Here is a 56277-nt window from a genome sequence, read left to right on the forward strand (position 1 = left end):
GTATGTACACGTATTCCGAATCGACAGGATTTGGGCCGCTCAATATGCTTTCATTTATAGGAGCATTTGGCATGGCGGTGGGTTTTGGACTGCTTGTGTACACGATCTATTACAGCATTCGTTACGCTCCAAGGGATATCGGTTCAGACCCCTGGGATGCGCGTTCTCTTGAATGGGCTACGCATAGTCCAGTTCCTGCCTATAACTTTGCTATTACGCCAAAAACGAATTCAATCGAAGCATTTTGGGATTTCAAGAAAAAAGGTCATGACTTATTCCCGGGTGAGATTAAAAAAATTCATATGCCCAATAACACCGGCGCTCCATTTATTATGAGTTGTATCTTCTTTGCATGGGGATTTTCATTTGTATTCGGCATTTGGGTTTCTGTCATTCTCACTACAATAGCAATTTTTGCATGTTTGGCTTATCGGTCTTTCGAGAAAGATCACGGCTATTATATTTCTGTAGAAGAAATTGAACAAACAGAAAAAAAACTGCGAGGTGCTAATAAATGAAAATCGATCACTCGCTGCCGCTAGAATACAGCACAGAACAAAATCAACTGAATATACTAGGTTTCTGGATTTTTCTTGGAGCCGAAATCATGCTTTTTGGAACACTTTTCGCTTCCTATTTCACTCTAGTTGATGGTACTGGACTAGGTCCTACTGGTAAAGAAATTTTCGAAATCACACCAGTACTTATCGAGACCATTTTGCTTTTAACAAGCAGCTTTATGATTGGTCTTGGGATCCATGCCATGCGGATTGGCAATAAGAAAGCCATGATGACATTTTTTGCGATCACCCTTCTACTTGGGGCAGGTTTCTTATGTGTAGAAATTTATGAGTTCATTCATTATGTTCACATCGGAGCAGGACTGCAGACAAGTGCATTTACCGCGATCCTGTTAACAACATTGGGGACTCATGGAGCTCACGTTACATTGGGGCTATTCTGGGGATTATTCATCATGATTCAAATAAAAAGGGACGGTTTGACGCCTCAAACGGCTAATAAATCCTTCATCTTCTCACTTTACTGGCATTTCTTGGACGTAGTATGGATCTTCATCTTCAGCTTCGTCTATCTGAAAGGAATGATGTAATATGAAAGAGTTATTCCCAAGAAAACAAGTAATGGGTTTTGTCTTTTCGATTATCCTTACAGCAATCGCCCTGGCAGTATACTTCTTGGACATGTCATTCGCCGTCGGCATAACTGTGCTTCTTGTAACAGCGTTCATACAGGCAGGTCTTCAACTCGTTGTGTTTATGCATGCAGGTGAAACCGGCGATAGAGGGGCCATTTACACGAACATCTACTACGCTTTAGCCATAGCTTTGGTTACCATCTTCGGTACATTACTATGTATGGTCTGGGGCTTTATATGATTGTATGATTAATAAGGAGCGTCATTACTGACGCTCTTTATTAGTTTTTACTACCCTCTCCAGTTTTCGCCAGCATCTCTTCTGTTGCTACAAAGAACACGCCCATTACAAAAATAACAACCGCTCCCGAAATGGTACCTATCCCAATCGAAGTCATATTGCTGTGATTACTCCCAAAAAAACCTAATGAAAAAATGATAATTCCTATTGTGAGCAGCGAAATACCTACAACCTTTACTGCATTCAGTATCTGCATATTATTCATCCATTCAGTCATCTCCTTTACGCTATATTATTCACAAAGTTCACAGAAACGTCAATCTTTTTTATAGAAATGAGCAGTTGATGAGATAAATGCACTAATCGGGAAATACACAATCCGATAGCGGGCGGTTCACAAAAGCTTGAATACTAGGCTGGCGCAGCGATCGGCCTTCCTTCAGACGCCATTCTGTGTACATTACCTTGACGGTGAGCGACGGCTTCACCCATATTGCGTCTTCATACCGTTCCGGTGTATTGGCAAATGGACACTCCTTCACCCCATCAGGGGCAAGCCGCTCCGTCAAGTCACGCCAATCTCCCTTGCTTAGGCGGCCAGTGCCGGTGTGGCCTATATACCAAAAGCGCCCTTCCCGATCATATACCCCGAGCAGTACCGCATTAATGACTTTGTCGTTCAAGGTATAGCCGCCGATCGCCGCAATTACGTCTCCGTAGTTCTTAACTTTAGCCCAGTTCGAGGTTTTGCCGCCGATGATATAGGGGCTGTCCAACCTTTTGCATACAATGCCTTCCATTCCCTGCTGCCTCATTAATTGAAATAAAGCCTGTCCGTCGGGGTGATTATTAACCGGCTGCACGTTCTGAGTGGGAGTAAGAATTCCGTTCAGCAGATCGATCCGTTCTCGCAGAGGGCGGTTATTCACCCAGTTCCCGTTTAGAAAGAGCAGGTCGAATACCATGTAGTAGATGGGGACTTCCTTCTGCACTTGCTGAACCCGTTCCATTCGCCGCAGCCCGTCCCTGCGCATTACTTCATGAAAAGACGGTTTACCATCGGAGGCGAGTGCCACAATCTCTCCATCCAATATAAAAGATTTCGCTTTACAGTAAGACGATGCATCTTGAAGCTCCGGATAATGGTACGTCCTTTCGTTCAAGCGCCTATTATAGAGGGATATCCCACTTTCATCGGCATAAGTTAGAACCCTCACACCGTCCCATTTAATTTGGTATACCCAAGGATCTCCAACGGGTAATGTATCTTGCCTTACAGGTTCAAAGGGCACAATCGGCTTCAATGTTTACGTATCCCCCGTTTTTTACACATAGTGTTACCTGTTTTGGGGGAAAATATGAAATCTACAAAAGGGAGAGCAGGAGATTTAGTGGGATGACCGCCTTCTTGAATTGAAAAGTGCATACCTAGGAAACGCGGTTCAATAGGCTGAGCAAATAACTGTCCAGGCGTTCGATCATCATATCTTTTGTTAGTCCTGACATGCCTAAGGCTGTCCACCCGCCATATACTTCAGGCGGCCAGTAGGCAAAATCTATCAAAGTGACAAGGTCCCAATAGGGATCGTAGGTAAAAGATTCGCCAGCATGGCTTTGGTAATAAGACAAAAAATCGTCAGCAGTCTTTACATCGTGTAATAGCGCCAAGTTGACACGACAATGGCCGACATCAATGCCTGCAGGGCCGATACATCCATTGACCCAGTCGACGACGCCGCTGACCTCACCGCCATTCCATAATATGTTGGTAGGATGATAGTCTCTATGGATAAATCGCATTGTGACCACCGGGCGAGGTCCCATAATAATGTCAGCCGCGTCCCGCCACTTGTCGGGAAACTTAGACCAAACTGACGTATCCAGAGAAGAAGCGTCGCTGTATGGAGCGAACGTCCATGGAAAATCGTTCGGCTCCACGGCATGAATCCGCACAAGAGCTTGAGCCATTCCGGTCAACCATTGGGCGACGTTTGGTGGCTCCAATACGACTTTGCCTTCAAGTCGAGTCATAAGCACAGCCGGAGTGTCGCACTGACTTCCGTCTTCGTCGAAAGCGACGATTGTCGGCGTCTGCAGGTGGGCGGCGAAGGATGCCCGGCGTAAGCTTTCCGCTTCGCGAAGAGCCAGATCGGGTTCATCCCGCACCCACTCCTCATTATCGAACTGACGCAGCACGACGGCTCTCTCCTTGCCGTTTACGCACAGCGAAATGCGATGGACAAGTGAAGAGATACCTCCTTGAAGCTGTTGAACCGAGAGAACGTTTGCTCCTGGATGTACTGCTTCGACAACCCATCTAAGCGTGCGATCTGATATCGTTTTATTGCTCGTATGCATTGGAATCCATCCTTTTTATGTAAACTTTTAACGACTGCAACTCCTCAAAACAACCTTACGTAACCAATCTTCTTCCCATTCGCCATATGGCCAAACCGGTTGCCCACAGAGTCAGAGCGCTGCCAAAACCCACTATAGACATAAATGCATTAACCTGATGCTCCCCTATGGTGAACTCTTCCGGTACGAACATCCAAGTATTAATGGCGAGCAAACATAGAAGCGCTCCTGTCCAGTAATAAAGTCTGACTTGGAAAAGAGGAGCCAACGGGAAAAAATGAATGCCCACAATAAAAGCGACTACGATAGGGATAAGCTCGGAGTGCCGGGTAGCGTTGCATACTACAATGGCGATTGCGATTGCTACTCCTTCGGCCGCGAAAATAAGGTTGAACCAGAGCCTTGTATGTTTCCCTCGCCTTGTAGCTTTTGCGGAAGCCTGATTCGATAATTTTCGAGAAGAGATTACAAGTGAAATACCGCTGAGTAACAATGCAGCACCAATGACTACAGCACTGAGTAATAACAATGGCTCACCCCAACCCTGCAATCCCATAATTCCTGTGTACGCCCACAGAGTCCCGAACATCGCCATGAAAAATACGCCGGACGCCGTTCCGACCACCGCCTCTCTGGGAATCGTTCTTGATGTTGGTATCATAGTTGTAAATCTCCTCTCAAGGATTCATTCCCGTACCTGGGATGCTTTCAGTATAAGAAAATTGGTGAACCTTTGTAAGTACAAAAGTTCACCCTTTTAATATGAGAAAATTAAGTTGTTTCGGGTGAACAGTGTGAACTCTCTCACTCTCCCACCCATCGTGAATGCTTAAACTAGAGAACTATAACATTATTTCTAATTTCACAATTTGTTAACAGCTTTATTGGCATGTCAAAAAGCTGACTCCGCAAATAATGGAAACCAGCTTTTTCTACCATGATTAACACTCTGCACTTACGTTGTGGCTACAGCTTCGGGTAATCGACTACGATGACATTCTCCAAAATGCCTTCCAGCGATTTCACAAATTGCTGATGGACGGGATGTGGGCCGTATGCGCGCAGTGACGCAAGGTCTTCGAACGTAACCCTCAACCCGAGCGTGTAGCCGTGAATGTTGTTCGTTTCCTCAGTTACATTAATGCCTGCGCTTATATCCAATATTCCCGGGATTTGACCTTGAAAGGCGAGTAGTTGATCTAACAGCTCCTGCTGCTTTACGGGCGTGACGTTAGCATTGAATTTGAATACAACAAGATGTTCAAACATCGGTTGATTACTCCTTTATTATCAGGTTAGCATTTAATATTCGCGATTCTTTAGTGACTTCCTCTTTTATATACCTATTAGGTATGTTATCATCTGATTAACTTTATTTACAGGAAGTGAATGCAATGGCGTTTGTTATCTTAGGGCTTCTGATGCTTCGCAATTTATCCCAATATGATATTAAGAACGTGCTCCAACAGAAAGTATCTCCATTTTTTAGCGCGAGTCTTGGAAGTATTCAAGCTGCATTGAAAAAACTGGAGAGCAACGGCCATGTTGAATTTCATGAAGTAATTGAAAACGGACGAAGGAAAAAAATGTATACGCTAAACAGTCTAGGAAGGCAGCATTTTATAGACTGGATGCTTTCTTCACTCGTACCAAGTCGGTTAGAACAGGATGTAACTACACGATTGTTTTTCTTAGGGCTTATGACTCCAACAGAGCGGCTGGCTATTATACGTTCAGTAGTTACTCAACTGGAATCAACCGTTCAAGAATTTGAAGGTGCGTCTCTCCATGCCAATCAAAAAGCAGTACCAGAACATCTGAATCAAATAGTCACCTACCAACTTAAAACATTAGATTTGGGACTCTATTATCACCGAAGTATGTTGGAATGGTTTGAAAAATTGGCGAAAGAACTGGAGGCTGACCTAGGTGAACAGTGGGATGAAGAGAACAAGAAAACTGGTATATAGAAACACTCAAATTTCTTATCATATTATGATCAATGAGGGAAAAAATACGATTCTGATGTTGCATCCGGCATTTGCTGACCATGCAATATTCGAGACGCAATTAGCCTACTTTAAGACTGAATATCAGATCATTCTGCTAGACATGCCAGGTCACGGTAAAGACCCTATCCTAGAATCTAATGTCACTATAAAAGATATGCCCGAAATTTTGAACCTAATTTTGTCCGACAACAAAATAGAATCCTGCCATCTCCTCGGTGTCTCGATGGGATCACTTGTAGCACAAGCGTTTGCTGACCGTTATCCAGATCGGGTAAAATCGGTAATCATCGTAGGAGGCTATTCTATACATAAGGCGAATGAGCGTGTTTTGAAGGGGCAAAAAAAAGAAGCATTAAAGTGGATATTGTATCTCATATTTTCAATGAAAAAATTCAGAAATTATGTAATTTCAGATTCTTGTCACACTAATTCAGGGCGGGATACGTTTGCGCAGGGGATTAAACATTTTAGAAGAAGGTCTTTTTCAGCAATGGCTGGCATGAACACATTTTTTATTAATAAAGATACCCCCATGCCATACCCCCTGTTAATTATCGTAGGAGAACACGATCGTAAGCTTATTCAAGAAGCATCTGTTGAACTGCATGAAATAGAACAACAATCTCAATTGGTGCTTTTACCCGGGGCAGGTCATTGCGCAAATGTTGATGCTCCCAATGAATTCAACAAAGTTGTGGGAAACTTTATTCGCGCCTCAACTTAACGCATCTTCAATATCTCTTCCACTACCAGATCCGGACGATAATGGTGCACATAATGGTCAGCTTCCTCTACGAAGGTCTGTTTCCCGGATATAGACCACGATAACAACTCCTTCTGGCTTTCAAGCCAATTCTCGGCGGCCTTGCCGAAGCTCCCAGCGGTGATGGCCGTCAAGGGAACATCCAGCGGTTTTCTCCCTTGAAGTACTTTTTTCGCGTTTTTTTGACTCTGGCGCATTTCGTCGGTCATATTTCTGTTGTTGCCTTTAAGCAGTGTCGAGATGCGATCGAGTTCCTTCAAATCATCCGGCAGCAGCTTCATTCCATTCCGCTCACTTGCAATCGATTCAGCAAATCCATTGATATGATAAAGTCCCCTAGCCACCCCGAAACGGATAAGAAAACTTTGAAAATGAGAAATGATGGTTAATGGTGGCTGTTTGGAATACAATTCAGGGCTTCCGCCATCCAGCAACACAATCCCCTTTACTTCATCCGGATACATTTGCGCAAAACGAATGCTCTCTAGCGAACTTAGGGAATGGCTGACCATGATGAACGGGGGTTTTTCTCCGGATTGTTTAAGCCCTTCATGCATTTCCTCCACAATTAGATCGATATCACGCTTGCGATCCGTCATTTCGCTGTATCCATAACCAAATTTGTCGATTACGGCGAATCGGAACTGCCCGGCTATTTTGTCGTACAGAGGATAAAAATCAACATAGGGATTGACTGTTCCCCATCCCGCATTAAATATGACGGTCGAATCCCCATCACCACCACTGTAAATATGCATCTTGCGACCGAAAACATCAACCAGTTTACCCAGTGGCTTATATTTTGACTGATCATATCGTGCACCTGCCTGCTGATAAATAAAACCGACACATAATAAAAGAATCATAAGTGTTGTCCCGTAAAGCAACGTTTTCCGAACGAATCTCCTCCGCTTTCTTCTTGTCATAATTCGACTTCCTTTCATATACTTTATCCTTGAGCACAGGCTGCGCATAGCCCGAGCTAACCCATTGTATCAGTCGAATGTCAGCAGAATATAAGCGAGATTCAAAGATTTTATGTTGATATTAACGAGCCGGAATAAAAAAGAACCCAGAAAGGCGGTGAAATGCACCCCAGAGGCTCTTCTTGTGCGATTCGTTAGTTTATATTCGGGGACGGAGGTGTCAGACGAACCTCTCGATTACTTCTTCCAACTGCCGTGCAACCGCATGCGGGCCTGCTGTCAACTGCTCATTCGTCAAGCGGATCCGCACGAATGATTCGTCCATATCCATCGCTTCGGCGAACAAACTTGCAAGCCCTCTTGCCCTCCGGTCGATCTGCAGCAGCAGCTCCAGGCCGTTGTCGTTGCCTCCATGGAAAAAGATGACTTCCAACTCGTCGAGCTTCCCGCGGAATTGACGGGTTGGCACATATTCGAATTCTTGTACGAACGGATGACGTCCCCCAAGTCGCGAAGCGTATTCGCACTCCGCCTTCCTCAATCGGAAGTCAAGCACATCCAAAGCTTCAAAGACCGTATTCATGGCGCGCGTTGGCGAGACGTCAATGCGGTCTTTATCCCCGGGGTCGACTGCGCCACGAATATCCAGCTCCGTCTTCAACCAAACCGGCGTATGACCGATCGTAAGTGGCGTCTCCAAAGGAAGGTCGAACGAGAACGGAATTTCTTGTGTTTGCCCGGCCAGTATGTCGAATGGTTGGCTTACATTATAGCGAGCCACTTCCGCGTTCTGACGATATTTGTTGTCGTTGCTCTCCTTGATATATTCCGTCATCACCACCACTTGGATCGCTTCGATGCGCTGCTCGACGCTGCCGCCGCGTATTCGCACGACGCCGTGCAGTGCTTCGCCCGGCTGGTATCGGTCTTTTTCCAACAGCGTATCAATCGTGGCCGAGCCGATTCCGATGCTTGCCAATATCCGGTTAAACATTCAAATCAACCTCCAGAAGTTGTATGAGTCAGTGCCTTGATTAAGAATACGGAAGTGAACAGCGTTACGTTTCATATCACTTGTAATCCTGCAGTCTGGAGTTATGATAATAACGTTACCGGATAAAGGCTTATAGTTTTACTTATTCAATTTTGGTGCAGCTATAAGAAGTAGCGAGAGCGGTTTACCTGAGGTTGGATGAATCGGTTCTTTACAATGTTGGAGCTCAAGTCCAGCAATTGTCAACTCATTCAACCACGCTCCCATTGTCCGATAATACCAAGGCATTCTGGATTTATACCCTTCACCCATGGTAGAGAAGGACTCTTCTTTCCAACTGCTTTCATACCGGTCATCTTGAGTTAAATTATACGGATGTAATGTATGTATGATGATAACTCCATTGGATGAAAGAATTGATGTGAGTGATTGCAAAATTGGTGTTATTTCTTCAGAGAATAAAGAAAAATTACACACTGCAACGTCAAAATCATGGCCAATCTTGAACGGATTCCTGCCAAAATCCAAATAGTTTAAATGGTGAAAAATACCTCCTCCGGCAGAAGACGCTTTTTCCACAAGTTCTTCACTCCCGTCAAAACCCACTACTTCTATACCTTGTTCGTTTAGAGCACGGGCCAGCCACCCCTCGCCACAACCCGCATCAAGGACTTTTATGGGCCGTAATGAGATGATCTCATTTAAGATTGCAAGATCAGTTGACACCTTTCTACTCTCAATTTGTTTAAGACGAACCGAATTAGTCCATGCTTCTGCGTTCGTTTTCCAACTTTCTTCTAATTGATGTTCTAGTTCTTTCATCTTAACCTCCACCATATTATTGGTTATTCCATAATTATAGCTCAACAATCCTGCACGTTAACGTAACATAGGCTGCCTTACGGCAGCCCAGTACTTTCCAAGCATTGATCACCCATAACGGAAAATATGTGTGTTACACAAAAGCGGATGTTATTTTAGCGAAATTCACTTCGATTTTTTCTTTGCTGCGGATCTTCCCTGTTTGTTCGGATCGTTCGATGGTGGTGCGGCATGTTGTGAACCGTTGGGCTTGATTGTATCGCTCATGGATTAAGCTCCTTTCCTTTGGCTTCAGGTTAGTTATTCGCCAATCTGAAGGAAACTATAACTCCTTGGAACTATTAATTACCGGAAGTCGAATTGAAATTATACACTCTATATTGTCCATTATCTGAAGAGAATCTTATAATATTCCCGTCTTCAGGTATACCTTCAAAAAAAGCCCCAATACAACCCGTTGTACATCTGTGCCCAGATAATAAAATATTTACTTCTCTTAAGCCATATTCAAATTGTAGTTCATTCATAAATTCAAAAATTCTTTTAATAAAAGTATGAATTTCTTCTACGCCTCTATAAACCTTAGAATCAGGAGCTAGTCCAGCCAATTTCACTTCGCCTTTTTTTAATCGGTCCGCTTCACCTAAATCAAAAACATCAAGTCGTTTATCAATTAATACTTTTATACCTGTTGCTATCTCTGCTGTTTGAACAGCTCTTTCTTGTGGCGAGGAATATACATAATCAAATTTTATATTTTGTAGGTTGTCTCTTAAACATTCCGCTTGCTTAATACCAACTTCATTTAATGGCAACCCTTGTCTTCCTTGTAGTCTTCCTTCTTTGTTCAAGTCCGTTTGCCCGTGTCTAATTACATAAATCATTGTTGCCGCCTCCACATTAAATAAACTTTTGCTTGGACTCTTCAACGTAATTAGCCACTTGCTTATACCTACTGGTATATCCTTTGACATTGCTCATTAACTTTTCATCATATTCATATGCTAGTTTGGCAATATAGTCGAAAATTCCCCTCTTGTCTGAGATATCTAATTGAGACAACCTAATTTTAATAGGTAATTGTTCTTCAAACCCAAACCTATGTATATTGGTTCCGTGCCTAATGTCCCTTTCAATCATCACAACCACTAAATAATCTCGAACTAAATCCAGAAGCAAATGCAACCCAATTAAATTATCATTCCGTGCAAATTTCTTAATAGCCATAAAATAATTAAACCAAGTGTTATTACTATCATACGATTCAAACGAAAAGTGCCGAGCAATATTCGGTATTCTCTCACTAAGTTCAAGTTCCCCATAAATAATTGTAGAAGACTGGTTTTTTTGAGATTCTGTCAAAATCCACTCTTTATATGAGCAAAAATGCGCATCAAGTAAGTGAATTGAAGAATCCACTGCAACAGCAGTTCTATACAATAATGATTGTTCACTGTACCTATACATTTCACTTCCGACAACTAATCCGATAGCATTGGTTGCCTCAATAATCACTTGTTCATTGATAGGAAAATCTTCATTCAATATAATTAATAAGTCTGTATCTGACCATAAATCAACTTCTGCATCTGTTTGGTGGCTACCACGAAGGACAATTCCCTTTACTCCCTTTAGGTTTTCTGTAATTCCACTAACCACATGATTTAGGAAAGAGTTCACGATTCATCCCCTTTTCGATATGTTATTGTCCAGCTCTTAGAACCTACTGAATTGTGTCATACAAGTCTACTTCAATCTCTTTTATTTCCTTATTTCCCCATACATCAGAGATCTCTAGATGCCAGGATCTTTGCACTCTTTCAAGTTTATTTTCTTCGATCCAATTATGTAGTTTCTCATAAGTATTTCTAATTTCATAACTGGGTCCCTTATGTCTTATAACGTCAAAGTTCTTTACTTTTTTCTCGGTATCAAAAATGCTTTCTCTGTCTTTTCAAAACCGATGCGTGGATAATATTCCATTGCGGTCGGTGCAGAAAGTAATAATAAAGAAACCTCTTCTCCTAAGTGTTCCTGTAAACGTCTAACAAGTTCTGTTCCAATACCAGTCTTTTGATATTCCTTACTTACCGCTAAATCCGATAAATAACAACAGTATGAGAAATCAGTAATCGCTCTAGCAATTCCTACTAGCTTTACTCCGTCCCAAGCAGAAATAATAACATCAGCATTTTCAATCATTCTTTGAATCCTTTCAAGATCATCAACAGGACGTTTAATTCCAGAACTTTTAAAAACACCTGAAACATCCTGGGAAAGAAGCAGAGCATTAACTTTATACTCTATTGTCATATGTGCACCTCTTATCTATTAATAATATACATAAATTGGAATGGTGAGAAGGTTAGTTTTGTTTGGGTTCAGATACTCCGATTGTGGTCCAGTGCATCGGCCGAGTGAGAGAAGGCGGCAATTTGGTGTTGGCATCCCCCTTCGCCGCGTTGATCTGGGCTTGGGTGAGAAAAATACTTTCGGTGAGGTCTGCGCCTCTTAGATCAGCGTCTCGGAAATCGGCCCCGATGAGATCAGCCACTCTCATGTCGGCGTCTCGGAGGTCCGCAGCAATAAGATAGGCCCCTCTCAAATTGGCGCCTCTTAGGTCGGCACCTCTTAATTTGGCACCCATAAGGTCAGCACCTCTGCCGTAGGTTTTCCGACGACTTGAGGGTCCTTTTTTCGAGCGAAAGGCTTCGGCACGCACGAGTTCGCTAGTCCGCAGGAGCAGAGCATTGACATCTGCCCGGTGCGCTGCTACGTCCAGTTCCATGATTGAGTCGGGATCGAGGTGTGTAAGACGTTCTGTCTTGTCAAACGCCAAACGGAGCTCTCCTTGAATGGGTCGGGCTGGTTGTAACGTTAACGCTTCGGACATATAAAAAAGGAGCTCATGGAGTTGCCTCATGATCGGGAACACCTCAAACATTTGTTTCGCGGATCCTGGGGCTTGCCGCCAGTCGTGTCCACCGAAGGTAAATCGAGAAACCTTTTGTCCTGCACCGAAGCAGTCAAAAACAGTGCAACCTCTAAAGCCAAGCTGCCTGAGGCTGTTGTGAACTCCACAACGGAAGTCCGATTGCAAGTTTTGACAGGGCTGTCCTGCATCTTTGTCAGTCGCGAAGTCTGCCGAAGCAGCAAAGGGCAGCGCAACACAGCACAAGCCGAAGCAGTTCTCGCAGTCCGCTTGCAGACTGAGGCGGCTACTCTCGAGGTAAGTCCCTGAATAATCGTGATTCTCAGACATTGCGTGGTCTCCTTCCACTTCCCTATAGAATATTTTGTACAATTCTTACATGTTATTACTGAATATTCTCTCCGTCAATCCTTGTTCGATTGCCTTTTATAACTTCCAGGTTCCTATATGACTTCAAAGTGCGTACTTTTCAAGAACTGCTCCAGGGAGCACAATGAGAAAGAACCCACTACGGATTAGGAGAGGATAACTTGTGAAAATTGAAAAAGTCTTGCGACGCAAAACCGCTCTTGTCGTAGGAGCCAATGGCGTTATTGGTAGGAATCTAATCGAATATCTGGAACAGCTCCCCGATTGGGACATCATCGGTGTATCAAGGCGGGGTGGTGAATCGAACGGACGAGTCAGGTATGTAGCCGTAGATTTGCTTAATGAAAGTGATACCTATGAGAAACTGAGCAGTCTGACGGATGTCACCCATATCTTCTATGCAGCATATCAAGATCGCCCTACATGGGCTGAGCTGGTTCCCCCCAACCTGACCATGCTTGTCAACGTCGTCCGTGCAATCGAGCTTGTTTCTCCATGCCTCGAACATATCAGTTTAATGCAGGGTTACAAAGTGTATGGCGCACACCTCGGTCCATTCAAGACACCAGCCCGTGAAACTGACGCCTATCATATGCCACCTGAGTTTAATGTCGACCAACAACAGTACCTTGAACAGCGGCAGCGAGGAAGCAACTGGACCTGGTCGGCACTCCGCCCTTCCGTCGTATGCGGGTATGCACTGGGCAATCCAATGAACCTGGCGATGGTTATAGCGATCTATGCATCCATGTCAAAGGAACTCGGGTTGCCACTCCGCTTTCCTGGAAAACCCGGGGCATACCACAGCCTATTAGAGATGACCGACGCGGGACTTCTGGCGAGAGCCACCGTCTGGGCGGCGACCGATGAACGTTGCGCGAATCAGGCCTTCAACATCACGAACGGTGACCTCTTCCGATGGAACGAGCTTTGGCCAAAGATTGCCAAGTATTTCGGTCTTGAGACAGCTCCCCCGCTGCAAATGTCTTTAGAGGTGGTCATGGCTGACAAAGAGGGGCTATGGAACGCCATGGTGGAGAAGCATGCTTTGGTGAATAACAGCTACGAGGACGTCTCTTCCTGGCGTTTTGGGGACTTTGTTTTTTCCTGGGATTACGATTTTTTTGCTGACGGCACAAAGGCGCGCCGTTTCGGCTTCCACGACTTTATTAATACAGAAGAGATGTTTTTTAACGTATTCGATGAATTTCGTCGACGCAAGCTCATCCCCTGACTGACCCAATGCGACATACAAGAAACCGGCCTCTGAAGTCTACAGACCGGTTTCTGCTTTATAACAAATCATGCTCCGTCCACTAGTGGGGGCCCGGCCAAGATTTTGGCCTTATCACCGTAAACACGCTCAACATGCGTATCTCCCCATTTGCACATCAGATGGAGAATTTCTTTCAAGCTCCAACCATACTCCGTCAGCTCATACTCAACTTTTGGCGGCACCTGGTTGTATGAAATACGGTTAACTACACCGTCCTCCTCCAGTTCCCGCAATTGTTGCGTTAGCACTTTTTGTGTGACCGAAGGCATTAGATTCATCAGCTCGCCATTGCGTTTCTTACCGAACGTGAGATGGAACAAAATTACCGGCTTCCACTTGCCTCCGATTACTTCGAGCGTCACTTCCACCGCCGTATTGTACGTTCTCCCCGGTTCCAGCATAGGATTCCTATCCCCTTCCTGACCTTTACGATACCCTCTTATGCCTGTGGGTGCAAGCCCGACTATACACAATGAGCATACTAACTTTGTTCATATGCATCCAACAACTGTTTAATTGACCTCTCCCTAATAATTAAATCATTACATATGAGTTGTTGAGAAGCAACGTAAGCAAGGGTAATTATTACTAACAATATGGCTATTTCATCATGGATACCGTTACATCTAATTAGTACAACAGAAAAGCGAAGGACTGCCACACGGCAGCCCTTCGGTAATGAAATATCGATACCTGATAGTGTAAGGAATCTGATGAAGTGGTTATTGTATCGATTGCAAATGCTCTTCCAGACGATCCCAAGTCTCAGTAATTCCTTGCTCCATCCCCATTTCCATGACGGTTTTGAGAGCTTCGGCGGAAGCGTATTCACCACGGCTGACAAGCTTCGTCTTTCCTTCGTGCTCGACGAATGTCATCGTAACCAGAGTTGAAGGCATCCCTTCCGCTTCATTCCCTTCGGCATCCGAGAAGTAGTCGACGTATACGATCTTCTCAGCCTCTTCAATTTCCTTGTAGACCGCTTTGCCCCAAGATTCGAATCCGTAAAAATCCCCTTGGTTCTCATCGATACACTTCATGCAGTAATGCCAGATGCCGCCTGGACGAAAATCGACGTTGCAAACCGTAAGCGTCCATCCACGAGGCCCCCACCAGTGTTTCAGATGCTCAGCCTCTGAGAATGCTTTGAATACGAGCTCGCGCGGAGCATCAAATACACGCTCCAAAATAATTTCCTGTCCCTCTACCTTGACACTCATTTTGTTCGACATTGAAAGTTCCTCCTGAAATTAGTTATTAGTTTTGTTTGTCTTCGATTGAAGCTTCTGCAAATAATTCTCCAGATTGTCGAATCGTTCATTCAATACACTTCTGTAGGTTTTAAGCCAAGCGTCCAGTGCTTGGAACTGCTCCAATCGGAGCTTGTAGTTCCGGCGATTGGCGACAGCTTGTACCTCGACAAGCCCAGCCTCCAACAGGACACGCAGATGCTTCGAAGCCTGAGGCTGACGGAGTTGAAGACGATCGGCGATATCCCCTACTGTCAATGGACCGTCAAGCAGGAGCTCTACAATACGTAAACGGTTGGGTTCGGCAAGTGCACTAAATGTTGTTATATCCATGATTCGGATGTTCCTTTAATGGATCCGTTATTACAAAGGGTACGGCGCGGGCTATACTTCCAATTTCAGTCATCTCAGGCCACCTCAATTCGCTTGTTATTTACCGTACTCACAAACACAATATACCATTCAAGGAATATTCCTGTCAATGAATATTATAAAAAAAATGTTTTGTACTCGAATGAGCTAAGCTTTGCATAATTAACATCTCACCCGTAAGCAGAGAAGACCACCGATTGATGTCGGCGGTGTATATACTTATCAGCATTTTCAATCAACATAAAAAAGGAGCCGCCACAAGGCAACTCCTAGACTATTGTTACTCATTTGTTAAAAAAGGAAGAATCGGTTTCATCAAGCTTGTGTCCTTTGAGAAATCTTCACTTCACATAGCGTAAATCTATGCTTCGTCAACGCTAAGCTTCTTCAATGCCTGAGTCGCGCGATCACGTGCCTCCTCGACCGTGGAGCCCGAAGATAATGCTACAGCCATGCGCCGTCCTTCCTTCGTGACAGGTTTGCCGAAGATACGCAACTGGGTGTTTGGAACGGACAGCGCCTGGTCCACTCCATTTATGCGATAGTTTTCCAACTCACGTCCCACTTTCAGCGGGCGACTGGCGCCCGGCGTGATCAACACGATCTCCGGGACCGGATACCCCAGTATAGCGCGGACGTGTATCGCGAATTCGGAAAGATTTTGCGTCACCAACGTCACTAACCCCGTATCGTGAGGCCGTGGTGAAACTTCGCTGAAGTACACCTTGTCCTCAGTCAGGAATAGCTCTACACCGAACAGACCATATCCGCCAAGCTCGTCCGTAATCGACTTCGCGATATGCTTCGCTTCTTCGATCTGGCGATCTGTCATCTCATGGGGCTGCCAGGATTCGATGTAATCCCCGCTTTCCTGAATATGCCCGATTGGAGCGCAGAAGCTCGTCCCGCTCACCGAACGAACCGTCAGCAGCGTTATCTCCGACTGGAAGTTAATAAATTCTTCGATTATAACGCGCCCGTTCTGTACTCGCCCGCCTTCCATTGCGATATTCCAGCACTGCTCAGAGTCCCTCTCTTCACGACAAACGCTCTGCCCTTTTCCCGATGAACTCATGAGAGGCTTGACGACGCAAGGGTAGCCCGTCTCCTTCACGGCTTGTAAGAATTGCTCGTACGTATCGGCGAATTTGTAGCCGGCCGTACGCAGCCCCAGCTTTTCTGAGGCAAGCCGACGAATCCCTTCGCGATCCATCGTAAGCTTCGCTGCCCGGGCTGTAGGGATAACGCGATACCCTTCTGCCTCTAATTTCACTAGTTCTGAAGTTGCTAAAGCCTCTATCTCAGGTACAATGAGGTCCGGCTTCTCCTTTTCGATAATTTCCCGCAGTTGCTCCTGATCCAGCATATCGATTACGTAACTGCGGTGGGCGACCTGCATGGCAGGTGCATGCGCATAGCGGTCTACTGCAACTGTCTCCACGCCTAAGCGTTGAGCTTCTATGATGACTTCCTTTCCCAATTCTCCTGAGCCCAACAACATTATTTTTTTTGTACTAAACATCGGTTCGTCCCTCAATTCATCCTATTTTTGTACATCTCGCGAAGAAAAATAAAAGAGGTAAGGAAAAAATCTCCTTACCTTTGCCCAGGCGTACGGCTTATTCGATCTATGTGCTCCCTCATGGTTCCCCATGCTCCGCCAGTCACACACAAATATTTAAGTTGTTAGGTAGATCATACTGAAATCTTTGGAGAATTGCAATATCGCTTCACACTTTCAAAGGCTTGGTAGAAAATCAATTTGCATCCTTAGGAAGTATTCGTACACTCATGAGATACTCCATGACTCTCTATCTATTAACGGCTCCATTCTAAAATTTCACAAGCATCGCCGTCGCATACATAAACAAGATACCGACAGTTACTCCACTGAAATTAAGCCATGAAACTGCAGCATAACCCTTTTCGGCAGATTCTTTCCATATCATTTTAGAGATAACGACAATTACCTGCAGGATAGCCCCTGCGCCAATTCCAAAGAAAAGTGCTGCAAAGGTTGGATTAAACAAAAATCCGCCTGTCCACGTTCCTAGGATTGCCGGTGCACCGGCGATGAGGGCAAGTAATGCGAATGTTCGCCAGGTCGGTCGATCTTTAAGTAATGGAGCCGCAATACCTACTCCTTCGGTTATGTTATGGAGTGTAAACCCTATGATCAGGAATGTTCCAAGAGCTGCTTCTCCGACAGCAAATGCAACGCCTATTGCAAGTCCTTCTCCAAAATTGTGTAGTCCGATCCCTGTTGCAAGCTTATAGGATATTTGTTTCCCCTCTGCCCCGTTTTTCAACTTGCGTTCATTCATTTGATCAACTGCTATCAAGAATAAGAAACTGAGTAATGCACCAAACCAGACTAGACCTGTGCCCTGAAATACTCCAGGAGCAGCCCCTGCCATTTCAAATCCTTCTTCAATCGTATCCACGAACAAGAAAACTAATAACCCGACTGTAAATGCAAGGATCGCCTGCATCCCTTTAGATGAGAATCTCCTCATAAAGGGAAACCATAACAGACCGAGCCCAACAGGAATGACTCCCACATAAAATCCAATTAAAGCATACTGTAAAAATCGTCCAGCCTCGGCCACAGGTGTTTTGGTTGCAGCAGCCACTTCACCCACGAAGATGAGCCCGTTACTAGTAATGAATTTGATTTCATGCGGATCCCCTTCTACCCAGGGGTAAGGGATGGAGACTGTACTTGAATCGAAACGTCCTAATTTGTCACTAGGTTCAAAGGTTGCATTCCAAAAAGAACCGTCTACTACGACTTGTGCAATCGTGACCTCTTCTGGACCAGAATTCAGCACTTTTACAACAAAACCATCATCCGTGAGTTTAATTTTCTCGATGTTTAGTACTTCAATAGGTGCAGCTGGTTCATTCTTGACCCCCGTCCCCAACATGGCAATTGCGGTAATTAGGGCAATCAACAGGATAGCAGGTAATACAGCCCACAGGATTAGTTTTCCATTAGATTTACTCATCCTTGGATTATTCGTTAAATTTGTTTGTAAGTCGCTCATGATAGATAACCTCCTCTCTATTCAGCTTGGAAAAAGCCCATCCAACCTAGTTCGGCAAACTCACTCTGATGCGCATGAAACATGTAACGGCCGGGAATCGGAAATACAATTTCAAGAATACCTCTTTCGCCCTGGCACTGCATAATGGTATCGGTAAAATTAGGACGCGCTTCCGGATCTGCTCCCGTCGGATAATAGTTAAAATAATTGGAGTGCAAATGGAAGGAATTGATCAAATCGAACTCGGTTAAATTGCTTAAGTATATACGGACAAGTTCCCCAGCTTTCACCTTAATCGGCTCTTGTTGATAGGCAAATGCATAGCCATTCACGGTATAAACCTCGTTTTCCCCATCTAGATCAAGGTCAAAACCATTCATCACCATATTGAATTCTTTTGCTGCAGCTCTTGGTTTCTTGGGATCAATAATGAAGTTTCCATATAGTCCCTTGTGAATGTGTCGTGCGAGCGGTGCCACATGGCAATGGTATACTTGCATACCTGCCGGCTTAGCCTCGAATTCATAAGTAAAAGATTTCCCGGGCATAATGGCTTCCAGCCCATCCATCTCAGTAGGGTGGATGCCGTGGAAGTGTATGGAATGGGGGTGACTCGAAGCGTTGTTGAATCGAATTCTCACAATATCCCCTTCCGTGCAGCGAATCGTAGGTCCTGGAATTGTTCCGTTGTACGTCCAACCAGGAAATGTAATGCCCTTGGCAATTTCTACAACTTCCTCGTAGGACGTAATGTCGTATTCACGAACCGTCTTTCCGTCTGGTGTTCGGCTGACCTTCCCATAATCGAACTTGGTCAACGCCTCACGCGCCTTTTTCAACCCTTCGGTCACATCGGTTCCTGGATCATACCCATGTTTCATCCCCGCGTGAAGTTGTTCACCAAGAGCTTGATGTACATCATGTTTAGTCATCGCCATGGCCGGTTGTTGAAACCAAGAACCGGGATTTAACAGCGAGCTTCCGATAAAAGCAAATGCTCCTGCCGCTCCTATTTTGAGAACATTCCTACGTGTGACTTTCTTCTCACCCTTCAGAGACATTAGTCTTACGACCTCCTTATTGATAATTGGCATCTGGTTTGTTCCCGTGCAATAATATTGGTCAAAGTAAACATATTGTCCAAAAAAAATATATTTGCTAATAGGACAAAATGTTTCCCGAAGGAAAAACTGACTAAATTAAATATACGCCTGGACCCACTTTTTGTAAACGGGTCTATAAAAATAATTATTAGGTCATGTCCTCCTACAATTGAAAACCGCCCAGACATTGTTGTCTGGGCGGCACATATCGACTCATCTTTTTCTCCGTTAAAATTCCTCATTACTTTCAACAACATTTTTGACTCGTTCAAGAAATTTAACTACCACCTTTTCAGTTGCAAATAATAAGAATAATTTTACGAACCATTTTAAAGGATGATTAGTTACTGTGTATTTAACCCTCGTTGTATTTTCATTAATTTGATTTAATTCATATAAAGCTGTTATCTCAAACATGTTTGCAAGTGTAAAGCCAATACGCAACCTTTTGTTCGTTGGATCATCCAAATATTCTAAAGTTGTAACATCATATTCCTGAGTGCGGTTTCCTTCTTTATATTTCTGGCGATATACACTTCCGACGACTTCCGGAGTTACTTTGATTGGTTTGTATTCAACAACCTGCGGCATGATTTTCTGCATATTTGCTAATGAACCATCAAACAGCTTCCAGACTCGTTCGATTGGGGCATTTATCGTAATTTCCCTTGTCCATTTTTTCACCACTAAGACCCCTTTTATTGAGCAATATATGTCGATTCTTAACGTTAAACGTGGGCGTCCGGATCCTTATCCGATACGAGATTCAAGGCAATGCCGTGCTCAAGAAACGCCTTTAGCCCGCAGAGAACAATTGTAAATCCTTCTGTTGAATCTATAGCTTGCTTTACGATGTCATCCCCATTTCCCTTAAACCCGGTGTTTGTAATCGTGACGAAGGTTTCGTTCTCTGCCCGAGGAGTAAAAACCCACTCGACAGTGCTACCAAATTCTATAAGGATTCGCTTGTTTTCCTCAATTTCTTTTACATCAACATCAGCAGAAGCACCGTACATCTCCCACTCCCACTGGACACGTCTTCCCGTTTCTAATCTTCCGCTTCCTTTGGTGAACCAGAATTTTGATGTAATAGCTGGATCAATAAAAGCTTCAAACACCACTTCAACGGGTTTACGAATAAGCATTCCTACCTTAACAACTGGAACATGATTCAGAACTGTCATCATGATTTCTCCTTTTCATTGTGCAAAGTTTCTTATATTATAACAAGTCATCTATCTTCAACAAACTTATTGATTTGGGGTAAGAAAACTCAAAACCATACTCCTTATAAAAGGGCTTTGCTTCAAGACCCGGAACTCCCGATAATAGCGAATAAAAAGCTGAAAAACCAGATGACCATTGGAGAAGTTGCCACTCTCACCGATGTTCAAGCTTCGGTAATTCGACATTGGGAAAAGGAAGGACTACTATCACCAGAAAGAGATCCAGAGAATGGATACCGGGTTTTCACACCCATGCATAAGGCAAATTTTGCTCATACGTACATTGCGAAGGACCGTCTATTTCTTGGAAAATATGAAGGAAATTGTACAAAAAGTGGAACACTTCAATGGAGCACATAATTAAAACACACCTGTTAAGGTGTGTTTTTGAGTTTAACCACATTCTCAATTATTTCTGAGACAGCATCAAAACTAATAGGTTTACTTACATATTCATCCATACCTGCTGCTAAATAAGTATCGCGATCGCCTTTTATTGCATGAGCCGTTACAGCCACAATAAAAGGATTTTTCTTGTTTGATAAAATTTCTTTGATTGACCTCGTTGCTTCTATTCCATCCATCAAAGGCATTTGAACATCCATAAAAATAATGTCATATGGATAACGTTTAACCGCTTCAACTGCTTCTGTCCCATTTTGTACTACGGTTGCTTTATATCCAAGCTTTTCGACCATTTTCCTTAATACAATCTGATTTACTTCATTATCTTCCGCTATCAGTATTTTCAAGGGATTATCTATTAGAGTCTCCGATTGGGTTAACATTTCATCCTGCATGGATTCTGGATTGGTTTCGATTTGAAAAATTGCTGTAAATATGAAAGTTGACCCCGGTTCATCTGTACAAGGTTCATACCAGATTTCGCCACCCATCAGCTCAACAAGCTTTTTACAAATAGCTAATCCTAATCCAGTTCCTTCCACCTTTCGTGTCATAAAATTATCCACTTGATAAAAGGGTTCAAACAAGTGAACAACCTTTTCTTCAGGTACACCTACACCTGTGTCTCGGATCGTAAATTGAAGACAGACCGCATTCTGTTCTCTACGGGTATTCTCAACTGAAATCTTAACCGCTCCATTAGGAGTAAACTTTATAGCGTTGCTAAGTAAATTCATAAGCACTTGTCTTAACTTCGTGACATCCCCAATAACAGAGCTGGGAACTTCAGGACAAACGGACGTAGTAATATCTAAATTTTTTTCAAGTCCTTTGGTCAAGATCATATTTATTGATTCTGATACGATAGCTCTCACATTAAATTCTTCTTCAACTAATTCTGACTTGCCAGATTCAATTTTGGAGAAGTCTAGAATGTCGTTGATGATCGTAAGAAGCGTAACGCCGCTTTTTTTAATAATTTCAACATATTCATTTTGTTCTGAGTCTAAATTCGTTTCTAAGAGCAAATCCGTCATTCCGATTACTCCATTCATAGGAGTGCGGATCTCATGACTCATCATGGCTAAAAATTCGCTTTTTGCTTTATTCGTCTTTTCAGCAGCTTCCTTCTCAATAATCAGTCTCTTTTGCTCAGTCATGTCTTTTGCAATTAGATAATAACCCACATTTTTATTATGAATGAAAATAGGAGCAATTGTTGCTAGCACTTCAACAACGTGACCGCTTTTATTTTTGACAAAATCAATAGATTGTTCGACAGAACTATAATCTGTTGTAACGGAAAGAACTTGTACAAGATTTTTTACACCAATGATTTCGGAGATCATCCCACCAATCAGTTCTTTAATTTTATATCCGGTTATTTGTTCCGCCATTTGATTTCCATTAATTATTTTGCCGTCCAAACCAAATGAAATTATAGCATCGTGGTTGTACTTTTTTAACGAGGTATATCGTTCAATACTTTCCTGTAACCTTTGTTCGGCAATTTTACTCTTTGTAATGTCAATAATTTGTGCAATAAAGAACATAGGTTTCCCGTCGTTTTCATCACGCACTAGTGAAACATGTAAAGTAGTCCAAATGATATCGCCCTTTTTATTAAAGTACCGTTTTTCTGATTCGAAAGTAGAAGCAACACCATCAAGTAGTTGTTTTATTAATTGCTCGTTTTCGTTCACATCATCAGGATAAGAGATGTCTTCTGCCGTGAGCATCATCAATTCCTCTGCTGTATATCCAAATATTTTGCACACCGCTGGATTAACACTTAACCACTTTCGTTCCATCGATATTAAGGCTATACCAATCGGAGCATTTTTATATACATGTTCAAATAAAGCTTGGTGGTCAAAATCGTCTATAGTCTGCATACTCCGCACCTCCTAATATCTGATTGTTCAACAGCAGTTATAGCAGTTCGTTCCTCATTCATTATATAAGAGTCTGTGATAGGGAACAACTTCGACCCACTATACATATAATACCGGTATTTCTGGTAGTATTCGGTAGGTAGAGTTGAATTTCCTTTTTGGCCTCCGAAAGGTTGAAAGATGTCACGACAAATAATAATACTTCTCTTCTTTTCCTTTCCAACTCGAAACTGCTATTACAAAGCCGATTAGCATTTCGAGTATGAACCACATGATACACCTTCTACGAAATGATTCCCATTTAAAAAGTGCCATTTCAAATTCTGACATATTGATCTCGACAACTGTTGCGACCAACCAGATTCCAAATAGCAAAAGACCGAAGAAACTGCCTCTGGTAAGTATATATCTAACCCTTCCTTTTGTTCGAGTAGCTGACCATTTGATGAGAAAGGTTCTTTCCTTTTCACTAAGACCTAGATCTTCTGCCATGGCTAACACATCCTCCAGTGGAAAGGCTCCCCCTAATGATTTCAAATATTTTCTTTTTGTTCCATATGAAATCGCAGTTTTTCTAATTTGCATTTACCTGATCTACGCACACCGGACTAATTGTAAGTGCATAACATGCCTATAAAGTTTTTATACCCAATAACAGAGGTGAAGAAAATTTATGGTTTCCGATATGGATTATACATCTCCATCAACTCAATACACTTTTGATCTAAATAATAGCCCCTTGTTCAGAAAAGATAGCAGAAATTACATTAATGTACTAGGAATTAAACAGTTAAATACACTGGAAAATGTATCACTACTAGATATATTCCTAAGTGCAAATAATGTCGTAGAGCCACACTATCATCAAAATGCTGCCGAGTTAGTCTATTGTATTTCTGGTGCTGCTACTGTATCGATGCTGAACCCTTTTACAAAACAAATGCTCCATTTCACAATCACACCTGGACAAGTCGCAAATGTTCCACAAGGTTGGTGGCATTATGAAGTAGCCTCAGTTGATAACACTCATCTTTTGGCAATTTTTGATGCACCAACCCCTGAAGTGATTTTAGGTTCTGACATTCTAAAATTCACTCCAGCAAATATAATGGCACACACTTATTGTCTCGATGAGAATCAATGGAAACAAGCCATTGCACCAGTTAGACCCACAACATATATAGGTCCATACACGAACTGCAACAAAGGAATGGATAATATACCTAATCCGTATTTAAATCAACAATATCAACAGCCACAATATAATCAGCAATACCAACAAACTCATTACCTTCCGCAGTATCAGCAATATTGGGGCTAACACAGATATTATGAAAAAAGAGGAGCTGTTCACAGCTCCCCCACAATCGTTACCCGTTGCCAGTTGAAAATGTATCTGACCCTTCTGTTATAAGCCATTTTGCCGCTTCCAGGAAGTTAGATGCAATAAAGTCAGGCTCTGCCGCATCATACCATTTGTCACGATAGGCACCTAACGATCCTTTACCCCAACCAGTCATAACAAGAATATTCATAGCACCAACCGCTGCTGCGGCTAACATATCAATGGATCCAACATCACCAATTACTGCACAACGAGTTAAGTCTAATCCATGTTCCTGTGCAGCCTTAATAAGTAGCCCTGGTCTTGGTTTGTGGCACTCGCAATCTGCATCTGAAGCATGTGGACAAATGTAGGATGAGTCAAATCCGTATGAAACAAATTGTTGAATAAAATCCAGCTCAGTCGCCTCACCACGAGCGATTCTATGTTGATTTGTCAGAGCAAAGACTTTAATTCCATTCTCTTTAAGTAACTTTATTGCATCTAACGAGAAGGGGAATAGTTCAAAATCACGAGGATGAATAAAATGTCCATTTCCACCGATAGTTCCATCACGGTCAACGAAAACAGCTTCAAGACCTCCCATAGAAGCACACCTCTCCTGTTAGAGTATCATCTTATTTCCAAGAAGTTCTGGTGTTTTATGTAATAATTTTAGAATAATCGTGCAAATTTGCTAATAACCGATAGGACCCCAAGGTTTAACTCTTGAGCAGTTGACCAATGGCTAATCCGCCAAAAAGCCGCCGATCTACTATCGGCAGCCTCAAGATTATTGTGCTCTATTGGGAAACAATCGGAAGTGAATATCGCGCGAAGCCTTCATCATTGTAACGGTACCGTTCGCAGATTGTATATGAACGCCCTTGTGTATCCACGGTTAAGCTATTCTCAGAGATAAAAGAGTCGATCAATCGTCCTGCTCCATCAAAATCCCCGTCTTTGTTGGCAGCTACGACACAGCGTTGCGGTGGAATGGTTATACGTGCAAACCACTCTGGTACTCCAACAAATGTGGAAACCTCTACACATAAAATATATGCATGAGTATCCGGGGTATTTTGCCCGGAGAACTGCGGCCACATGCCATACTGGACTGACACATCCACGATCTGTGGCATGTGAACGGCGAGCCCAAGCAAGCTGTCCTTCGCATGACGATACTTACTCCCCATATCATTTAGACCAATGCACGGTATGCCGATCAACTTTAACTCCCCGTGTTCAACAATTTGAGCTTTCATGTCAGGCAAAATAGAAACGTTGATCTCGTTCACCTAATCCCTCCTATGGTAAATTGTTACATATCAATATTATGGTAACAACTGTTCTTAGTCAATCCGCGAACTTGTCACTTCTATCCATCTGTTAATAACTTCTGTAAGCTTCTCTTGCTTTGCTTTCACGTCATTCCAATCAGTAAATTTTACTATAGCTCTGTCAACAGCGAGCCAATCCAACAGCCCAGTGGAATCGTCAAACAAAGGTCCCTTCCCTTCGTTATCTTTCACCTTGGCTCCACAATGAAAAACAAGTTGGAAATAATCTTTTCCGCGCAGATTAAATGTCACCCTATCTTCATTTTTATAACAAAAGCTTGGTGCATTCCATTTTATTTGTTCACTTAGATGTTCATTAGCATTTAAAATGATAGTTCGAACTTCCTCAATTTCCTTCTTTAAGGGATGTTCGAGAGTGTTCATAAATTCAACCACTTGTTGATGTCCAGAGCGTTTCATTGATAGCTTTCCAGCTGTTTCTGAATGTTTCTTATTTGTTGTCATATCTATTTCTTCCTCCTTCAACTACTGCCTTCCTTGATCATTATAGGATATTACTTGGGCTTCAATGATCGCTTTAAAGCCACCTATATAATAGGGCATTAGTTGATTAGCCTTAGCAATGTCCACCCACTTAATTTCAGCAATCTCTTGTGGCCTTGTTATCATGGCTTCCCCGTTTATAACCCTCGCTTTAAAGGTGACAAATATGGCATGCTCGCCGTTTTCTTCAAAAATACACTCGTTAATAGCACAAATACCTAATAATTCAACATTCAATCCTGTCTCTTCCTTTACCTCTCTGATAGCAGCTGTCGACCAAGACTCTTCAACTTCTACAGCGCCGCCTGGCAATGACCAACTTGAAGAATGAATATTTCGTACCATCAACACCTTGTCCTGTACCTCATTGGTTATCAATACATAAGCCACATCGACCCTATTCATTACAAGCATCCTTTCATGATCCTTCAATTTCTTCGATTGCAACTCAATTATATTCAAATCGCCCTTCCCGATATACGATTTCAAACGCCCAGTCTGGATACTGTTGACTAAACTGTTCCAATGCTCCCACAAGCTCTTTCAAACCTTCTGGATCTGATTCACGTAAGATGGCATGTTCTAGAAACTGTATTCGTTTGTGTCTTGCTCCTGGCGCCCCATCAACCACTTTTGTTAAAAAAGCATCTATATCAACACCTTTAAAGCAACAATTAAAGAAATGAAATCGCTCTTTCCAGTTCGGGCTCCCCTCACCTGCCTGCCTACGTGCCACCATCGTCTGCAGATCCCAGATATCTAACTTGTTGCCATCAGGATCGTAGAGTTGGAACTGTCTACCGCAACCTCCCCTATCCAGTATTTTCTCTTGAACCCTCTGTCCTTGGTCAATCATTCGACGATACATCTCATCGATGCCATACACTGAAATCATAGCGATCGACATATCCTGTATTTCCCCACTCCCAGTATAGAAATTAAGTGTCCGTCCGGGTTCTAACGATCTGAGAAAGTAAAATTGTTGCCCCGTACTTGTCATAGGTTGACCTGATTCACTCACTTCAACACCGATAATCTCCTTATACCACTTCCGTGTAATTTCAGGATCACTTACCGGGAAGAATAGATCAGCCACCCCTATTAATGCGGGCACGTCGGCGCGTAATGGTTGTGTGACTGTATCCGGGTGCTGCCAGACTTGAAATTTGTTCCCTTGCGGATCGGTATAAACAAACGTTAGCCCACTTTCTTCATTCTGCAGCAGCGGCTCCAATTTCACATTAGCGGCTGATAGACGCTCGTACAATTCCTCAATCGCATCCGTTTCAAAGCGAACGGCAAACATTTCATAAGGTTCTCCTTGGATCCACTCATCGGTCATGAAATTGCAGGTCAATCCTTTTTCTTTTGTTGTTTCCCAAAACAAAGATAAGTCTCTTGTACCCGATGAGTTGAAATGTTTCTCATACCACTTACTTATTGTGCCCCCGTCATTCACAGGCAAATAAAGACACCCTAATCGGTTGAATACGGTTTTCACCAAATTTACCGACTCACAACTATCCGAATTACTAGGAATTGTATTACCCATTCCATCTCCTCCTTAATTTAGATAATAATATCAGAGAGCTCAAATTTCGTTGTCCCTCTCATTTGGGTACATACGGCTCATATATTTCTCTTACTAATTTTAACATTTCCTCCCAAGTTCGTATGACTTTTTTTATCAACTTTTAATGTTGCAAGCAACTCCTCTTCCAGTACCGAAATCCCGTATAATTTCACACTCATCCCCCTTGAGTCACACTGTACGGTATTATAAAAAAAACCGCTGAAAAGACAGCGGTCGTGATCAATCAACATGAAATCCTCGTACATCTTGATAGTAGAACTATCGTTTCTCAATTCAGAGTACTGGATGCTTGGACGAGAAGATTAGCCAACATTTCATAGTCAGTCGATTGCCCTTCGCGAATTTTGATCCACTTTCTTTCCGGAGGGCCTTCAAACAGACCATTTTGTAATTCAAGTCCGGCAACGTTAAAGATCATAAAGCTTATCGCATCCTTAGAAGGCGAGATTACAGCTGCGTACTTCCCGTTTTTCAGAAAATGCGGCTTCTTGTATTGAATGCGTTCTTCGACGTCCGGTATGGATTGATGGACCATCTGCCGTAGTCGATTACAAACTTCGACCTGCCAAGGTTGATTAATACTTTCGATAAATGCGGTTACATCTTGATTCATAGAATCCTTCAACTCCCTTAATTGATTGTGCTGTGGGCGATTACGATCCACAACCTATGATTCGGCTATCACACATAAAACTGGCACCGGCTTCTGTTTCCCAAAGATGATTTGCTTAATATCCAAACCAGCACTCCGCAAATTCCGGCTTGTACGATCGGCAATTACGAATCCATCCCTTTATTATAAACATCCGAATATGGGGCGATTTCTTCTCGATTGCTATCTTTCGATTATTTATGGTCCATTTAATAGTTTTGGTTGCTGGGTCGATAAAAAAAAGAGGAGTTACCGCCTAAGCAGTGTTCTCCACTATAAATTCGAGTTAATGGATTAGCCAGGGCTCACCTCACTCGGCTTTTTTGTCACGAATGGGGAAATACAAGTCAATCTCGGAGTTTGGATCATCAGGTTGCGTATACCGTTGGTCATAAAACTCAAATTCATATTTTCCGGTACGAGTACTGCCATCGTATTCGTAAGGGCTGTTCGGCAGCCAATGTCCCCAGAAATGTTTGAATGCTTCGCCGATGCCGTCAAGTAGACCGCGATGAGTCAGCACGATATAACGTGCAGCCGGGACTTCAATGCGCGTCATGCCTTCTGGGATGTCGCCGTCCTGATAGATTTGCACTGCGGCCGTATACTCGAATGGAGTGCCAGGCAGGTTGTCCGGATTTTGCAGCATGAGCCCGAAACTGCGCCATCCGAGCTGACCGGGAACTTCCGGGATCCGCTTGCCGAATCGGCCCCATAGCTTCGCGATAGCGTTCTCGGACGGCGGCAAGCTTGAATCAAAATGAATCGTTTCAGTGATGCCAATCACACTGAATGAAGGTTTCTCGATGATTTTGGATTCGATAATCATGAATGGTTAATCTCTCCTTATGATGTTGTTAGAATAGCTGGAATGGGCACCATTTCAATGAGGTTAATCATATGACCATCCGGATCGAACAAATCGAACATTACATGATGATTCCAAGGTGAATCCCATTTCTCCATATCCGTGACACGGCACCCTTTTGACTTCAACGCGGCATGCAGCCCTGGCACATCACTGCATTTAAAGTTAAAGTTAGGTCGATCGATCACAGGGATAGGTCCCTTCGTCTCCGCCAAGGTTAGCAATGCGGCATGTTCAGGATGCGGCACGAAAAACAGCGTCGCTCCCCTGTTACCGTCCCCCCAGTCTTCAATTCCCCTACAAACTAGCCCTAGCATCTCAGTATAAAACAAAATCGATCGCTCCAAATTGCTCACTGAAACGAACAAACCGCCTATTTGCTGAATCGGCATTCCGTTTATTCCTCCTTAATATCGTGTGGCTGATACAAGCTTAGTTCATCTCCGTAAGAATCTTTGCCTCAAGTCCCTCTCTGTTCCTAGTCTGCACATTTGCGGTAAAAGTGCTTATACCAAGCATATGTCCGTCCGGATCATGCAACAATATACAGCCTGCCGGATCTCCGTGATGCCAATCACCTACAACAATGCCTCTCTCGAGCAATTTCGAGCGATACGCCTCAATATCTCTCGTCTGCAACTCTATCACAGGCTCCCACGCTTCATCCCTGGTAAACCGCATCAAGGGGTAATGATCCCGTCGAGTCAAAATAATACCGAACTCTGGAATATTCTTATAGCCGAATCGGTCTACCCGACGACCGGCTTGGAGGAACGCGACTTCAGCATTCGGAGCACGCTCCAGTGCAAATCCTATGCTCTCGTAGAATTCCGCTGACTTATACACATCAGAAACCGGAATTTCTACATTAACGACCGCTTCCGTAGTTCCTGCATTAACAGCCGATTCGTCGATATTCACATGATACTGGAGCCAAGTCCCGTCAGGATCAGCAACTTCGAAGAACCGACCGCATCCATCATCTGGTAAATCCTCGTGAATTCCAGTTATCTTTGTACCGGCGAGCCTTCCATACATACCCTCCAAGTCTGATGCATGCAGTCGGATAATGGGTTGGAAATGCCCGCCCTTCACAGGAAAATGCAAGAGAGGCACATCGAGCGTTTCTACCAACTCCAGTAGAGGCCCGTGTGGAAGAAGCGGGAGCAACGTTAATGTTCGCAAACCAACATCCAACCGCCCTTGTTTTAACCCAAGTCTATTACAATAGAAGGCTCCCGACCGTCCTAACTCACGTACAGGAATACGCAGAGCTGTGACTCGAATTTCGGTTTCTCTGTCATGCATGATTCTTTGCCCTTTCCTCTCCCACTGAGATCAGCAACCCCGCCAGAATCGTATGACGGAACACATCCAGCTCCACTCCACCTGAATCATCGTCAATCGTCACACCCGCAATCCCCAGCAAATTTCTCATCGCTGATCCTCCTCTCACTTGTACTTCTTTATTCTAACGAACAACCGCCGCCTTTCCATACATACCTCCAATTATTTTTTTTACTGCCCACCGGTTTAAGCTGACACCATCAGTACATTGCCATCAGGATCCATAAACGTAAAATAAAGCTTGCTCGTCGAAACGCGAATCCCATGCAGTTGACCACCTGCCGCCACCAAAGACAAGTACGCCTCCTGGATGGCTTCCGGATGGCGTCGTCGGAATGCTTCGAGCACATCCTCGAAGAAGGCGGCAAGTATAGGCGCCCGTCCTGAAGCGACGGTATCAGCCGGTTTGCCTCCAACATACCCATCTGTGTGTGTCAAGCGACTCAGCGACTGCAATCGGCTGCGCGCACGCGACAACGCAACCTGCACCGCTACCTCTGTGCCGCCAAGCCACGCCGCGGTTTCCTTCGCTGTGAAATCGAACACTTCCATTAGCAAAAGAATGACGAAAGGTTTTGGCTGTAACCGCCACGCCAGCTCTTCCAGATGCTCGCGTACATCCATGGCCTCATGCCCCGAATCCGCAGATGTATGTAAACGATACAAGCCTTCACCCAATTTGCCGCTGTCGGTTGCCTGCTCCGCAGCATCCGCGTTTGCTATTACGGTCACTCGTTTCGCCCGTCGACAATTGTCAATCCACAGGTTGTGTGCCGTCCTGCATGCGTAACGGAACCCGACAGCCTGTTCCGGCCGTTCCATCCTCGCCTTGATCAAGCGCACCATCGTATCCTGCACAAGGTCCTCCGCGTCCCACCGCTTTCCTGTCATCTGCAGACAATACCGCAACAGAGGCTGCCGCATCGCATCCAACCATTCATGTGGTCCCTGCCTATCCGCTTGCTGCTTTTCCTTCATCAGCGCATCCTTCTCATACATGTACTACATCCCTCCATCGCGAGACCCAAACATACTTCGACGTGTCCTTACTTAAATCAATTCTTTGAAGGAAAATACCACTCCGTTACTCCGCGAGGTTGTAGATTGGTGGTAAATATTTCGTATCTTGGTTTCGACAAATCAATATTGTATTTGGACTGATTCTCTTCCGTACAAATAGAGCTCCAAAAATCACCAATATACTTTTCCTCAAACCTAAAAATAACGTATTCGTCTTCAGGTATTGTAAATGCGGTCATTCCTTCTGGCACAGCGCTTGTATCATTAACTTCAACTGCGACTAAAGGAAGGAGCCCTGGCAATATAACCAAATACTTATTATCACTCCCTTTGTTGGATATCTCACTGACCTTTTGATTCAATAGGACGGAAAGTCTATGCTGGTCATCCAAATTATTACCCTGAAAACCAATTAGTTCGACAGCTTTAAGTTTTGAAGTCCGCACTTGCATCACGTCATGAATAACCACATTACTTTGCATTACATTTCACCTCATAAATTAGTATTTTAGGAACTAATAATTATAGTTCTGATGGAATAGTTCACCTATCAAATAAAATTTCTTTAACTTTACTACCCCGAAAATTCACCAAACTTCCAATCTTCATCTTTTCAATTCCTTCAATTGTTGTTACTTTATTGGTATTTTTATCTGCAACATGAATTCCGATGTGAGTTTCTGCGTTGTCAGCGTTATACTCTTCAAATAATTCATACTTAAAGTTGCCATTGTTAAAAGATAAATAGTTCAGATCTAAACCAAAATTAGTAGTACCGCCGCCTCGAAGATAATAAGAATAATTGAAACTATCCCATGAGTCTTCTTTATTATTGGGATACTCCAGTTCAATATGAGTATTCGAGAAACAGAGCATTTTTCCTTTTTTTGCTATTTATCATTTTTATGATCTCTCCCTCACTACTTTAGCAAATATGCCGCAGATTCTGTGAACCTCTCGGCCCAGCAAGAAAAAGAAAGACTTTTATCCCAAGTAACGTTATTTATTGCTTTGGCACATCCCCAGTCTAATACCCGTTGATGAAGCATATGGACCCTGAAACGTTCTATGAAAGCATCTCTCGTATCCGCATTATTAAGATATACCGTGAGGAACTCCCTCGCCAATTCTTCATCCCCATTCTCTAAAAACATAGCAGTCAATCGAGGTAAATCTGCAATACCATCACCAAAATAAGAGTTAGTAAAATCAAACAGTCCACTTATTACCCATTCATTTGATTTTGATTCTAAAAGAATGTTCTCCGGCTTGAAATCCCCCATAACGAAAGATGGAGAGTTCATACTTTCGAATACGTCTGCCGAGTTAGCCAACAAGTTTTCGACCCATTCAGTATCTTTGGTGGTTATTTCAGAGTATTTTTTGGCATCCTCCATCCAGTATCTTATTGTAGTATAAAGCCATGATTTATAAGTCCCATTAAAAGGACGCAAAGTCTGATTTACAGGGTCAAACTCGCCATATTGCTCTACCTTCCAGCTATGTAACTCTAGTAAAGTTTTGGCTAATAATGTGGCAATCTGCCTTTTGTCGTCCTTGCTAAGCAATGCTTGGAACTCTGGATTGTTCATATGGCTGCCAGGTAGACGAGGCATTAATGAATAACTCCAGCCAAAAATTGCATCCGACTCATCAATAAGATATGGGGATGGGACTGGGATTTTCGTATATTGAAGCAAATTTTCCACGAAGAACTTTTCCTCAATGAATTGTCCCTCATAGAGGGGATTTCCTTTAAGAACGTACTCTCCCGAAGAGGACCGAACAAACATGGTTTGTCCCATTACCCCCTTTTGGGTTTTTTCACATGCAATAAGTTTTCCTAAATCAAATCGGTCTAGCATTAATTGTATTTGCTCATTCGTTAGAACGCCCAATTTATTCGAAGCAAAAATGATTTGAGTAGTCAAGGTTGGGTGCCTCCTATAATTTGGTTAAATAACTATTCGATGTCTAGTCTCACGATCCTTCCGTTCATGTTGGATATCAAGACACAAAAAGGCCTCTTTCCCACAATATAGTGGTATTAGAGGCTTTTTCATGCGGAAGCAACTTTCCTAATGATGGATAGGAATACTTTGCTCTTTCTTGTTTTTAATTAATTCCGAAACTGTTACAATTTGATACCCTCGTTTTGTGAGTTCAGGTATGATGATCTCCAAGGCTTGAACGGTCTGTGTTGATCCTGGTGTATAATCGTGGAACAATATGATATCCCCATTCCGAACATTGTTTAACACCTTGTTTACGATCCTGCCCACGCCTGGACTTCTCCAATCATTCGTATCCTGATGCCATGACCACATTACGGTTGTATATCCCAGTTTCTTGGCTACTTGGATCATTTTCTCATTGTAGTACCCTCCAGGAGGACGAAAAAGTAGCGGTTTTGTACCCGTAAGGTGTTCTATAGACTGCTCGGTTCTGACAATCTCGTCTTGTATGGTTTCAGTCTTAATATTGGTTTTAATATATAAATGATTGTATGTGTGATTAGCTAACTCATGTCCTTCCGCAATCTCACGCTTAATCAAATCAGGATACTGGTCTGCTCGTTTACCTATAACAAAAAAAGTAGCTTTTGCGTTGTTCATTTTTAGTAAATCTAATATGGGTTCTGTTGTCACTGGAGAGGGTCCATCATCGAATGTAAAAGCAACTTTTTTCTCATCTACTGGGACCTCCCAAACAATTTCACCTCTCTTCTCATAATACTCCCTGTTCTTTTCTACTGGCTTGGTTTCGAATCCACACAAAATCACTACACATAATATAACTAATACCGACCTTTTTACAAAATACACATTGCATCCTCCACCTGATTAGTTGTGTAAATAATTGCCTGATAATAATAGTCGTATTATTTACCTGTAATCAAATGTTATGCGTAGTCTATGTTTGTTTCATGAAGGTAAAAAAAGGAGCCATCAAGAATGGCTCCAAATTGATTTATTCGACGTCGTAGCCCTGCTCCTCGATCGCTTCTTTAATAGCATTCAAGGATAGCTTGGAGTCTTCATACTCCACAGAAACAGATTTGCTTGCGAGATCCACTTTTGCTAGGGCTCCCAGTTTTGTAACTGCGCCTTCAACTGAACTAACACAATGCCCACAAGACATACCATCAACTTTTAAAACTACATTCTGCATTAAAATCCCCTCCAAATCATCTCATTAATTTATTAACCGTAATTAATAATTCCTCGATTACTGCTTGATCGCCTGATTGAATGCGTTCGACTACACAGCTTTTCATATGACCTTCAAGTAACAGCTTACCGACACCATTCAGGGCGGATTGAATGGCAGCAATTTGATTCAAGACATCATCGCAGTACGTATCTTTCTCAATCAGCCCCTTAACGCCTCGTATCTGACCTTCGATTCGATTGAGCCTTGTGACAAGATTTGACTTCATTTTGTCTGAATGATGACTTTTACGATCACCTTCGTGTGTACTGCAATCTGCAGTAGTTTCATGATGTTCCCCAGTATTCTCCATATCAATGTCTCCTCTCCTCACAAATATACAATACCCCCCTTGGGTATGTCAACCAATACTAGTTATCCTCCCCGTCGCCGAACCTTTTCGCAGCTCTAGCGCGAGCACGTTCGGCTTCGATCTCACGATTGCGAGGCTCGGCCTTAGTTGTCAGCGAATCCAACAGATTCCGGGCAACCGCTGCCACCTCCTCGACGGCGCGATTGAACGCCACCTCATTTGCCTTCGAAGGCTCGTTGAACCCGGATAGCTTTCTAATGAATTGGATCGAGGCTGCCTGTATCTCATCGTCGGTAACAGGCGGGGCGAAGTTGAATAAAGTCTTAATATTACGGCACATAGGGTTCTCCTTTAAATTATCGTTTTTTTAATCTTACTATACTCCATTCCCCTCTTGCCAGCCTTAGCTTCGTCCAATAAGCTTCGAGTAACTGTTTATCGGAGGCAGTTACTAAAGTATTTTCTATACAACAAAAACCGCCTTCCGGCGGCTGGAAACCTTACTTTATTGTGCGTTTCAAATTTACCCCTTTGGTTTTACGAACGTTGCTGCAAGGAAAGAGAAAATAATGGCTGCCGAAATCCCTGCACTGGTTACTTCGAATATCCCCGTAATGAGCCCGATCCATCCATCGCTATGCAGTTCCTCGAGCGCTCCATGGACCAGAGCATTACCAAAACTTGTGATCGGAACAGTAGCACCTGCGCCCGCGAATTTGATAAACGGATCATAGAGACCAACACCGTCCACTATGGCTCCTGTCACTACAAGCAAGGTCATCGTATGAGCAGGAGTCAGCTTGAAAAGATCAAAGCAAATTTGGCCTATTACGCAAATCGCTCCTCCTATAATAAATGCCCATACAAAGATCATGTTCGGCCACCTCCCTTCTCTATAGATACAGCATGAGCGATACTCGGAATACTTTCTCCTTGCTGGAAAGAAATTGGGGATAATAAGGCTCCTGTAGCCACTACGAGTATGCGTTTCAATTCTCCTTCTCGCACACGTTTCAGCAGATGTCCGTAAGTAACAACCGCAGAGCATCCACAGCCGCTGGCCCCAGATTGCACCATTTGTTTTTCATAATTGTAAATCATCATCCCGCAATCTTGATAAGTAGTTTGATTCATTGGTACCTTATGCTTCTCGAATAAATCACATGCGATCGCGTACCCGACTTTGCCAAGGTCTCCCGTAACTATAAGATCGTAATACCCAGGTTCAATTTGCATGTCACGAAAATGAGCCTGAATCGTGTCAACAGCTGCTGGTGCCATGGCGGCCCCCATATTAAACGGGTCTGTGATCCCCATATCCACGATCCGACCAATTGTTGCCGATGTAACAACCGGTCCATCGCCTTTCTGAGTTACAACGGATGCCCCGGCACCCGTCACAGTAAATTGCGCTGTTGGCGGTTTTTGTGAGCCGTACTCGGTTGGATAGCGGAATTGTTTTTCAGCAGAAGCATTGTGACTGCAAGCACTTGCTACTACATATTTTGCCGATTGAGAATTTACTATCATGGAAGCCAGAGCCAAGCTTTCCATCGAGGTTGAGCACGCCCCAAACACCCCGATATAAGGAATGGTTAACGTTCGTGCGGCAAAGCTGGTGCTTATAATCTGATTCAGCAGATCACCGCCGATGAAAAAATTGATTTGTTCTTTCGTTAGACCAGCATTCTCGATAGCAAGTTTGACTGCTTCCTCTAAGAGCGTTCTCTCCGCTTTCTCCCAACTGTCCTGGCCTAAGCTTAAATCCCCATGGATGATGTCAAAATCATTTGCCAATGGGCCTTGTCCCTCAAATGGACCAACAACCGTTGCAGCTGCATGAATCACAGGTCGATTCTCAAACCTCCAGCTTTGGTGTCCTATAAGCATTCTTATTGTCCTCCTACCCCGTTTGGATTAAATATAAGATGAAGGAGTCCTACAATAAATGCAGCTACCGTACCGAACACAATGACTGGCCCTGCAATTTTGAACATTTTGCCTCCAACTCCTAGGACTAGACCTTCGCTACGGTGCTCAATGGCTGCCGATGCCATCGAGTTGGCAAACCCGGTTACCGGAACAGCTGAGCCTGCACCTGCCCATTGTGCGATTTTATCGTATACGCCTAAACTGGTTAGTATGACAGAGATCAGAATCATTACCGCAACCGTAGGATTGCCTGCGTTTTTTTCATCAAAGCCAGCCCAGTGCACGAACATTTCCTGAATGATCTGACCGATTAGACAAATGAATCCTCCAGCAATAAAAGCACGGATACAATTTTTAAGAAGTGGTCTGGCCGGTTCCCTCTTTTTGGCAAGTTCTTTATATTCCTGTTGAACAGGGGTTAATTTCTTTTTCTTTTCATTGGCCATGAGAATTCTCCTTTATCTGTGTAGTACAGGTTTCAAATCTGCTATAATTTGTTCCATTTGCTTCGAACACAGTTCATACATCTCTTTTGCCTTCTTATTTTTCGTGGTCAACCCAAACAACATCAGATCGCCTTCACACTTTTTTAATGTCGCGAACAGAGCTGCCTTTTGCTGAGGCAAAGGAACTTTAATCTGGTCGTCATACAAGTCGACGTATAATTGACCGTAAGAATCGACTTGACCAAGAAATACATTTTCGATTGCCACACCCAATTTCTCTAATTCTGTATTCAACCATTCCCGACTCAAACCGATGGTGGCTAATGGTTCGTCCATAATTTTACCGTCCAAGATTACCGTTTGTGTTTCCTGCTCAGGTCCGACTGTAATGCCTAGATGCTTCGGAGTGATCGGTTGGTTTTCCCGAGTCAACAATACATTAATGTCCCCGCTCGCTTCCATTATTGCAAATTCCACATCAGCCAATTTGAATGCTCTTTTCTTTCGCAATTGCTGCAATAGTTCTTCGTTCGTAATTCGTTCTTTTTTCAAATTATCTTCCAACACTTTTCCATCTTTAATAAGAATGGTCCCTTTACCGTCAATAAAATCTCTCATTGTTTTACTTTTTAGCTGCAAAAATTCAATTCCCAGTGAACAAGCAACCCATACAGCTATTGCAATCAATCCTAAGTACCAGGTTGCCTCCATATCCAACGATATGTAAGCTACAAGGCTGCCGATTGTAATACCGGTAATGTATTCAAACAATGAAAGTTGAGAAATTTGCCTTTTACCCAACAACTTGGTCATAAAGAAAAGCACAACTACAGAAAATAACGTTCGTAAAGCAACTTCCAACCAATCCGGCATGTCGGATCCTCCTTCATTCACAACATAATTCCACTATTTAAATTGTTTGTAGTAACCATGAATGTTATGAAACCTAAAGCAAGTAATCCATTTCCATTTTTACTATAAGGCATGGAGAATCTAATCCAATTATTTCCCAGTTTTATAAAAGAAAGTTTGGGGATATTATGTTTGTTACTTCAAGAAATGGTAGCTGAGAAAAGTAAATTTATATGTTGGTTAAGTATCAAAGGAGGTGAAAACAGTGACAGTAGCATCGGAAGTAAAAACTTGCGTGGCTTCATTAAAAAGTGCTCAAGCTAGTCTGGAACAATTCGCTTTGGCTACACAAAATCAAGAAGCAAAAACTCTTTTTACCAATGCATCCCAACAAACCCAACAGATTTTGGAACAGGTGGAAAGCCGGGTTCAGCAATTAGAAAACGAAGAACCTCAGTATAAAGGTTTCTAAATTACATTTCAGTTCTTCCTAGATAACATGTTGAGACGTTCCATATTGGAACGTCTTTATATTGAAATTGAATCAGCGTCACTCAAACGAATAACAGCAAGACGTTCGGGTCATTCTAAATTCTAAATGAAGTAGTTTAGGATTAAATTAGGAGGAATTTACTTTGGCTAAACCAGATAATCGCGCGGATAACGAGATTCATCTGCAACAACATATTGACCACACGGAAGCTAATTTGGAAGAAGCAGAAGATTACCTTGACGAGCATGCAGATGAGATTTCACCTGATGAAAAGCAAGCGATTGAAGATAAAAATGAGCGACGTAAACAAAGTATCGAGTCTTTCGCTGCGGAAAAACAAGACGAAGCAGGGCAGTAGACATATTTATAGCCCCTTCCTCTGGAAGAAGCTCAAGAGGGACACTATCGTAAAGCCGATTAGTGTCTTTTTTGTATGATGCAATGGATAGAGCATCCTTCTTGCCCTATTTTTTAATAATAACTTTTGTGCCAGTCGGGATATGACGATATAACCATTCCACGTCCTTATTCCTCATTCGAATACAACCCGAGGACACACTATTGCCAATGGAGTAAGGATTGTTTGTGCCATGTATCCCATATTTATAACCCCCAGTGTTCGGAACGCTGATCCCCATCCATCTTGTCCCAAACGGATTTCGTTTATCACCTCCCGGAATGTTCTTCCTTAAGTACCATGGGTTCTTTATTTTATTAGCGATATAAAACTCACCCTCGGGAGTGAGTTCTCCTTTTCCGGTAGCTACCTGGAACGAGAAGACGGGATGTTCGTTTAAATAAACTTGTAAGGTATGTTTAGACTTACTGATTACTAAACAAACTTCCTCCTCAACAGGTTCTGCCGAACTGATCCCGCTAAACAAGATTAAAGAACAACTAATCATAATAACAACAAAAATATGTTTAGGTTTGATTCTGGCTCACCCTTTCTTTGCTAATTATTAATCCGATAGACAATAAAGATGCGATCAGAGTCAGAGCCATGTCCTTCTGCGTATCCAATGGATCACCTTGTAATCCGATGTACTCTTCGCCAAGCGAACCGGCTATTAGAGCAACCACCATCTCAATGATTTCAAACAAGGCACTAAATGTCATGATCACTGTGAATGTAGCCACATAAGACCAAACGGATCGCAATTTCATTGCCCGTATAGCGACTTCCCAGATTGGATACGCGACAAGAAGACCGAATGCAAAATGTACAATTCGATCATAAAAAGCCCGCTTGGTATGAAAATTTTGTTTAAGCCAATTGTCTAGAGGTGTACCCTGGTACGTATAATGGGCCCCTATTGCGTGTAGCAAGAAAAAGAAAGTAAGCAGTAGGTATGAGAAATTGGTCAACGCAAATGTCCGATACAAAAAGGCAAGTACCCCTATAAAGAGAATGAGCAATGCATTCTCTAGAAGCCAATCTCTCCGATCGATTGGATTAATCGCCAACCAAACCCAAATGATTACAAAAACAGCGATCATGATATGTAGAGGCCAATTTTTGGTAAAGGGTATTGTATTTGACTGAAATAACCTGGCGAATGAAGACTTGTCGTTAATGAAATGATCAGAAGAACGAAACATAACAGGTACACTCCCCATGTTAGTATGATACCTAACATTAGAATGTCCTTAGAGATATCATAGTATGTCGAAAATGTTGTAGCCCCTCGCTCAGAATTAATCACCAAGCCAAATAACTCCTCACTTACCAAACACAAATGTTGACTTAATGTAATGTTGGGAACTAAAATATAATAATGTCTATTGTGAATTATGATTATACTGAAAGGTGCGTTAGTTAGATGAACAAACACAGAATCCTTCTTTTTTATAAATACATTGCAGTACCGAATGCCGAAGAATTCGCCGCCGAACATTTGCAATATTGTAAGGAGCTTGGCGTCAAAGGCCGCATTTTGATCGCGGACGAAGGGATTAACGGTACACTCTCAGGTACTGAGGAACAAACAGAACGTTACATGGCAGACTTACTGCGGAATCCCCTTTTCGCGGATATTGTATTCAAGAACGATCCAGCAGACGGTCATGCTTTCAAGAAACTGTTTGTCCGATATAAGCAAGAGCTCGTGACTCTTCGATACCATACTAAATTGAACCCCGTAACTGATGGCGGGGGCCGATTGAATCCAAAATCATTTCACGATCATCTCCATCGTGAAGATGTGATCGTTTTGGACGGACGAAGCGGTTACGAGTACGACCTTGGCCATTTTCGCAACGCGATTCGGCCAGATATTGAAGCGTTCCGTGAATTTCCGGACTGGATACAGAATAACTTAACGGAACACAAAGACAAGACTATCATCACGTACTGTACGGGCGGCATTCGTTGTGAAATGCTGACCGCAGTACTTAAAAACGAAGGCTTCAAGGACGTGTACCAACTGGATGGCGGTATTGTCACCTACGGTCAGGACCCCGAGGTGCAAGGCAGAGGCTTCGACGGAAACTGTTATGTGTTCGACGAGCGCATTTCGGTGCGTATCAATCAGACTGACGAACATGTTACGGTCGGGCAATGCCACCACTGCGGCAGCCCAACCGACCGTTATATCAACTGCGAAGATGATACGTGCCATCACCAGCACCTCGTATGTGAGCCATGCGAAACAACAATGAACGGCTACTGCTCCACTGCTTGTGAAGAGAATGATATGGCTGTGAAGCATGGATGACATTTCACTAAAAAGAGAAGAGGTCGGGACACTTAATCCCGACCTCTTCTTTATTCATTTTCCCAAAAAATCATAACGATGCTTTATCATTGAATTTCGGAGTTTCTCACGCAATGCAATTATCCATTCTGGTTCGTGACCTTCAATTTTATCGCATAACGAACGTAGTAATACAGCATATTTCACTATATCGTTCATGCGCTTAAACATTGGTAGTTGCGTCCATAAGGTCACATCCAATTGATAATGCTCTTGGTATCCTTTCATAAAAAGTTGCAACTTTGGATGTTCGAAGCAGATCTGTTCCTCTGTCAAATCTGAGATGGCTTGCCATATATCCATTACATACCAGCCCTGCTGACATTCATCCATATCGATTAGGCCGAATTGAGTCCCATTCCAACGAATATTGTCCAATTCCAAGTCAGTGTGGATCAACCCGTAATTCCTATTGTTCTGGTCCAAACAGCTCGCCCATGCTGCAATTTGAGTCCAGGCTTCGTGAGCCGCTTCATCATTGGGATCTAGCCAACTTTTCGCCCAATCCAGGTGTTGTCTCCAATGTGGACGTTTTTCCGTTATGGATTTGGGCAGTATAGAGGATGCCTTATGAAATTGACCGACTGCCGCTCCCCATAGTATCAATTGCTGATCTGTTAATTGCTCTGGATCCCACTCATATCCTGGCATTCCTGTGAATACCACCGCAAAGTAAGTGCCCCATTTCGTATGTATCGTTTCGATCAAATTTCCAAAGCGTGAATATATAGGCTGATTTACTTGTACTCCCAACTGTTCGAGCGCTTGCAGCACTTCAATTTCAGACATAATCCATGACCATTCACGTTCAGTGTTCTTATTAAACCGCAAATAATATCTCTTATCGTTCTTCATAAATCGAAATACAGCGTTTGAACTCGTTCGAAAATGCTCAACCGTTCCCGGATCCGCTTCCCATAGATCCGAGATTAGATTCCCTAATGGACTTTGCTTTGTATCACCAACTGTTTCTACAATTTCCAACAATGTGCTAAGTTTCATCAATGGCCCATGCACTCCCTTTGTACAGAGCCCTTCCTGCCCAAGGTAACTGGGATCTTAAACTTCTCAAATCAAGTATCGACCCATATCTGGTTGGTATAGGGGGCTCTGCATTAATTGAACTTCTTTAACGATTGCCATGTACCACCCTCACCCCTCTCATCATTTTCTTTACTATTACATAGGCGCCTATCACACATCAATGTAAAGAATGATTATAAAAGACTATAAAGTTAATGCTTTTAGATGTCGATAAAATCTTAGGGACAGAGTCTCATAGCAGAACTATTAGTGCTTAAAAAAGGTGGCCTGTACATAATGATTAATTGCTCTTCTTGCAAAAAACTTACCGAAATTCAAAAACAGCATTGCTCACATTGCGGTCAGGTTCTTAAATACACGATTGCTCAAAAATTCGATATTATGGCTGAATCCGTTGAGAAGGCTCTTAGGAAGGAACTAGAGGCAAGAAGAAGAAACAGGTAGCGGTCATGAGATTCAACAAATGAAGATTAATCAGCTTGAGATGATCATTACAAATGCAATAAAACAGCTCTGATCGCATCAAGTGCGACAGAGCTGTTTTATGTTTCTTTAATTAAGAATGAAAATCTTGTCCCGAGCGAACTTCTTTAACATAGCCGGCGCGAATGACATAATCACCGAAGTGTTCGCCTTCACGGCGTTCCAGTGCATATTGAGTAATAATCGGTTGCAGCGACTCTAATATCTCCGTCTCGCCGATGTTCTCCTTATACAGCTTGTTCAGTCGGTTTCCGGTAAAACCGCCCCCCAAATACATGTTGTATTTACCGGGCGCCTTGCCAATGAATGCGATCTCCGCCAACATCGGTCGGGCGCAGCCATTAGGGCAGCCTGTCATGCGTATGACGATCTCCTCGTCACGCAAGCCTACTTCCTCCAACATCGGTTCAATCTTATCCATTAAATCGGGTAGATAGCGTTCTGACTCAGCCATTGCCAACCCGCAGGTAGGTAGAGCTACGCAGGCCAAGGAATTTCTACGCAACGCAGAATGGTTGGTCCCATCGGTGAGTTGATACTCCTTCACCAATTCCTCAATCTTTTTCTTTTTCTGGCTGCTTATGTTGCCGATAATCAGGTTCTGATTCGGAGTTAGCCGGAAATCCCCGGTATGCACCTTGGCAATTTCCCGGAGCCCCGTCATCAGACGGTAATTATCCTCATCTTTGACGCGACCATTCTGTATAAAGAGGGTGAAATGCCATTTTCCGTTGCTTCCTTTCACCCAACCATAGCGATCCCCGTTATGATCAAAATGGTAAGGACGCGCTTCCTCGAGCTTCCATCCTAGACGTGTGTTTAGTTCGTTGATGAACCACTCAATACCGCGGTCGTCAATCGTGTACTTGAAACGAGCGTGTTTGCGCACAGAGCGATCACCGTAATCCCGTTGGATCATGACCGTCTTCTCCGCAACGTCGATGATCTGCTCTGGAGAGCAGAACCCAATCACTTGGGCCACCTGAGGATATGTCTTCAAATCACCGTGACTCATTCCCATTCCGCCGCCAACCGTGATGTTGAAGCCCTTCAAGTTGCCATCTTCGATAATAGCGATGAAACCCAGATCCTGGGAGAAAACGTCTACATCGTTGGAAGGGGGAACTGCCATCCCTATTTTGAACTTACGCGGCAAATAGACAGGCCCGTAGATCGGCTCTTGCTCTACTCCACTGTCCAGACTGTCAATCACTTTCTCGCCATCTAACCAGATCTCGTGATAGGCTTTGGTCCGTGGATCGAGATGATTGCTGACCCGGTTGGCCCACTCATACACCTCAGAGTGAATTTCCGACTGGTATGGATTCGGGTTACACATGACGTTGCGGTTCACGTCGCCGCAAGCGGCTAGTGTGCTTAAAAGCGCATCGTTCACTTCCCGGATCGTCTTCTTCATGTTCCACTTAATTACGCCATGCAGCTGGAAGGATTGACGAGTGGTCAGACGAATGGATCCGTTGGCGTATTGCTGTGCGATACGGTCCATCATCAACCACTGCTCCGGAGTTACAACACCGCCTGCCGCACGGACACGCAGCATGAACTGATAAGCCGGCTCTAGCTTCTGTTTATTCCGTTCATTACGCAAGTCCCTATCATCCTGCATGTAACTGCCATGAAATTTCATCAGACGATTATCATCTTCAGGGATGGATCCGGTAATTACATCCTCAAGCGTCTCAGCCAGGCTTCCACGCAAGTAATTGCTTCGAGTCTTGATATGTTCTACATCGCTGTGCGGAGCACTGTTCGGCGATAATAAGTTGTTTTCTGACATTTGGCTCTTCTCCTCTCGCAATCTTTGGGACTCGGACTTAGTAGACATCCCGCTGATAACGTTTATGCTGTTGCATACGGATCAAGTATTCCGCAGCTTCCTCTGGACTAAATCCGCCCTCTTGTTCGAGGATTGTTGCCAAGGCCGAATGGACGTCATGTGCCATCTTCTTCTCGTCGCCACAGACGTATACGCTAGCCCCTTCTTGTAGCCACTGGTATAGCTCCTTACTCTTTTCTAACATTCTATGTTGTACATACACTTTCTTGTCGGAATCACGGGAGAACGCGACATCCATACGTGTCAGTACGCCGTCCTTGAGCCAACGCTGCCATTCAACCTGATAAAGGAAATCCGTGGAGAAATGCTGGTCGCCGAAGAATAGCCATGTCTTCCCTTCAGCTCCGGTCTCTTCCCGTTCTCCTAAGAAGGCTCTGTATGGTGCAACTCCTGTGCCTGGTCCAATCATGATGATCGGGGTATCCGGGTTCTCAGGGAGCTTGAAATTGGAGTTATGTTGAATATAGACCGGCAATGTATCGCCCGCTTGCACTCGCTCGGCTAACTGAACGGAACAAACACCGTATCGGTCCCGGCCTTGAGACTCGTAACGTACCGTGCGGACCGTAACGTGCACCTCATCAGGGTAAGCTTTCGAACTGCTAGCTATTGAGTACAGACGAGCAGGCATCTTCCGAAGAATCGATACAAACTCATTTGCTGGTACACCTTTAAGAGAATAATCCTGCACCAAATCCAAAAGATCCCGTTCGTTCAGATAGGTCCTAAGCTCCTGCTCGCGTCCCTCCTCCAGAAGCTCATTCAGTCCATTTCCAGAGGTGAACTTAGCTGCTTGCGCAAGTAGCGGCTTCGTCAGCACGGTGATCTCATAATGGCGAAGCAATGCTTCTCGCAGAGACTTCTCTTCGCCATTCTTATTAAGAGAAACAAGCTCCTCCGCTCTCCAGCCCATTGCTTCGATCAACTCATCTACTAGACGAGGATGGTTCTCCGGATAAATACCTAAGCTGTCACCCGGTTCATACTGAAGATTGGATCCGTCCAAAGATATCTCGATGTGCCGAGTTTCTCGGTCCGATCCACGGCCGTTCAGATTCAAATTCTCAAGAACCTCTGCCTCGAAAGGATTCGTCCTTGAGTATTCCGATTCTGCTTCACTCCCGATTGCAGAGCCCCCTGCAACAGAAATGGCAGGAGTTGCTGATGTTTCGCTCAGGGAAGCTATCACATTATTCATCCACTCCGCAGCAGGCGCGTCAAAATCTACGTCGCAATCGACACGCGGAGTTAGCCGTTTACCGCCTAGCTCCTCCAGACGTTTGTCGAAATCCTTCCCTGTTTGGCAGAAAAACTCATAAGACGTATCGCCTAGCGCTAGCACAGAGAACCGCAGGTCCTCCAATTGAGGCGCTCTCTTACTATGAAGGAATTCAAATAAAGGAATGGCGTTATCTGGCGGATCACCTTCTCCATGGGTGCTCACTAGAATAAGCAGGTTTTGCAGCTTCTTTAAGCCATTTGTCTTGAAGTCACCCATGGAGGAGAGCGTTACCTCAAAACCTCTCTCTTGCAGTTGTTTGGACACCTTCTTCGCCAACCCATGTGAGTTGCCGGTCTGCGATCCGAAGAGCACAGTCACCTCTTTGGAGGTTACAGTTACATTCACTGCTGGAGCTGCAATTGGCGCAGCGCCAGATGACACCACAGCTGCCGCACTTTGAGTAGCCGCAAGATACCCGCTAAGCCAGATCCGTTGTGCTTCCGATAGTGTAGGCAGGAGACGATTGAGCAGTTCAACTTGCTCTTGATTAAAAGGACTGTTTGTTACTTGAAATTCCAACAATATCCACCTCTCGCAGCATGCAAAAATATTAATTCCTAGTATTCGTATATAATTAATTTTTACTCTCTTGAACCTATCACAACATGCGAAATGAATCAATTAGAATGATCTTATAACATATATAAATTATATTGATAAAGGAACAACGGTAGACAAGAACAAGATAATCCTGTTCCAAGTCTACCGTTGCATATAAGAGCAAATTCGCTGTTTACAATCTCGTTCCTACTGTAATATCAGCTCCACATTCCAATGTAAGGGAGATCAGCCACGCTTGACAATTGCAAATCGGATTCTTCCCACTCGCCGCGCATTAAGAAGATCCCTTCGTTAGTCTTCATGAATAGAGGCCTTGGACCAAATGCAAAATGTGCTGGCAATGTACGTTCCCCGCCGACCCAACTCATGTCTCGCCCGAAGTGTCCTTCATCCTTCCTGCCAATGAGCTGATATGGATCTCGACCGAAATAATCGGTGATCGTCCATTGCAGGTCCCGTTCCATCCAGATACAACCATTCCCTAGCAAAACAGAAGTAGACTTGCCAATGTTTGTATCGCTAAGTTCGCTCCAGAATGTTTCATCTACTCCATGGCGCAACACTAAATAGAGCAGATCGTGTGTATGCCAGGCGGTCGAAGGAGCGACATCTGCTTCACTGCTCCATCCAGTTGCGGAAGCAAAGTACCCGCGCTGATTCTGATAGCTCGCATACGTGCGGTCGCAGCCTCTCAAGTATTCGCTGAGCTCCTGATCCGGCACATGACGTATATATTGCTCCATAGCAAATAAGGTCATCCCCATTCCAGCAATCAGCATCGGTTCGTCCAGCTTCACCCATCGGCTGCCTGAGTGGTACCAGACACGATGCATCCTTAATTTACCCCGGCTGTCATACCAAGCACTTCTTGCTACATGTCTGCAAAGCGCTCCCGCATGGTTCAAGTACCGCTCATCCCCGAACAACTCATAGGCCAGCACAAGCGGTCCGATTAGCAGGCCATAATATTCTCCTGGCTCAGTGCTTGTCTTATCTTTATCGTAGCGGTAAGACGCCTCACAGTCCATGTCTGGTAATCCGCGAAAGTGAAACTGTTGTATCATATAGTCCAACTGATCACGGAGGTCCTTGCGTCTTTGTTCAGTCCCATCAAATGCACGTAGATGAAGAAGCTTTCCCCAGATACGGGCATACTCCTGATTGCTGATTGCTCTTCCCTCGGTATACATAATGCCAAATGGGTAGATTCTATCGATCGCCTCGAAATTACGCTCCATGGCAGAGCGAATTCCTACTTTAACATCATCAGACAAATAGCTATCTCCATATTGCAAAGTAAGGCCAAGCGAGACATTTGTAATGCCATTATGAATGAGGCCTTGTTTGAGACTCTCGCCAATCTGGAATCCGATATGTTGATATTGACCATCTTCCTGGAATGAAGTCGTCTGAAAGCGCAAAAGCTGCAGCAGCTGAGCTTCTAATTCAACGTCACGTCTTTCCCTAACCAGAAGCGCTAGCGTTGGCAGCAGTGGACTGCCCCAAGTGCTATGGCCGCTAGTAAAATCCGACCAACGATAAGGGTTCCCTCCCCATACGGAATGATTATGAAACCCGTGAATCGCTCCATTCGGCTGCACCCATGAAAGAAGCCAGTTGGCGAGTTTGCCTGCATTCGGTTTTTCATTGTTCGGTAGTAGTTCCATTTCTTACCTCCCTAGTGTCACAAAATCCTATCCATACGGCTCCATATACGTTGTCCTTCGAGAGCACCTTCCCAAGGTTCAAAATGAGGCAGCATCACTTCGTGCCAGTTGACCGGTGACTGATTCGTATTCAACAATCCCCGTCGTTTCGGTTCGCTGTTCCCCGCTGGCAGCTCATGATAAGAAAATAACAACTGCCCCAGGGAACCAATAATATAGGTTTGGTTGAAACTGTCTGGTGCTTCTTCTTGCTTTTGAAAATGGTAATAAATATAGCTCGATACACATTCTGGTTTCAGTCGGGCAATTGAACCTATTCGTTCTTCAACTCGACGTGTACTGCGCCAGGACTGCATTTCCTTCGGAACTCCATCGTGAAAGATGTCGATCATAGGGATAGCTAGTCGATAAACGAGTTGTCGTAGCGTCGGCTCAGCGGGCCACTGTTCCAAGTACTGTGCATAAGTCTCAGGCCAGTCCCAGCCATCAGCCTTCGAGCTTTCTGACGCCTCAGCATACAAGCATACATACGCATCGAGGGCGAATACGGAAACGTCGGAAAGCCCCTGCTTATGCCAATCCTTTTGAAAAGAATCTGCATTTTCTTTCACTGCAAGGCGGAAATCGAGAGCCCTCTCCTGTCGAACCTGGGAGTAATACAGCAGTCGTTGCATCATGCCTTCTCTTCCTCCGTCCCGAAATAAAAGGCTAGGGCATTAGATGTACGAACCTTTCTCCGCTCTGTGACGCCCCAATGGTCAGGTAATAGCTGCTCAAACAGATCAACAACGTCCTTATAGGAGCCCGCCTGCAATGCTACTGGCCAGTCACTGCCGAACATAATGCGATTGGCGCCGAAACGTTCCGCTGTGTGATGAATATAAGAGGCAAGTTGTTGGTTATTCAAGCCGGCAGCCTGTGTGATCATGCCTGACCATTTGCAATACACGTTAGGGAACCGAGAAAGATCGTCGATGTATTCAGCCCAAGGCTCCATCACTCCTTCCCGGTAAGGAGGAATGCCTAAATGGTTTACCACTGCTTTTAGTTGCGGCACTTGCCTCAGGCATTGAATCACTCCCTGCATATTGTCCGGTCGAATGAGCAGATCGACAGAGAAGCCATCTTCCTCCAACAGTCGAAGATGCTCAAGCAGAAGATCCGGCACGCGTTCCGTGCATTCCTCGAATATAGACCGATCTAGTCTTATACCGACGAATCGTGGGTTATTACGAAGAAGACCATATTCATCCCGGAACGATTCCGAGAACAGATCAAGCCATCCAACGACGCCAATCACTCGATCATACTGCTCTGCAAGCTCCAACAGGAACTCCGTCTCCGCCACGGTTGAGGCGGCCTGTACAGCAATAAATCCTTGTACGTCAGCTGTTGCCGCTAGTGCAAATATCTCAGAGGGTGTAAAATCCCGATAGAGAAGCTTACTGTCCGGTTTAAGCCAATGATAATCCCCTCGTTTCAGCTTCCAGAAATGAACGTGACTGTCTATATAACATATTTCTTCGTTTTCTACAGTTTGCTTACGATCAGCTGTCATCGTTACACAGGCTCTCCTTCTCTTCAAGATTAATTGCCGCCAGGCATCCTCACCCTAAGATCTACACTGTAATCTTACTGCTTACTGCTCTCTCGAAGTTTAGCTGTATTTCACCGAAATGTTGATATCGTGCACAAACTGTACAATATGTTAAAATATCGATAATCTAACTTTCATCCGAATCGGAGTTGTCCTTCTTATGAAACGACTTGAGCTCGTAAGTCTAGCTTTGACTCCTTATCGATTAAGCTATCGTCGGTATACAGATCACAACTTCAGCGGCTACTACCACTACCATCAGGGCATGGAGTTCCTATACATTTATAACGGTCGCGGCCATATCACGGTCGGTGAACAAATGATAGATGTTGAGCCAGGTTCTTTATTCTATTTTCAACCTTTTCAACTTCATAGAATTCAAATGGAAGTTACGCCTCAGCATCCATTTGAGCGTACGATTATTTCTTTTGAACCTACTATTTTTGAGCCCTATTTTGAAGTGTTCCCGCATCTGTGTGACTATTTCATTCGATTATGGAGAGATCAATTGCCCGTACAGATGCTTGCATCACAACCGGACAACGATGAACTATCACGTATGTTCGATTCGTTTCACAAGCGATTATCGCAAATTAAGAGCAATGAGTATCAGCATGAATTTGCTTTTTTGGCTGTGAGGCTTATACATGAGCTGTATAAAAGGGGATTCGGTCAAATGAAAGCGAAGAGCGCTGCCGAGATAATGGATGCTGCACGTCCTAATCGGCATTCTGAATCCATTATGGCGTGGGTTGAGGCACATTACCATGAGTCGTTCACACTTACTCAGCTGGCTGATGCGCTGCATTTGACCAAAACTTATATCTCGCGAGTCTTTCGTGAGGAAACCGGAAGCAACCTTATGGAGTATGTAACGGCAAGAAGAATACGGCAGGCATGTTGGCTGCTGCATAACACAGATTTACCTGTGGAGCACATCGGGGAGAAAGTAGGGTTCCCGAATTTCTCCTACTTTTGCCAAGTTTTCAAAAAGAATGTCGGTACATCCCCCAATCGATCCCGCAGAGTCATAACTTGACATTGACCGACTGTTTGCATCTATCAATCTGTTAAATATACTTTCTCACCCACGGTAATTTGTCCTGTCTTCGCAACAGAAGCATATACTCCGAAATTTAGATTCATCTCCTCGTTTACTATCTTTAGAAGAGAATGATCTACTTCAAGAATATCTGGGTCGATGGTAATCATGGAACAGCGCTCGCATTCCATATTAACTTTCAATTCCGCACTCCCCATTACTAGTCGCTTGCCTATCCAATCGTGTTCATTGCATGCATTTTTATCTACAGATAAGATTAAGTTCGCTCGAAAACGACGCAGATCTAATTTCTTGCCCCACTTCCTTTCCAATAATCGCAGGGAACCATCTGTGATTATTAGTATATTTTCTGAATCGACGGCTAAGTGATTTTGGTTATGAGGTTTAAAATCAATCATAGATATTTTTCTTTTCGAAAAGCATTGTATTTCCGCTAATAACTCTTCATCCCAATAACATGCACGTCCGTCCGGTGACGTTACACTCACAGTTGGAAACCTGTCCTCATAACCCTCACCGAGTAGTTTTGCCTTGTAACCTAGCATAATAGGGATGTCTCTAGCCGTAATGTATCTTGACCATCCTTCTTTTGTATCGTCAATAAAGGCATGACTGCGGTCCCCGTATATTCCATATGCGTCAATTTTACTTGTATCCAAACATTCGCCTGCAAAAGATTTAATTGGATACCTGTTTATTTGGTTAATTTCTCCAATAGGTTTGATTGCCAAATTGTCCATCTTCCTTTCAATGCAGCATAGAACAGCATCTACGATACTCGAAGCGATTATATTAAAGAATCGATCATTACTCCACTTCAGAGCAAATCATGATAATATTGCCGTCAGGATCCTTGACTGTGAAGAAAGCCAACTCACCGTGTCGTTCGATGTCGGTGAAGATAGGTACTCCATTCGAAACTAGATAGGCTTTAGAGGCATCCACATCCGGGGTAACTAACATAAACAGAATCTCGTAGTCATCTCCCTGTCTGAACCGATTGTCGTCGAGCAGTACGCCTGACCCGCTCTTCATCTGCAAGTCATAGATGGAGTTCTCCGGCCCCGATCCTACTGCTTGACTTGGCAGTCCAAGCACCGCGCTATGAAACTGAATCGCTCGGTTCATATGTGTCACATTGAGGAACACCCCTCCTATCCGGTTCAAAATTGGACTTTCCGTATTCTCTAGCCTGTTAACGACCTCGGAGATATAATCGGATTGTGTAACCATCAGAGAGTTGCCGTCAGGATCGGTAAACATGAGAAATGCCAAGCCCGGATGAGGTCTTTCTATCGGATATAACGGTCGTACTTCTTGATTTTCCAAAAAACGATATGATTTCTCTACGTCAGATGTTTTGTACATAAATCGGACACGCGGCGTTTCCGGCGTGTTGCTTCCGTTGTCATCCAGAATAATGCCTGTTCCTCCCTGAAGCTTCATCCAATACACATTGCCGCCGTTTAATCTCTCTTCCAACAAGGGAAGTCCCATCACCATGGAGTACCACTCGGCAGAGCGGCGGAGCTCGGATACATGTACGAATACGCTTTCTACAACATTATCAATCGGACTTTTGGCAAGTTCCACATCAGTCTCTCCTTTATATTTGTTAGTTGTTCCGGCTGCATAAACCTTGAATGCCGTTGGCACTCGTTCCGGTTATCCTCGATAAAGTCAATCGCCCTTTGTACGAATTCCGTGTAGCTCATACTTTCACCTGTTAATTGTGTCGTCTTGGTTATTATTATAACAGAGGAAATTGTCCAAAATATGTTCAAAATTCTCAGAAATTAAGGCTGCCGAATGGCTGCCCAGATGAAGAGACGGATCGTTTCCCGGCAAGATAAAAGGCTACCGCGTAAAAACCGTCGGTAGCCTGATTTGTTGTTAATAAGCTCTTGTTCCACTTTAGTCTCTCAAATGACGCTTAGCTTAAAACACGATTTCTCCATTATCATAATTAAATTGCCATTCGATCCCGAACTTGTCTGTTAAACTACCGTAGCATTTGCTCCAGAATGTTTCCTGAAGCTCCATGCCTACTTTACCTCCTTCCTTGAGTTTATGAAACAATGATTTAATTTCATCTATATTCTTGTTGACTACAGCAAGGCTAATGTTGTTACCTGCAACGAAAGGCATACCGGGAAATGTATCAGAGAACATAACCGTGCTACCATTAATGTTAAGGCGTGTGTGCATGACTAAATTTTTAGCTTCTTCTGGAAGTGGATATTGCGGGTCAGGTGGCGTATCTCCAAAGGCCATAATCTTTGGTTTTTCTTCGCCAAAAACCTCTGCATAATACTCTACTGCTTCACGACAGTTTCCATTAAAGTTAATATAGATTTCAACAGCCATTTGATTCACTCCTAAGTATTAGTTTGAAATTCATTGAAACATGGTTATTGTACTTCAGAACTATCGCAATTAAAAGTTTTCACCTCCTTAGCAATGGATACTACTTTCCCTGCCTCGATTATCAGACCAGCTCTTTGACCGGCTGTGGGGCTTTTTTACCGAAAGTAAAGAAATACAAGAGCGCGCTCGCTATGACAACCAAGCTTAAGATCAGAATAAGGTTTCCGTACAAATAAGCATGCGAGTCCGAAATCAATGGATGAAGCGGGAATGCGAACAGTTCTTGCTCCATCGATTTGGCGACTAGGGCAGTCACAACAGCTCCTGAAATAGTCGAAGTCATATTAAATAGACCCATGCCGACGCCGATTTGTTGAACGGGCAATATTTGCGTTACAGTCTCCGTTAATGCAGTCTGCACGAAGGAAAATCCGATGTACATCATAATCAGGGCAGCTCCGATATACCACACCCAAAGCCCGATGGAAGAAGATTGCAGCAGCAAACTTAGGGAGACTAACGCAAGCCCCAAGTACACAACAAAATGGCTTCCTCGCTTGACTGTCAAATTGCCGGCAACTCTTCCGAATATTACTGCGCTAATGGCTCCCGGAAACATAATGAGTCCGATTTTATCCGGGCTCAGAAGGTACATTTTGTTTAGCATGAGCGGGATTACAAACATTACGGACATAACCGTACCAAATATAAGAAACCCAATTATGAGTCCGGTTCTATACTGCGGGTTTGCGAATAGGGCGGGATCGACAAAAGGCTCCTTTGCTCGACGAATATGAACGATGAATAGAATTAGACCAATGACAGATAGAAGCATAAAAAGCCAGCGTCCTTCTGTTGTAAACAAAATCAACATCGTCACTACTATACCAAGCAGCAAAGCGCCAACTATATCCAATTTGCCTGCTCGACGTTGTTCCATCGGAAGAAGCTTTTGGAAAAAAGGAACTGCGACGAGTACGGGGAGCGACACTAGAAACAAATACGCCCAGTTGAACGATCCAGCAATATACCCGCCGAGTACCGGTCCGATTCCAATCGCAAAGGAAGCTGTGGATGTTATGATTCCAAACATTCTCCCCCGTTCTTCCGCAGTAAAGAACCGTGCTACCATGACAAAGATCAATGCCGGAATGGCGGATCCGCCTGCTCCTTGAATTGCCCTGGATATAATGACTGCAGGGTACCAAGATTGCAAAACAAAGCCCAATATGGACCCCAAGCTGTAAAGGATAATTCCAATCGTAATCAGTTTTTTGATGCTGTACATATCGGAAAGCTTTCCGAAAATAACCATTCCCATACCGAATACGATAAAAAAGATTGTAACGACCCAACTTACACCTGAAGCATCCAAACCAAATTGCTTGGCAATGCTTGGCGTGGAGACATTGAATACCGATTCGTTCAGTACAGCAAAAAAGATGACATAATAAATCCACGGTACACTTTTCTTAATGTCTGTAGTGTCAAAAGCATCCGTCGTATGACTCTCCGTTGTTTTCATTCTAGTAAGCTTCCTTCCTCGGGTAAAATGATTTCCCTCATTCATTAGATTGTCGTTTCTACCCTATTCTATCATGCAGCAGATGAAGGTATTTCTTATCGATTGCTATATTGGATAACCCGATTAAGGAAGTTATTCATTAACAATGGGATAGAGACCAGGATTGGTGGATCGTCCGGGTGAGGGAGATGAAGATTAACATGCTGATACGGGACGAATGTATACTGTTCCACTATGATAGGTTCCTTCGATCGGAAGCGTAAAGTTGTCTGTGGGAGCAAAAAATCCATAGCCTGCATTCCCCAGGACACTGACGTAGCCATCAAATAATAGGTGCCCGGCTTGACACCCGTAAAACAAAACTTCCCCAATGAAGACAGAATTGTTCCATATAAGGGTAGTCCTTCTGGAATCGGTTTGGCAAACAAGCCAATCAGAATGACGCCGTGAAAAGGAATATCCGCTCGTACAGTCCCTTCGACAATGGCGTGCAGATTAGAATTAGGATGCCATGTGCTCCAATCGTTAAGTCTCTGTAGGGAACGCAAGTGGTCGTCCGCTTGTTGCTTCGAATTCCGAAAGTCAGAAGGCGTCACACCTACCCGTTCTGTAAAACGAGTCGTGAAGGTTCCCAGACTTTGTTGCCCGATCTCCAATCCGACATCACGAACGCTAAGATTTGTGCGCAACAACAAATCTTTTGCCTTTTGCAATCGGAGTGCTGAAACATAATATAGGGGGGAGAGACCGATCCTTTCTTTAAAAATGCGCGTGAAATGGAAAGGACTGTAGGCTACATAGTTGGCCAATCGAGAAAGTGGAAGCGGATCATAAATATGATCATGAATATAAGCTATCACCTCGTCTATTTCTGTATATTTTTCCGTCGTTAACATGTCTACACCTTCCTTCCAATCCTTAGATCATGTTGTTATTAGCATTAACAATCTTAAAGTCTCTTATTAAAATCGCTTCTAAAGTGGTCCTCAACCATGAATTGGGTTTTTTACCCATACAACTTATAGTACCGCA

General features: G+C 43.7%; 69 protein-coding genes, 1 pseudogene and 1 riboswitch (1 of these 71 cut by a window edge). Of the genes and pseudogenes, 13 read left to right on the plus strand and 57 right to left on the minus strand.

The window, feature by feature from the left end; translation table 11 throughout:
- The 3 genes in view from qoxB to qoxD are tightly spaced (at most 1 nt apart) and all read left to right on the plus strand, a layout consistent with a single transcriptional unit that may run on beyond the window.
- Nucleotides 1-518: the final stretch of a cytochrome aa3 quinol oxidase subunit I gene (qoxB, locus tag AC58QD_RS00505; protein WP_497328891.1), read on the plus strand. The gene continues 1432 nt to the left of window position 1, outside the view; 518 of the gene's 1950 nt are visible here — the last part of the coding sequence; the start codon falls outside the window, past its left edge; the stop codon is at nt 516-518.
- Nucleotides 515-1111: a cytochrome aa3 quinol oxidase subunit III gene (qoxC, locus tag AC58QD_RS00510; protein ID WP_497328893.1), complete on the plus strand. Its 597-nt coding sequence runs from the start codon at nt 515-517 to the stop codon at nt 1109-1111. The genes qoxB and qoxC overlap by 4 nt, the downstream gene beginning before the upstream one ends.
- Before the next feature lies 1 nt (nt 1112).
- Nucleotides 1113-1397 (plus strand): cytochrome aa3 quinol oxidase subunit IV, encoded by a 285-nt coding sequence (qoxD, locus tag AC58QD_RS00515; protein ID WP_497328895.1) that lies wholly within the window; start codon nt 1113-1115, stop codon nt 1395-1397.
- Between the two features lie 40 nt (nt 1398-1437).
- On the opposite strand, the gene AC58QD_RS00520 is transcribed toward qoxD, so the two are convergent.
- The 5 genes from AC58QD_RS00520 to AC58QD_RS00540 all read right to left on the minus strand — a co-directional run bounded on the left by AC58QD_RS00520 (nt 1438) and on the right by AC58QD_RS00540 (nt 5024).
- Nucleotides 1438-1662 (minus strand): hypothetical protein, encoded by a 225-nt coding sequence (locus tag AC58QD_RS00520; protein WP_497328897.1) that lies wholly within the window; start codon nt 1660-1662, stop codon nt 1438-1440.
- Nucleotides 1663-1756: 94 nt separating this feature from the next.
- A complete protein-coding gene (locus AC58QD_RS00525) occupies nt 1757-2701 on the minus strand; it encodes an ATP-dependent DNA ligase (RefSeq protein WP_497328899.1) in 945 nt (314 codons plus the stop codon).
- A gap of 124 nt (nt 2702-2825) precedes the next feature.
- Nucleotides 2826-3755: a phosphotransferase family protein gene (locus AC58QD_RS00530; protein ID WP_497328901.1), complete on the minus strand. Its 930-nt coding sequence runs from the start codon at nt 3753-3755 to the stop codon at nt 2826-2828.
- A 55-nt stretch (nt 3756-3810) separates the two neighbouring features.
- A complete protein-coding gene (locus tag AC58QD_RS00535) occupies nt 3811-4416 on the minus strand; it encodes a hypothetical protein (protein ID WP_497328903.1) in 606 nt (201 codons plus the stop codon).
- A gap of 305 nt (nt 4417-4721) precedes the next feature.
- Nucleotides 4722-5024, minus strand: a complete 303-nt coding sequence (locus tag AC58QD_RS00540; RefSeq protein WP_497328905.1) for a Dabb family protein — start codon at nt 5022-5024, stop codon at nt 4722-4724.
- A gap of 125 nt (nt 5025-5149) precedes the next feature.
- Here AC58QD_RS00540 and AC58QD_RS00545 point away from each other — a divergent pair, with 125 nt between their 5' ends.
- Together AC58QD_RS00545 and AC58QD_RS00550 are read left to right on the plus strand one after the other, a co-directional pair.
- The gene (locus AC58QD_RS00545; protein ID WP_497328907.1) at nt 5150-5725 is read left to right on the plus strand and encodes a PadR family transcriptional regulator; all 576 of its coding nucleotides are present in this window, start codon (nt 5150-5152) and stop codon (nt 5723-5725) included.
- Nucleotides 5697-6491: an alpha/beta fold hydrolase gene (locus AC58QD_RS00550; protein WP_497328909.1), complete on the plus strand. Its 795-nt coding sequence runs from the start codon at nt 5697-5699 to the stop codon at nt 6489-6491. The genes AC58QD_RS00545 and AC58QD_RS00550 overlap by 29 nt, the downstream gene beginning before the upstream one ends.
- Here the strand turns inward: AC58QD_RS00550 and AC58QD_RS00555 are convergent.
- The 7 genes from AC58QD_RS00555 to AC58QD_RS00585 all read right to left on the minus strand — a co-directional run bounded on the left by AC58QD_RS00555 (nt 6488) and on the right by AC58QD_RS00585 (nt 12534).
- Nucleotides 6488-7456: an alpha/beta fold hydrolase gene (locus AC58QD_RS00555; protein ID WP_497328911.1), complete on the minus strand. Its 969-nt coding sequence runs from the start codon at nt 7454-7456 to the stop codon at nt 6488-6490. The genes AC58QD_RS00550 and AC58QD_RS00555 overlap by 4 nt on opposite strands.
- Nucleotides 7457-7676: 220 nt before the next feature.
- Entirely contained in the window at nt 7677-8450 is a 774-nt protein-coding gene (locus AC58QD_RS00560; RefSeq protein WP_497328913.1) for a sporulation protein, read from the minus strand.
- Nucleotides 8451-8588: 138 nt separating this feature from the next.
- A complete protein-coding gene (locus tag AC58QD_RS00565) occupies nt 8589-9272 on the minus strand; it encodes a methyltransferase domain-containing protein (RefSeq protein ID WP_497328915.1) in 684 nt (227 codons plus the stop codon).
- A gap of 341 nt (nt 9273-9613) precedes the next feature.
- Nucleotides 9614-10156 carry a histidine phosphatase family protein gene (locus AC58QD_RS00570; RefSeq protein ID WP_497328917.1) on the minus strand — a complete coding sequence of 181 codons (543 nt, stop codon included), beginning with the start codon at nt 10154-10156 and terminating at the stop codon, nt 9614-9616.
- A 16-nt stretch (nt 10157-10172) separates the two neighbouring features.
- The gene (locus AC58QD_RS00575; protein WP_497328919.1) at nt 10173-10952 is read right to left on the minus strand and encodes a hypothetical protein; all 780 of its coding nucleotides are present in this window, start codon (nt 10950-10952) and stop codon (nt 10173-10175) included.
- A 234-nt stretch (nt 10953-11186) separates the two neighbouring features.
- The gene (locus AC58QD_RS00580; protein WP_497328921.1) at nt 11187-11585 is read right to left on the minus strand and encodes a GNAT family N-acetyltransferase; all 399 of its coding nucleotides are present in this window, start codon (nt 11583-11585) and stop codon (nt 11187-11189) included.
- Between the two features lie 52 nt (nt 11586-11637).
- Nucleotides 11638-12534, minus strand: a complete 897-nt coding sequence (locus AC58QD_RS00585) for a pentapeptide repeat-containing protein (RefSeq protein ID WP_497328923.1) — start codon at nt 12532-12534, stop codon at nt 11638-11640.
- A gap of 202 nt (nt 12535-12736) precedes the next feature.
- Here AC58QD_RS00585 and AC58QD_RS00590 point away from each other — a divergent pair, with 202 nt between their 5' ends.
- Nucleotides 12737-13807 carry an SDR family oxidoreductase gene (locus AC58QD_RS00590; RefSeq protein WP_497328925.1) on the plus strand — a complete coding sequence of 357 codons (1071 nt, stop codon included), beginning with the start codon at nt 12737-12739 and terminating at the stop codon, nt 13805-13807.
- A gap of 68 nt (nt 13808-13875) precedes the next feature.
- Here the strand turns inward: AC58QD_RS00590 and AC58QD_RS00595 are convergent, their stop codons facing one another.
- The 8 genes from AC58QD_RS00595 to AC58QD_RS00630 all read right to left on the minus strand — a co-directional run bounded on the left by AC58QD_RS00595 (nt 13876) and on the right by AC58QD_RS00630 (nt 20805).
- Complete coding sequence (locus AC58QD_RS00595; RefSeq protein ID WP_497328927.1) at nt 13876-14250, minus strand: winged helix-turn-helix transcriptional regulator; 375 nt, start codon at nt 14248-14250, stop codon at nt 13876-13878.
- A 321-nt stretch (nt 14251-14571) separates the two neighbouring features.
- Nucleotides 14572-15081: an SRPBCC domain-containing protein gene (locus tag AC58QD_RS00600; protein WP_497328929.1), complete on the minus strand. Its 510-nt coding sequence runs from the start codon at nt 15079-15081 to the stop codon at nt 14572-14574.
- Between the two features lie 18 nt (nt 15082-15099).
- Complete coding sequence (locus tag AC58QD_RS00605) at nt 15100-15432, minus strand: ArsR/SmtB family transcription factor (RefSeq protein WP_497328931.1); 333 nt, start codon at nt 15430-15432, stop codon at nt 15100-15102.
- 400 nt (nt 15433-15832) lie between these two features.
- Nucleotides 15833-16993 carry a phosphoribosylglycinamide formyltransferase 2 gene (gene purT / locus AC58QD_RS00610; protein WP_497328933.1) on the minus strand — a complete coding sequence of 387 codons (1161 nt, stop codon included), beginning with the start codon at nt 16991-16993 and terminating at the stop codon, nt 15833-15835.
- Nucleotides 16994-17068: 75 nt separating this feature from the next.
- Nucleotides 17069-17149, minus strand: a riboswitch (ZMP/ZTP riboswitch).
- A gap of 154 nt (nt 17150-17303) precedes the next feature.
- Nucleotides 17304-18518 carry a ZIP family metal transporter gene (locus tag AC58QD_RS00615; protein WP_497328935.1) on the minus strand — a complete coding sequence of 405 codons (1215 nt, stop codon included), beginning with the start codon at nt 18516-18518 and terminating at the stop codon, nt 17304-17306.
- 17 nt (nt 18519-18535) lie between these two features.
- Entirely contained in the window at nt 18536-19579 is a 1044-nt protein-coding gene (locus tag AC58QD_RS00620; protein WP_497328937.1) for a multicopper oxidase domain-containing protein, read from the minus strand.
- 270 nt (nt 19580-19849) lie between these two features.
- Nucleotides 19850-20305 (minus strand): SRPBCC family protein, encoded by a 456-nt coding sequence (locus tag AC58QD_RS00625; RefSeq protein WP_497328939.1) that lies wholly within the window; start codon nt 20303-20305, stop codon nt 19850-19852.
- A 44-nt stretch (nt 20306-20349) separates the two neighbouring features.
- A complete protein-coding gene (locus AC58QD_RS00630) occupies nt 20350-20805 on the minus strand; it encodes an SRPBCC family protein (protein WP_497330028.1) in 456 nt (151 codons plus the stop codon).
- Between the two features lie 114 nt (nt 20806-20919).
- On the opposite strand from AC58QD_RS00630, the pseudogene AC58QD_RS00635 reads away from it, so the two are divergent.
- Nucleotides 20920-21190 (plus strand): annotated as a pseudogene (locus AC58QD_RS00635) (MerR family transcriptional regulator); the annotation flags it as partial.
- A 31-nt stretch (nt 21191-21221) separates the two neighbouring features.
- On the opposite strand, the gene AC58QD_RS00640 reads toward AC58QD_RS00635, so the two are convergent.
- Nucleotides 21222-23147: a PAS domain S-box protein gene (locus tag AC58QD_RS00640; protein ID WP_497328941.1), complete on the minus strand. Its 1926-nt coding sequence runs from the start codon at nt 23145-23147 to the stop codon at nt 21222-21224.
- A gap of 183 nt (nt 23148-23330) precedes the next feature.
- Nucleotides 23331-23639 carry a hypothetical protein gene (locus tag AC58QD_RS00645; RefSeq protein ID WP_497328943.1) on the minus strand — a complete coding sequence of 103 codons (309 nt, stop codon included), beginning with the start codon at nt 23637-23639 and terminating at the stop codon, nt 23331-23333.
- A 181-nt stretch (nt 23640-23820) separates the two neighbouring features.
- Here AC58QD_RS00645 and AC58QD_RS00650 point away from each other — a divergent pair, with 181 nt between their 5' ends.
- A complete protein-coding gene (locus tag AC58QD_RS00650) occupies nt 23821-24468 on the plus strand; it encodes a cupin domain-containing protein (protein ID WP_497328945.1) in 648 nt (215 codons plus the stop codon).
- Between the two features lie 49 nt (nt 24469-24517).
- On the opposite strand, the gene AC58QD_RS00655 is transcribed toward AC58QD_RS00650, so the two are convergent.
- The 22 genes from AC58QD_RS00655 to AC58QD_RS00760 form a co-directional block, all read right to left on the minus strand.
- The gene (locus AC58QD_RS00655) at nt 24518-25078 is read right to left on the minus strand and encodes an HAD-IIIA family hydrolase (RefSeq protein WP_497328947.1); all 561 of its coding nucleotides are present in this window, start codon (nt 25076-25078) and stop codon (nt 24518-24520) included.
- 196 nt (nt 25079-25274) lie between these two features.
- Nucleotides 25275-25769 (minus strand): AraC family transcriptional regulator, encoded by a 495-nt coding sequence (locus AC58QD_RS00660; protein WP_497328949.1) that lies wholly within the window; start codon nt 25767-25769, stop codon nt 25275-25277.
- A gap of 54 nt (nt 25770-25823) precedes the next feature.
- A complete protein-coding gene (locus AC58QD_RS00665) occupies nt 25824-26276 on the minus strand; it encodes a DUF1801 domain-containing protein (RefSeq protein WP_497328951.1) in 453 nt (150 codons plus the stop codon).
- A 21-nt stretch (nt 26277-26297) separates the two neighbouring features.
- Complete coding sequence (locus AC58QD_RS00670) at nt 26298-26720, minus strand: NUDIX hydrolase (protein ID WP_497328953.1); 423 nt, start codon at nt 26718-26720, stop codon at nt 26298-26300.
- Between the two features lie 43 nt (nt 26721-26763).
- Nucleotides 26764-27867, minus strand: a complete 1104-nt coding sequence (locus tag AC58QD_RS00675; RefSeq protein WP_497328955.1) for a VOC family protein — start codon at nt 27865-27867, stop codon at nt 26764-26766.
- Between the two features lie 310 nt (nt 27868-28177).
- Nucleotides 28178-28522 carry a DUF1801 domain-containing protein gene (locus AC58QD_RS00680; RefSeq protein ID WP_497328957.1) on the minus strand — a complete coding sequence of 115 codons (345 nt, stop codon included), beginning with the start codon at nt 28520-28522 and terminating at the stop codon, nt 28178-28180.
- 349 nt (nt 28523-28871) lie between these two features.
- Nucleotides 28872-29390: a GyrI-like domain-containing protein gene (locus tag AC58QD_RS00685; protein WP_497328959.1), complete on the minus strand. Its 519-nt coding sequence runs from the start codon at nt 29388-29390 to the stop codon at nt 28872-28874.
- A 17-nt stretch (nt 29391-29407) separates the two neighbouring features.
- The gene (locus AC58QD_RS00690) at nt 29408-29821 is read right to left on the minus strand and encodes a VOC family protein (protein ID WP_497328961.1); all 414 of its coding nucleotides are present in this window, start codon (nt 29819-29821) and stop codon (nt 29408-29410) included.
- Nucleotides 29822-29861: 40 nt separating this feature from the next.
- Nucleotides 29862-30737: a VOC family protein gene (locus AC58QD_RS00695; RefSeq protein WP_497328963.1), complete on the minus strand. Its 876-nt coding sequence runs from the start codon at nt 30735-30737 to the stop codon at nt 29862-29864.
- A complete protein-coding gene (locus AC58QD_RS00700; protein ID WP_497328965.1) occupies nt 30730-30867 on the minus strand; it encodes a hypothetical protein in 138 nt (45 codons plus the stop codon). Before AC58QD_RS00700 ends, AC58QD_RS00695 begins: the two co-directional genes overlap by 8 nt.
- A gap of 95 nt (nt 30868-30962) precedes the next feature.
- Nucleotides 30963-31775 (minus strand): RNA polymerase sigma factor, encoded by an 813-nt coding sequence (locus AC58QD_RS00705; protein ID WP_497328967.1) that lies wholly within the window; start codon nt 31773-31775, stop codon nt 30963-30965.
- Nucleotides 31776-31831: 56 nt separating this feature from the next.
- A complete protein-coding gene (locus AC58QD_RS00710) occupies nt 31832-32278 on the minus strand; it encodes an effector binding domain-containing protein (protein WP_497328969.1) in 447 nt (148 codons plus the stop codon).
- 61 nt (nt 32279-32339) lie between these two features.
- Nucleotides 32340-32672 carry a hypothetical protein gene (locus AC58QD_RS00715; protein WP_497328971.1) on the minus strand — a complete coding sequence of 111 codons (333 nt, stop codon included), beginning with the start codon at nt 32670-32672 and terminating at the stop codon, nt 32340-32342.
- Nucleotides 32673-32716: 44 nt separating this feature from the next.
- Nucleotides 32717-33727, minus strand: coding sequence for a phosphotransferase family protein (locus AC58QD_RS00720; RefSeq protein ID WP_497328973.1), 1011 nt, complete (start codon nt 33725-33727; stop codon nt 32717-32719).
- A 147-nt stretch (nt 33728-33874) separates the two neighbouring features.
- A complete protein-coding gene (locus tag AC58QD_RS00725; RefSeq protein WP_497328975.1) occupies nt 33875-34621 on the minus strand; it encodes a polysaccharide deacetylase family protein in 747 nt (248 codons plus the stop codon).
- A gap of 145 nt (nt 34622-34766) precedes the next feature.
- The gene (locus AC58QD_RS00730) at nt 34767-34967 is read right to left on the minus strand and encodes a cation transporter (RefSeq protein ID WP_497328977.1); all 201 of its coding nucleotides are present in this window, start codon (nt 34965-34967) and stop codon (nt 34767-34769) included.
- A gap of 16 nt (nt 34968-34983) precedes the next feature.
- Nucleotides 34984-35319, minus strand: a complete 336-nt coding sequence (locus AC58QD_RS00735) for a metal-sensitive transcriptional regulator (RefSeq protein ID WP_497328979.1) — start codon at nt 35317-35319, stop codon at nt 34984-34986.
- A 58-nt stretch (nt 35320-35377) separates the two neighbouring features.
- On the minus strand, nt 35378-35659 hold the full coding sequence (locus tag AC58QD_RS00740) for a DUF2277 domain-containing protein (RefSeq protein WP_497328981.1): 282 nt from the start codon (nt 35657-35659) through the stop codon (nt 35378-35380).
- Between the two features lie 183 nt (nt 35660-35842).
- Complete coding sequence (gene spoVAE / locus AC58QD_RS00745; protein ID WP_497328983.1) at nt 35843-36193, minus strand: stage V sporulation protein AE; 351 nt, start codon at nt 36191-36193, stop codon at nt 35843-35845.
- Complete coding sequence (spoVAD, locus tag AC58QD_RS00750) at nt 36190-37209, minus strand: stage V sporulation protein AD (protein WP_497328985.1); 1020 nt, start codon at nt 37207-37209, stop codon at nt 36190-36192. The genes spoVAE and spoVAD overlap by 4 nt, the downstream gene beginning before the upstream one ends.
- Before the next feature lie 2 nt (nt 37210-37211).
- On the minus strand, nt 37212-37697 hold the full coding sequence (gene spoVAC, locus AC58QD_RS00755; RefSeq protein WP_497328987.1) for a stage V sporulation protein AC: 486 nt from the start codon (nt 37695-37697) through the stop codon (nt 37212-37214).
- Between the two features lie 12 nt (nt 37698-37709).
- Nucleotides 37710-38570, minus strand: coding sequence for a DUF421 domain-containing protein (locus AC58QD_RS00760; protein ID WP_497328989.1), 861 nt, complete (start codon nt 38568-38570; stop codon nt 37710-37712).
- A gap of 244 nt (nt 38571-38814) precedes the next feature.
- Between AC58QD_RS00760 and AC58QD_RS00765 the strand changes: the two genes are divergently transcribed.
- Together AC58QD_RS00765 and tlp are read left to right on the plus strand one after the other, a co-directional pair.
- On the plus strand, nt 38815-39021 hold the full coding sequence (locus tag AC58QD_RS00765; protein ID WP_497328991.1) for a DUF1657 domain-containing protein: 207 nt from the start codon (nt 38815-38817) through the stop codon (nt 39019-39021).
- A 163-nt stretch (nt 39022-39184) separates the two neighbouring features.
- Complete coding sequence (tlp, locus tag AC58QD_RS00770) at nt 39185-39400, plus strand: small acid-soluble spore protein Tlp (RefSeq protein WP_497328993.1); 216 nt, start codon at nt 39185-39187, stop codon at nt 39398-39400.
- A 106-nt stretch (nt 39401-39506) separates the two neighbouring features.
- Here the strand turns inward: tlp and AC58QD_RS00775 are convergent, their stop codons facing one another.
- Nucleotides 39507-39947, minus strand: coding sequence for a L,D-transpeptidase (locus tag AC58QD_RS00775; protein ID WP_497328995.1), 441 nt, complete (start codon nt 39945-39947; stop codon nt 39507-39509).
- Between the two features lie 19 nt (nt 39948-39966).
- Nucleotides 39967-40644, minus strand: a complete 678-nt coding sequence (locus AC58QD_RS00780) for a DUF2238 domain-containing protein (protein WP_497328997.1) — start codon at nt 40642-40644, stop codon at nt 39967-39969.
- Between the two features lie 221 nt (nt 40645-40865).
- Here AC58QD_RS00780 and trhO point away from each other — a divergent pair, with 221 nt between their 5' ends.
- Nucleotides 40866-41759, plus strand: coding sequence for an oxygen-dependent tRNA uridine(34) hydroxylase TrhO (gene trhO / locus AC58QD_RS00785; protein WP_497328999.1), 894 nt, complete (start codon nt 40866-40868; stop codon nt 41757-41759).
- 54 nt (nt 41760-41813) lie between these two features.
- Here trhO and AC58QD_RS00790 read toward each other — a convergent pair whose 3' ends face one another.
- Complete coding sequence (locus AC58QD_RS00790; protein WP_497330030.1) at nt 41814-42800, minus strand: phosphotransferase enzyme family protein; 987 nt, start codon at nt 42798-42800, stop codon at nt 41814-41816.
- Nucleotides 42801-43118: 318 nt separating this feature from the next.
- Here AC58QD_RS00790 and AC58QD_RS00795 point away from each other — a divergent pair, with 318 nt between their 5' ends.
- Nucleotides 43119-43286, plus strand: coding sequence for a zinc ribbon domain-containing protein (locus AC58QD_RS00795; RefSeq protein ID WP_497329001.1), 168 nt, complete (start codon nt 43119-43121; stop codon nt 43284-43286).
- 112 nt (nt 43287-43398) lie between these two features.
- Here the strand turns inward: AC58QD_RS00795 and cysI are convergent, their stop codons facing one another.
- The 5 genes from cysI to AC58QD_RS00820 form a co-directional block, all read right to left on the minus strand.
- A complete protein-coding gene (gene cysI, locus AC58QD_RS00800; protein WP_497329003.1) occupies nt 43399-45123 on the minus strand; it encodes an assimilatory sulfite reductase (NADPH) hemoprotein subunit in 1725 nt (574 codons plus the stop codon).
- Between the two features lie 37 nt (nt 45124-45160).
- Nucleotides 45161-46984, minus strand: a complete 1824-nt coding sequence (locus tag AC58QD_RS00805) for an assimilatory sulfite reductase (NADPH) flavoprotein subunit (protein ID WP_497329005.1) — start codon at nt 46982-46984, stop codon at nt 45161-45163.
- Between the two features lie 239 nt (nt 46985-47223).
- The gene (locus tag AC58QD_RS00810) at nt 47224-48693 is read right to left on the minus strand and encodes a hypothetical protein (RefSeq protein WP_497329007.1); all 1470 of its coding nucleotides are present in this window, start codon (nt 48691-48693) and stop codon (nt 47224-47226) included.
- Between the two features lie 17 nt (nt 48694-48710).
- Nucleotides 48711-49370, minus strand: a complete 660-nt coding sequence (locus AC58QD_RS00815) for a hypothetical protein (RefSeq protein WP_497329009.1) — start codon at nt 49368-49370, stop codon at nt 48711-48713.
- Complete coding sequence (locus AC58QD_RS00820; protein ID WP_497329011.1) at nt 49367-50251, minus strand: amidohydrolase family protein; 885 nt, start codon at nt 50249-50251, stop codon at nt 49367-49369. The genes AC58QD_RS00815 and AC58QD_RS00820 overlap by 4 nt, the downstream gene beginning before the upstream one ends.
- A 199-nt stretch (nt 50252-50450) precedes the next feature.
- On the opposite strand from AC58QD_RS00820, the gene AC58QD_RS00825 reads away from it, so the two are divergent.
- Nucleotides 50451-51329 carry a helix-turn-helix domain-containing protein gene (locus AC58QD_RS00825; protein WP_497329013.1) on the plus strand — a complete coding sequence of 293 codons (879 nt, stop codon included), beginning with the start codon at nt 50451-50453 and terminating at the stop codon, nt 51327-51329.
- 23 nt (nt 51330-51352) lie between these two features.
- On the opposite strand, the gene AC58QD_RS00830 is transcribed toward AC58QD_RS00825, so the two are convergent.
- From AC58QD_RS00830 to AC58QD_RS00850, 5 genes are all read right to left on the minus strand, one after another.
- Complete coding sequence (locus tag AC58QD_RS00830) at nt 51353-52084, minus strand: MOSC domain-containing protein (RefSeq protein ID WP_497329015.1); 732 nt, start codon at nt 52082-52084, stop codon at nt 51353-51355.
- 76 nt (nt 52085-52160) lie between these two features.
- Nucleotides 52161-52946 carry a VOC family protein gene (locus tag AC58QD_RS00835; RefSeq protein WP_497329017.1) on the minus strand — a complete coding sequence of 262 codons (786 nt, stop codon included), beginning with the start codon at nt 52944-52946 and terminating at the stop codon, nt 52161-52163.
- A gap of 345 nt (nt 52947-53291) precedes the next feature.
- Nucleotides 53292-53720, minus strand: a complete 429-nt coding sequence (locus tag AC58QD_RS00840; RefSeq protein WP_497329019.1) for a VOC family protein — start codon at nt 53718-53720, stop codon at nt 53292-53294.
- Between the two features lie 121 nt (nt 53721-53841).
- The gene (locus tag AC58QD_RS00845; RefSeq protein WP_497329021.1) at nt 53842-55245 is read right to left on the minus strand and encodes an MFS transporter; all 1404 of its coding nucleotides are present in this window, start codon (nt 55243-55245) and stop codon (nt 53842-53844) included.
- Nucleotides 55246-55340: 95 nt separating this feature from the next.
- A complete protein-coding gene (locus AC58QD_RS00850) occupies nt 55341-56141 on the minus strand; it encodes a helix-turn-helix domain-containing protein (RefSeq protein ID WP_497329023.1) in 801 nt (266 codons plus the stop codon).
- Nucleotides 56142-56277: the final 136 nt, after the last annotated feature.

It is taken from the genome of Paenibacillus sp. J2R1T-4, from assembly GCF_059692235.1.

Coding starts and splice junctions, on each gene's coding strand:
- qoxC (WP_497328893.1), top strand. CDS start 515: ATGAAAATCGATCACTCGCTGCCGCTAGAATACAGCACAGAACAAAAT.
- qoxD (WP_497328895.1), top strand. CDS start 1,113: ATGAAAGAGTTATTCCCAAGAAAACAAGTAATGGGTTTTGTCTTTTCG.
- AC58QD_RS00520 (WP_497328897.1), bottom strand. CDS start 1,662: ATGAATAATATGCAGATACTGAATGCAGTAAAGGTTGTAGGTATTTCG.
- AC58QD_RS00530 (WP_497328901.1), bottom strand. CDS start 3,755: ATGCATACGAGCAATAAAACGATATCAGATCGCACGCTTAGATGGGTT.
- AC58QD_RS00535 (WP_497328903.1), bottom strand. CDS start 4,416: ATGATACCAACATCAAGAACGATTCCCAGAGAGGCGGTGGTCGGAACG.
- AC58QD_RS00540 (WP_497328905.1), bottom strand. CDS start 5,024: ATGTTTGAACATCTTGTTGTATTCAAATTCAATGCTAACGTCACGCCC.
- AC58QD_RS00545 (WP_497328907.1), top strand. CDS start 5,150: ATGGCGTTTGTTATCTTAGGGCTTCTGATGCTTCGCAATTTATCCCAA.
- AC58QD_RS00550 (WP_497328909.1), top strand. CDS start 5,697: ATGAAGAGAACAAGAAAACTGGTATATAGAAACACTCAAATTTCTTAT.
- AC58QD_RS00555 (WP_497328911.1), bottom strand. CDS start 7,456: ATGACAAGAAGAAAGCGGAGGAGATTCGTTCGGAAAACGTTGCTTTAC.
- AC58QD_RS00560 (WP_497328913.1), bottom strand. CDS start 8,450: ATGTTTAACCGGATATTGGCAAGCATCGGAATCGGCTCGGCCACGATT.
- AC58QD_RS00565 (WP_497328915.1), bottom strand. CDS start 9,272: ATGAAAGAACTAGAACATCAATTAGAAGAAAGTTGGAAAACGAACGCA.
- AC58QD_RS00570 (WP_497328917.1), bottom strand. CDS start 10,156: ATGATTTATGTAATTAGACACGGGCAAACGGACTTGAACAAAGAAGGA.
- AC58QD_RS00580 (WP_497328921.1), bottom strand. CDS start 11,585: ATGACAATAGAGTATAAAGTTAATGCTCTGCTTCTTTCCCAGGATGTT.
- AC58QD_RS00585 (WP_497328923.1), bottom strand. CDS start 12,534: ATGTCTGAGAATCACGATTATTCAGGGACTTACCTCGAGAGTAGCCGC.
- AC58QD_RS00595 (WP_497328927.1), bottom strand. CDS start 14,250: ATGCTGGAACCGGGGAGAACGTACAATACGGCGGTGGAAGTGACGCTC.
- AC58QD_RS00600 (WP_497328929.1), bottom strand. CDS start 15,081: ATGTCGAACAAAATGAGTGTCAAGGTAGAGGGACAGGAAATTATTTTG.
- AC58QD_RS00605 (WP_497328931.1), bottom strand. CDS start 15,432: ATGGATATAACAACATTTAGTGCACTTGCCGAACCCAACCGTTTACGT.
- purT (WP_497328933.1), bottom strand. CDS start 16,993: ATGTTTAGTACAAAAAAAATAATGTTGTTGGGCTCAGGAGAATTGGGA.
- AC58QD_RS00615 (WP_497328935.1), bottom strand. CDS start 18,518: ATGAGCGACTTACAAACAAATTTAACGAATAATCCAAGGATGAGTAAA.
- AC58QD_RS00620 (WP_497328937.1), bottom strand. CDS start 19,579: ATGTCTCTGAAGGGTGAGAAGAAAGTCACACGTAGGAATGTTCTCAAA.
- AC58QD_RS00630 (WP_497330028.1), bottom strand. CDS start 20,805: ATGACAGTTCTGAATCATGTTCCAGTTGTTAAGGTAGGAATGCTTATT.
- AC58QD_RS00640 (WP_497328941.1), bottom strand. CDS start 23,147: ATGCAGACTATAGACGATTTTGACCACCAAGCTTTATTTGAACATGTA.
- AC58QD_RS00645 (WP_497328943.1), bottom strand. CDS start 23,639: ATGGCAGAAGATCTAGGTCTTAGTGAAAAGGAAAGAACCTTTCTCATC.
- AC58QD_RS00650 (WP_497328945.1), top strand. CDS start 23,821: ATGGTTTCCGATATGGATTATACATCTCCATCAACTCAATACACTTTT.
- AC58QD_RS00655 (WP_497328947.1), bottom strand. CDS start 25,078: ATGGGAGGTCTTGAAGCTGTTTTCGTTGACCGTGATGGAACTATCGGT.
- AC58QD_RS00665 (WP_497328951.1), bottom strand. CDS start 26,276: ATGACAACAAATAAGAAACATTCAGAAACAGCTGGAAAGCTATCAATG.
- AC58QD_RS00670 (WP_497328953.1), bottom strand. CDS start 26,720: ATGAATAGGGTCGATGTGGCTTATGTATTGATAACCAATGAGGTACAG.
- AC58QD_RS00675 (WP_497328955.1), bottom strand. CDS start 27,867: ATGGGTAATACAATTCCTAGTAATTCGGATAGTTGTGAGTCGGTAAAT.
- AC58QD_RS00680 (WP_497328957.1), bottom strand. CDS start 28,522: ATGAATCAAGATGTAACCGCATTTATCGAAAGTATTAATCAACCTTGG.
- AC58QD_RS00685 (WP_497328959.1), bottom strand. CDS start 29,390: ATGATTATCGAATCCAAAATCATCGAGAAACCTTCATTCAGTGTGATT.
- AC58QD_RS00690 (WP_497328961.1), bottom strand. CDS start 29,821: ATGCCGATTCAGCAAATAGGCGGTTTGTTCGTTTCAGTGAGCAATTTG.
- AC58QD_RS00695 (WP_497328963.1), bottom strand. CDS start 30,737: ATGCATGACAGAGAAACCGAAATTCGAGTCACAGCTCTGCGTATTCCT.
- AC58QD_RS00700 (WP_497328965.1), bottom strand. CDS start 30,867: ATGAGAAATTTGCTGGGGATTGCGGGTGTGACGATTGACGATGATTCA.
- AC58QD_RS00705 (WP_497328967.1), bottom strand. CDS start 31,775: ATGTATGAGAAGGATGCGCTGATGAAGGAAAAGCAGCAAGCGGATAGG.
- AC58QD_RS00710 (WP_497328969.1), bottom strand. CDS start 32,278: ATGCAAAGTAATGTGGTTATTCATGACGTGATGCAAGTGCGGACTTCA.
- AC58QD_RS00715 (WP_497328971.1), bottom strand. CDS start 32,672: ATGCTCTGTTTCTCGAATACTCATATTGAACTGGAGTATCCCAATAAT.
- AC58QD_RS00730 (WP_497328977.1), bottom strand. CDS start 34,967: ATGCAGAATGTAGTTTTAAAAGTTGATGGTATGTCTTGTGGGCATTGT.
- AC58QD_RS00735 (WP_497328979.1), bottom strand. CDS start 35,319: ATGGAGAATACTGGGGAACATCATGAAACTACTGCAGATTGCAGTACA.
- AC58QD_RS00740 (WP_497328981.1), bottom strand. CDS start 35,659: ATGTGCCGTAATATTAAGACTTTATTCAACTTCGCCCCGCCTGTTACC.
- spoVAE (WP_497328983.1), bottom strand. CDS start 36,193: ATGATCTTTGTATGGGCATTTATTATAGGAGGAGCGATTTGCGTAATA.
- spoVAD (WP_497328985.1), bottom strand. CDS start 37,209: ATGCTTATAGGACACCAAAGCTGGAGGTTTGAGAATCGACCTGTGATT.
- spoVAC (WP_497328987.1), bottom strand. CDS start 37,697: ATGGCCAATGAAAAGAAAAAGAAATTAACCCCTGTTCAACAGGAATAT.
- AC58QD_RS00760 (WP_497328989.1), bottom strand. CDS start 38,570: ATGCCGGATTGGTTGGAAGTTGCTTTACGAACGTTATTTTCTGTAGTT.
- AC58QD_RS00775 (WP_497328995.1), bottom strand. CDS start 39,947: ATGATTAGTTGTTCTTTAATCTTGTTTAGCGGGATCAGTTCGGCAGAA.
- AC58QD_RS00780 (WP_497328997.1), bottom strand. CDS start 40,644: ATGTTTCGTTCTTCTGATCATTTCATTAACGACAAGTCTTCATTCGCC.
- trhO (WP_497328999.1), top strand. CDS start 40,866: ATGAACAAACACAGAATCCTTCTTTTTTATAAATACATTGCAGTACCG.
- AC58QD_RS00790 (WP_497330030.1), bottom strand. CDS start 42,800: ATGAAACTTAGCACATTGTTGGAAATTGTAGAAACAGTTGGTGATACA.
- AC58QD_RS00795 (WP_497329001.1), top strand. CDS start 43,119: ATGATTAATTGCTCTTCTTGCAAAAAACTTACCGAAATTCAAAAACAG.
- cysI (WP_497329003.1), bottom strand. CDS start 45,123: ATGTCAGAAAACAACTTATTATCGCCGAACAGTGCTCCGCACAGCGAT.
- AC58QD_RS00810 (WP_497329007.1), bottom strand. CDS start 48,693: ATGGAACTACTACCGAACAATGAAAAACCGAATGCAGGCAAACTCGCC.
- AC58QD_RS00815 (WP_497329009.1), bottom strand. CDS start 49,370: ATGATGCAACGACTGCTGTATTACTCCCAGGTTCGACAGGAGAGGGCT.
- AC58QD_RS00820 (WP_497329011.1), bottom strand. CDS start 50,251: ATGACAGCTGATCGTAAGCAAACTGTAGAAAACGAAGAAATATGTTAT.
- AC58QD_RS00825 (WP_497329013.1), top strand. CDS start 50,451: ATGAAACGACTTGAGCTCGTAAGTCTAGCTTTGACTCCTTATCGATTA.
- AC58QD_RS00840 (WP_497329019.1), bottom strand. CDS start 53,720: ATGGCTGTTGAAATCTATATTAACTTTAATGGAAACTGTCGTGAAGCA.
- AC58QD_RS00845 (WP_497329021.1), bottom strand. CDS start 55,245: ATGAAAACAACGGAGAGTCATACGACGGATGCTTTTGACACTACAGAC.
- AC58QD_RS00850 (WP_497329023.1), bottom strand. CDS start 56,141: ATGTTAACGACGGAAAAATATACAGAAATAGACGAGGTGATAGCTTAT.